This is a genomic window from Nevskia soli DSM 19509, from assembly GCF_000711955.1.
Taxonomy (GTDB): Bacteria; Pseudomonadota; Gammaproteobacteria; order Nevskiales; family Nevskiaceae; genus Nevskia; species Nevskia soli.
The window spans coordinates 56,096-111,903 of record NZ_KL543998.1 but is presented as its reverse complement, the minus strand read 5'-3'; the positions used below and the strand labels follow the sequence as shown (position 1 = coordinate 111,903).

Below are 55,808 nucleotides of genomic sequence, written 5' to 3'. Positions count from 1 at the left end.
GTGACGAGTATCGAAGCCGCTCCCTTGTTCGCCCTCAGGTCCTGGGTCTGGATGCCGCCGCCGCCGTCGTGAATCACGATGTCGCCGAGGGCGGTGACCGTGCCCACGGTGATTTTGCCGTTGGTGTCGGTGATGTTGATCGAGCTGCCGGAGTTGGTCGAGGTTAGGTCGCCGGCAGTGAGATCGCCATTGCCGGCGGACAGCGTGATGCTGCCGGCGGTGATCGCCGGGCCGGTGGTTTTAAGCGCGCCGGCTGCGGCAAGTTTCACCACGCCCAAGCTGCCGTCGGAACTGCCGCTCAGCGCGCCTACGCTGATGTTGCCGAAGCCGCTGCTGGTGACGGTGATGCCGTTGCCGGAGGTGTCGGTCAGGTCGCCGGTGCTGATATTGCCGTTGGTGACGACGGTATCGTTGATGTTGTTGCTGGTGCCGACGCTGGTGATGCTGATCGGACCGTCGGCGGTCACCTTGCCCAGTACGATGTTGCCGTTGACGCTGCTGACCGTAACGCTGCTGAAAGTGCCGGTGAGATCGCCGGTAGTGACGTCGCCGTTGCCCGCATTCAGGGTCATGACGCCCGCGGTGGTGGCGGCATGGCCGGGGCCGCCGATGTCGATGCCGCCGGAAGACTCGATGTCCAGGGTGCCGAGGGTGCCGCTATTGGCGTTCACCGTGCCGGTCTTGACGTTGCCGCCGGTGCCGACAGTGGTGATGAAGATGTTATCGGCCGAGAACAGGTTGCCGGTATTGATGCCGCCGTTGCTGTCGTACAGGGCCAGTCCGCCGTCTTCGGAATGCACCGTGCCCAGCGTCATGGTGCCGCCATAATCGCTGATGCTGAGTCCGAAAACCCGGTTGGTGAGATCGCCGGTAGTGAGATCGCCGTTGGCCGCGGAAAGACTGATCTGATTGGCGATGATGCCGGTGCCGTTGGTGGTCAGGCCTCCGGCGGAACTGAGCGTGACGAAGCTCAGGCCGCCGCCAGGCGCGGACAACTGGCCGACGCTGATGTCGCCGCTGGTATTGGTCGATACGCTGATGGCGCCGCCGTCGATGACGGTGAGCGTGCCGGCGCCGACATTGCCGCTGAAGGCTTTCAGGTCAATGTTGCCGCGCAGACCGCCGACGAAAGCGCTGGCATGGGTGTCGATATCGCCGGTGGTGATCCCGCCCTTGCCGTTGTACAGCGTCACGCCGGCGTCGGTGGAGATTCCGCTGTCGGCGTTGCCGCCGCTGTTGCTGGCGCTGGTGCTGATCGTCCCGGCCACAAGCAGTTCGCCGCCGAGCTGGGTGGAGAAACGGCTGCTGTTGGCCTCGAGCTGGATATAAGCGTCCAAGAAACTGCCGCTGGCGAACGCGCTGGTGGTGATGCTGCCGGTGCTGATGCCCCCCGCCGCATAGGCGGTGATGACAGCCGAGACACTGCCGTCGCTGGAACTGGCGCTGGCGGAGAGCTTGCCGACGGCAATGCTGCCGCCGGAATCGTTGAGGATGATCCCCCCCCGGGTAGCGGTGATATTTCCGGCACTGAGGTTGCCGTTGCCGGCACCCAGGCTGATGCCGCGCGCCACGATGTCGCTGCCGCCGATGGTCACGCCGCCGTAGGCACTGACGTCGACGAAGGACAGTTCGTTGCCGCTGCCGCCGGACAGGGCGCCCAGCGTGATGTTTCCGCTGCCGCTGCTGGTGGAAGCCGAGATCGAACCGTTCAGCGCCGTCAGGTTGCCGGCTTTGATATCGCCGCCGACGTCGTTGAGGCTGATGTAGTCTGTAGCCGAAACGTCGCCCAGTGTCAGATTGCCGCCGTAATCGGTGACTGAAAATGCGCCTGAGGAAACATTGATGTTTCCGGCTTTGAGATCGCCATGCCCGGCAAAGAGGTTGATGGAAGAGGCGGCGATGTCGCTTGCCACGGTCAAGCCGCCGTAGGCATCCACGGTGACGGAAGTCAGTGCGTTGCCAGGGGCGCCGCCGCCGGAGAGCGTGCCGAGCGTGATGTCTCCGTTACTCGCCGGGAGCAACTGGTTGTTGGTCGCTTGCGCGCTGACATTGATCGAGCTGTTGGTGGCGGTCAGCGCTCCGGTGATGACGTTGCCGCCATAGGCGGTGATGTCGATGTCGTTGTTTCCGCCGGGTCCGGGGTCATGGGTGGTCAGAGCGCCCAGGGCAGTGATCGAGCCGGCGCTATTGCTCAGGGAAATCGTCGCGGTGTTGAAGCCGTTGGCGCCTTTGGCGGTCGTGCTGATGGGGCCGTTGATCAGCAGATCGCCCCCGGGCTGGCTGAAGTCATTGGCGAACAGGATCACGTTGCCGTTGGAACTGCTCTGGAAAGTCCCTGTTGCTTCGGCATCGGTGGTGACACTGCCCACTTCGATGCCGGCCGAGGAGCGCACGGTGATGCTGGCGTCGCCGCCATAGCTGCCGATATAGGTGCTCGAGAGATTGCCCAGCTTGATGCCGCCGGCATCGGCCTCGACACTGATCGAGCCGGAGATCGTGGTGATGTCCCCGCCCGTGATGGTGCCGGCACTGCTGCTGACGACGACGTCGCCGCTCTTGGTGCTCAGGGCGCCGAAGCTGAGGTTGCCGACACCTGAAGTGAGGTTGATGCCGCCGCGCTCGGCGGTGATGGTGCCTGCAGTGATCCCGCCCAGGCCCTGCACCTGGATGTTGCCGGCGATCAGGTTCCCCACTTTTACGGTGCCGCCGCCGCTGCCGGCGTCGATGCGCAGGCCGCCGTAGACGCTGATGGTATTGGCGGTGTTGGCAAACAGGATGCTGCCGCTGTTGCCTTCGACATAGCCGTTGTTGGGATCAATGGTGCCGATCCCCAGCAGCAGCGAGCCGCCATAGCCAACCGGGTTCACGCCGTCGAGCGTGCCGTCGCTCAGGTTCGCCAGCGTGATGCTGTTGGTGGCGACGAGCTGCATGTCGGTGCCGTTTTTCAGCTGGTTCTCGACAAATTTCTCGAATACCGTGGCGCTGCTGCTGGCGCCGGTGCCGTCCGCAATCGTCAGGTCGGTCGGATCGATCAGCAAGGTGCCGCCGCTGCCCAGGTTGACGTTGCCGCGCACCACCAGCTTGCCGTGGCCGGAAAGCTCCGCTGCGCCGCCCTTGCCGGAGCTGCCATGAGCTTCGATGGACGAGCCCGCCGCGGTGGTGAGCGTGCCATCCGCCACGACCCGGATCTTGCCGCCAGTGCTGCCCGAAGCCAGGATCTGCGCCGTGGGCTCGATCGCGATATTCCGATCGCCCGCAATGGCCACCGTCCCGCCGGACCCGGTGGCGCTGCTGGCATCCAGCGTCCCACTGTCGGCGATATCGCCGCCCGAAGCGGTCAGCTCGATCTCGCCATTGTGGCTGGCGATGCCTTGCGCGCGGACCAGGCCGGAGTTGTTGACGGCGCTGCCCACCAGGTCGTGCGCCGTCTTCGCCGTCATCACCACCCGGCCGCCGTCGGCGATGATCTGTCCGGCGTTGTCGACGCCGGCCTTCTGCGCCAGCGTGGCCTTGTCCACCGCGAAACTTACCAGCCCGCTGTTGCCCAGCTCCAGCGTCGTCGCCGAGCCGCTGGCCAGCACCACCTGGCCCAGCTTCGCCTGGATGATCCCGGTGTTCTTGACGTAATCGCCGGCCAGCACGACGAAACCGCCATCGCCGGTCTTGATCGTGCCGCCGTTGACCACACTCGAACCGGGCGTACTGCCGCCGGCAAAAACGTAGTGGCCGGAGAGAAAGTCCGCATCCTTGATATTCATCGTCGAGGCGACCAGGCCGCCGACGTCGAGCTGGGCCCCCGGCGCAAACAGCACACCGTTCGGGTTGATCAGGAACACCCGCCCGTTGGCGCTGAGACTGCCGAAAATCTCCGACGGCGAGCCGCCGATCACCCGGTTCAGCACCACGCTGCTGGAGGACGGCTGGATGAACTGCACGTACTCGTTGCCGCCGATGTTGAACTGCTGCCAGTTGATGATGGCCGAGTTCGAACCCTGGTGAATCACCGTGCTGGTGGGCGAGGGGTTGCCGATGGTGGCCTGGCCTCCCACCACCACGCCGCCGGTTGGCCCGGCCAGGGCCAGCCCCGGCAGCAGCAGGGATGCCACGGCGAAACTGCGGGCAATCGCGGCCGGAATCGGCAGGCGGACGAGACGCGGAGCGTATTGGGTCATGACGTATGCCTCAGAAGCCGGCCGACAGGGAGGCGTAGACGCGACCATCGTCGCGGCCATCGCTCACCGGGGTGCTGTCCAGGGGATGGGTCCAGTCGACCTTCAGGTCGAAGGTGCGGTAGATCAGGTCCGCGCCCAGGCCGGCGCTGGTCAGGCTGTTGCTGTCGCTGGGCGCCGGGGCGAAGTGCTTGGCCCTGACCAGGCCGGTATCCCCGAAAACGCGCGGCACCAGGCTCACCGGCCCCCAGACGAACGGACGGCGCAGGGTCAGCTGGGCGAAGAAGCCCCGGTCGCCGCGGGCTTCCGACGAGGGAAAGCCGCGCACCGAGGTGGGGCCGCCGATGGAAAACTGCTCCGTATCGGCCAGCGGGTCCGGCGAATACACCGCATCCACCTGGCCCAACAGCTGGAAACGGGCCGGCAGCGGCTGCAAGTGCTGCACGTCGATCTCGACCCGCACCCGCTCGTGATTCAGGTCCGCCGGGAATTTGTTGGCGTCCGCGGCGGTATTTTCGCTGAAATTGGTGTGGATGCTGGCGATATATTGGGTGACCGCCGAGTTTTGCCAGATATGGGCGTAGTTCAGGCCCAGGTTGAGCAGGTTGATATTGGTTTCACTCAGCGACAGGCTGCCCAGGAAATCGGCATTGCCGTCCGTGTGCAGGAAGCCCAGGCTGGTGACGAAAGTGTCCGTCGAGGTCCGCAGCCAGGGCTGGATCAGGCTCAACTGGAGGTTGTTGTTCTTGCCGTTGACCTCGCTGCCGGCGAGAGGCTCGGTCTTGAAATAGGCATGGCCGTAATTGATGTCGAAGCGCAGGCCGCTGAAATTGAGCGGGACGCTGTAATCGACGTAACCGTAGTTCAGGCCGTTGTTGGTGGAGTGGGTGCCCAGCACCTGCAACTGGTCAGCCACGCCGAACGGGTTGTTCAAGGTCACCGAGGCGGAGACGCGATACTCGCCGGAATCCTTGCGGCCGTAGTTGTCGACCACCACGTAGCCGTCGATCGGGTCTTCCTGCACTTTCACCGTGACATCGCTGGTGCCGTAGTCGGCGCCCGGCTGGATCACCGCGCGGGCGGCCAGGCCGGGCAGGGCATTCAACATCTGCAGGTCATGCTCCAGCGGCGGCGCCTGGTAGACGTCCTTGGGATGGGTGCGGCTGACGAAGCCGCCGAGGATGTCGTTGTGATAGTGGTGATTGCCTTCGAAGGCGATCTTGCCGATGCGGCCCTCGATCACCTCCAGATGGACCACGCCATCCTTGATCTTCTGGGCGGGGACGTTGACGCTGGCCAGGGCGTAGCCCTTGCGCATGTAGAAATCGGCGACCCGATCGGCGGCCTCGTAGAGCTGGGCCAGGGTGATGGGCTTGCCGGTGTATTCCTCCACCAGCGGGAACAGTACATCCTCGCTGAACAGGGTGTTGCCGGAAAAGCTGAACGCGGAGACCACGATGGTGGCGCCCTGGGATGCACCGGCCGGCGCCGCGGGAGGCGGCGTGACGATGCCGGGGACGGCAAGCGGTGGTTGTAGCGCCGGAGGCTGTTTGAGGGTGTCGCCGATGGTGCCGGGGGTGGTCACTCCCGGCGGAGGTGGTGGCGTCGCCGGTGCGGCCTGTGCACAGACCGGCAGAATGCCGGCGCCCGCAAAGGCCAGAAGTCCACGTCCCCTTTTCCCTGCGTACATGCAACCCCCGAACGCAAATGATCCCTGGTCAGCCGCTTATGCAGCGCTGCGTACTCAACTTCGCATCCAAGCGACAAGTTGCGACTATAACGGGGCATTCGGGGGCATCCAACACCCATCTGAGGGGTATTTCACGGTTAATTTTCAGCCGCGAAACCCCCGGAAACCAAAGATGAATCCGCGTCTGCGACGCAGTCGACATTTTGGTTGCTCCGCGACCGCGGAATGCCGCGCCGATGTGAACCAGGACACAGTTCAGGCCGTGCGCGCCGGCTGGTCCTGGAGGCGGACCGGAATCCGCGGCCGCGCCCGAAAAATGCCCCGGGCGGCCCGGACAACCAATATTTCGCTTGGAAGCACCGGTTGCAGCCGTTATAGTGCCTGCAGCAGCTCTGCCGGAGAGACTGATCGTGCGAACGATCAGCGCCGAAGGCGCAAATCCGCCCGGAATCGCTCAGGCAAAAGGACGGCAGAGCAACAGTAAACTCTGGAGAGAGGTGGCGCTTCGACGCCATCCACCGATGGGGCAAGAGCGGTTGTCGGCGCTCTCAACTCTCAGGTAAGCAAGACAGAGGGGCGGTTCGACGCACATCGGCGCATATTTTCTCGACAGGGCCTTTCGAACCGCATGCTGAAGAAAACCGCATTACATGCCCACCACCAGGCCCTCGGCGCCAAGCTGGTCGATTTCGCCGGCTGGGACATGCCCATCCAGTACGCCTCCCAGCTGGACGAGCACCACGCGGTGCGCGCCGGCGCCGGCATGTTCGACGTGGCGCATATGGCGGCGGTGGACCTGCATGGCGCTCGCGCCCGCGAATTCCTGCGGCACCTGCTGGCCAACGATGTCGCCAAGCTGAAGGCGCCGGGCAAGGCCCTCTATTCCTGCATGCTGAACCCCGATGGCGGCGTCATCGACGACCTGATCGTCTATTTCGTCGCCGAGGATCTGTTCCGCCTGGTGGTCAACGCCGGCACCACCGACAAGGATCTGGCCTGGCTGCGCCAGCAGGCACCGGCCTACGGCGTGGAGATTCGCCATCGCCCCGACCTCGGCATCCTGGCGGTGCAGGGGCCCCAGGCGCGTGCTCATGTCGAGGCCTTGCTGCCGCCGGCGCTGGCTGAAAAGACCAGGGCCCTGACGCCGTTCAGCGCGGCCTGGGAAGGCGAGCTGTTCGTCGGCCGCACCGGCTATACCGGAGAGGATGGCTATGAGCTGATCCTGCCGCAGGTGCAGCTGGTGCAGTTCTGGACCACCCTGCAGGCGGCCGGAGTCAAGCCGGCCGGCCTCGGCGCCCGCGACACCCTGCGCCTGGAAGCCGGCATGAACCTGTACGGCCAGGATATGGACGACAGCGTCAGCCCGCTGGAATGCGGCCTGGCCTGGACCGTGGCCTTCACCCCGGAAGACCGCGACTTCATCGGCCGCAAGGCGCTGGAAGCGCAGAAGGCCGCGCCGCCGCGCAAGAGCGTGGGCCTGGTGCTGGAAGGCCGCGGCGTGCTGCGCGCCCACATGCCGGTGCGCGCCGCCAACGGCGCCCTCGGCGAAACCACCAGCGGCGGCTTCGCCCCGACCATGAAGGGCTCGATCGCCATGGCGCGCGTCGCCGGCAATGCGGTCGGCCCCTATGAAGTGGAAATCCGCGGCCAGTGGCTGCCGGCGCGCGAGGTCAAGCCACCGTTCGTGCGCAATGGCAAGGTGCTGGTGTAGCGAGTTGTTTCATCCCATTTCCGAGCCTCAACCCCGTTCCCGATCCCCATTCTGAGGAGAGTTTCATGAGCAAGGTCCCCGCCGATCTGAAGTACGTCAAGTCCCACGAGTGGGTGAAGAAGCTCCCCGACGGCACGGTGCTGATCGGCATCACCGACTATGCCCAGGGCTCGCTCGGCGACCTGGTGTTCGTCGAAGTGCCGAAGGTCGGCCGCAAGCTGGCGGCGGGCGAAGCCTGCGCCGTGGTGGAATCGGTGAAGGCCGCTTCTGATGTGTACGCACCCATCGCCGGCGAAGTGGTCGACGCCAATCCCAAGCTGGTCGACGCGCCGGAAACCCTCAACACCGATCCGTACGAAGCCGGCTGGCTGTGGAAACTGAAGCCGGCCAACGCCGCGGAAATCGACGGCCTGCTGGATGCGGCGGGCTACGAGAAAGTGCTGGCCGCGCTCTGACAAACAACAAGTGGTCAGTGGTTGGTGATTAGTGGCCAGTAAAAGCCATCCCGCCTTTGTTTTTCACTAACCACTAATCACTAACCACTAATCACTGCTTTCCGAGGTTTGCTGATGCCGTTTATTCCCCACACCGAGTCCGACGTTCGCGAGATGCTGGCGGCGATCGGTGCCCCGACCGCCGCTGCGTTGTTCGACGAGATTCCGCCGGAGCTGATCTGCAAGGGCCTGCAGGGCGTGCCCGAAGGCCTCGGCGAAATGGACATCGTGCGCCTGATGCAGGGCCGCGCGAAGCTGGATGGCCAGCCGCTCAACTTCATCGGCGCCGGCGCCTACGAGCACCACATCCCGGCGGCGGTGTGGGATATCACCACGCGCGGCGAGTTCTACTCCGCCTATACGCCGTACCAGGCCGAGGCCAGTCAGGGCACTTTGCAGCTGCTCTATGAATTCCAGAGCATGATGACCGCGCTGACCGGCATGGAAGTGAGCAACGCCTCCATGTACGACGGCGCCTCCGCCCTGGCCGAGGCGCTGCTGATGGCGGTGCGGTCCAATCCCAAGACCGGTGCGGTGCGCGTGCTGATGCCCAAGGCGGTGCACCCCTATTACCGCGAAGCGGTGCGGGCCATCACCGAGGCACTGGGCGTGGAATTGCTGCCGCTGGAGTTCGACGCGGCGCGCGGCGATACGCCGGCCGCACAGCTGAAGCAGTACGAAGGGCAGGAGATCAGCGCGCTGGTCATTCCCCAGCCGAATTTCTTCGGCGTGCTGGAGGATGTCGATGCGCTGACCGACTGGGCGCATGCCAATGGCGCCATGGTGGTGGGTGTGGTCAATCCGCTGTCGTTGGCACTGCTCAAGCCGCCCGGCGAGTGGGGCGCGAAAGGTGCGGACATCGTCTGCGGCGACGGCCAGCCCCTGGGCGCGCCGCTGTCCTCGGGCGGTCCGTACTTCGGCTTCCTTACCGCCAAGCAGCAGTTCGTGCGGCAGATGCCGGGCCGCATCGTCGGCCGCACCGTCGACGTCGACGGCAAGCCCGGCTTTACCCTGACCTTGCAGGCGCGTGAGCAGCACATCCGCCGCTCCAAGGCCACCTCGAATATCTGCACCAACCAGGGCCTGCTGGTCACCGCGGCCACCATCCATATGTCGATGCTCGGCGCCGAGGGCCTGGCCCGCGTCGGTGCGCATAGCGTCAGCAACACGCAGGCGCTGGTGCGGAAGCTCGGCGCCATTCCCGGCGTCGAAGTGGTGTTTGCCGGCGATCGTTTCCATGAGGCGGTGATCCGCCTGCCGCGCCCGGTGGCGCCGCTGCTGGAAAAGCTGGCCAAGCAGGATATCCTCGGCGGTTTCGACCTGGGCAGGCACTACCCCGAACTGGGCAATGCCGTGCTGGTCTGCGCCACCGAGACCAAGAGCGAGGCCGATCTGGATCGCTACGCCGATGCGCTGCGCAAGCTGCTGAGCCAATAGACGAACGAAGAGGAGATACCCGATGGCCACCGTTACGCGGCGCGGTACCCCGATGCAGACTTCCGGCGAGTTGCCCAAGCCGGGCAGCGAGATTCCCGGATTCCGGCTGGTCGATGTCGACCTCAAGGACGTGACGCTGCACGACTATGCCGGCAAGCGCAAAGTGCTGAACATCTTCCCCTCGATCGACACGCCGACCTGCGCCATGTCGGTGCGCAAGTTCAACGAGCAGGCGGCGAAGCTGAGCAACACCGTGGTGCTGTGCATCTCGGCCGACCTGCCGTTCGCGCAGAAGCGCTTTTGCGGCGCGGAAGGCATCAGCAACGTCGTGACCCTGTCGCTGATGCGCGGCCGCAACTTCGCCAAGGACTACGGCGTGCTGCTCGAGGACGGCCCGCTGGCCGGCCTCACCGCCCGCGCCGTGGTGGTGCTGGATACCGACAACAAGGTGCTGCATTCCGAGTTGGTCGGCGAGATCGCCAACGAGCCGGACTACGAAGCGGCCTTGAAAGTACTGGGTTGAGCTGCGCGTCATTCCAAGCCGGCGGCCGCAGTGCCGCCTCATGAATCGTATTGAGAGCCATGTCTGAAAAGCTGATCTTCGAAGTTTCCCGCGACGGCCGCCGTGCCACAGCGCAGAGCCCCACAGCCGCCATCGAAGCGGCCCTCCCGGAAAAGCTGCGCCGCAAGACCGCGCCGGCCCTGCCGCAGGTGTCCGAGTTGCAGGCGGTGCGCCACTACACGCGCCTGTCGCAGCTGAACTTCAGCATCGACACGCATTTCTACCCCTTGGGTAGCTGCACCATGAAATACAACCCGCGCGCCTGCAACAAGCTGGCGATGCTGCCGGAGTTCCTCGGCCGTCATCCGCTGGCGCCGGAATCGCACAGCCAGGGCTTCCTCGGCTGCATGTACGAGCTGCAGGAAATCCTCAAGGAAGTCACCGGCATGGCCGGTGTGTCGCTGACGCCGATGGCCGGCGCGCAGGGCGAGTTTGCCGGCGTGGCGATGATCCGCGCCTACCACCGGGCGCGCAACGACCTGGGCCGCACCGAGATCCTGGTGCCGAACGCTGCGCACGGCACCAATCCGGCCACCGCCACCATGCTCGGCATGACGGTGCGCGAGATCCCCACCGACGCCCAGGGCGACGTCGATATCGAGGCGCTCAAGGCCGCAGTCGGACCGCAGACGGCCGGCATCATGCTGACCAATCCTTCCACCCTCGGTGTATTCGAGCGCGAGATCGCCAAGATCGCCAAGATCGTGCACAAGGTCGGCGGCCTGCTGTATTACGACGGCGCCAACCTCAACGCCATCCTGGGCAAGGTGCGCCCGGGCGACATGGGCTTCGACGTCATCCACATGAACCTGCACAAGACCTTCAGCACGCCGCACGGCGGCGGTGGTCCGGGCGCCGGCGCGGTGGGCGTGTCCAAGCGCCTGCTGCCGTTCATGCCGATCCCCCTGGTCGGCAAGAAGGGCAGGAAGTACCGCTGGCTGGACGAGAAGGACCTGCCGCAGAGCATCGGCCGCCTGTCCACCTTCATGGGCAACGCCGGCGTGCTGCTGCGCGCCTACGTTTACGCCCGCATGCTGGGCCGCGAGGGCATGCACCGTGTCGCCGAATTCGCCACGCTCAACGCCAACTACCTGCAAACGCGCCTGCGCGAGCGCGGCTTCGACCTGGCTTTCCCGACGCGACGTGCCAGCCACGAGTTCATCGTCACCCTGAAGCGGCAGAAGCAGGAGATCGAGCTTACCGCCACCGATATGGCCAAGCGCCTGCTCGACTACGGCTTCCACGCGCCGACCGTCTACTTCCCGCTGCTGGTGCCCGAGTGCATGCTGATCGAGCCGACCGAGACCGAGGACAAGGAAACGCTGGACGCCTTCGTCGAAGCCCTCTGCGCCATCTGGGAAGAGGCGAAGAAGGACATCGCCTACGTCAAGGGCGCACCCTACACCATGCCGGTGCGGCGCCTGGACGATGTGCGTGCTGTGCGCCAGCTCGATATACGCTATAACCCAGCGGCGGCCTGATTCGCCGCAGGGCGGAGGGATAGGCGATGGCTGACGGCATCAAGGGCTGGGCGCGGTTGATACGGGCCACCCGGGTTTCGTACCTGGGGCTCGGCTGGGCCATCCGCCAGGAAGAGGCGTTCCGCATCGAGGCTGCCCTGGCTGTGCTGCTGGCGCCCCTGGCCCTGTGGTTCGGCCGTGGGGGCGTGCAGAAAGCCGTGTTGCTGATGTCGTTGATGGCCGTGCTGATCACCGAGCTGCTCAATACGGGCATCGAGGTCGCCATCGACCGCATCGGCCCCGAACGGCATATATTGTCGGGGCGGGCCAAGGACCTGGGCTCCGCCGCGGTGCACCTGTCCCTATTGCAGGTGCCCCTGGTCTGGGGCCTGGTACTGTTCGATTGATGGCCGCCTATCCGCCAATCACGCCGCAGATTCCGGCCGTGGAGTTGATCCTGCCGCAGTACCGGCAGGCACTGGGCGCGGATTACACCGCCTATCGCAACCACCTCTACCGGGTGCTGCATTTCTTCCGTGTCCTCAACGGCGAAGACCCGGCGGGCGAGGCGCGGGCCGCGGTCGCCGCCTGTTTCCACGATCTGGGCATCTGGACCGATCGTACGTTCGACTACATCGAGCCATCCGCCAAACTGGCCGAGACCTACCTGCGGGACCAGGGGCAGGGCGCCTGGATCGCCGAGGTGTTGCTGATGGTGCGGGAACACCACAAACTGACCAGGTACCGCGACGGTTCCCGCATCGAGGCGTTCCGCTGTGCCGACTGGCTGGATGTGAGTCTGGGGCTGGTGCGCTTCGGGGTGCCGGTCGATTACGTGCGGGAAGTGCGTGCGGCCTTTCCCAACGCCGGCTTTCACCGCCGGCTGCTGCAACTGGGCCTGCGGCGGCTGCTGACGCATCCCTGGAGTCCCATGCCGATGTTGAAGCTTTAGGCGTAAACCCCCACGATGGCCTGGGAATGGCGCCAGGATTCACCAACAAATAAAGGATAGAGATACGCGATGTCAGCCTTAATCTGCGGTTCGATGGCCTTCGACACCATCATGGTCTTCTCCGGCCAGTTCAAGAACGAAATCCTGCCGGACAAGGTGCACATCCTCAATGTGTCTTTCCTGGTGCCGAAGTTGCGCCGCGAGTTCGGCGGCACCGCCGGCAACATCGCCTACAACCTCAACCTGCTCGGCGGCGACGCCCTGCCCATGGCCACCATCGGCCATGACTTCGGGCCCTATGCCGCCTGGCTGGAGCAGCACGGCGTGCAGCAGCAGTTCCTGAAGACGGTGCCGGACGCCTACACCGCCCAGGCCTACATCACCACCGACCTGGACGACAACCAGATCACCGCCTTCCATCCCGGCGCGATGAGCTTCGCCCACACCCAGAGCATCGTGAAGAAGACCGACAAGGGCCCAGTCAAGATCGGCACCGTGTCGCCGGATGGCCGCGACGGCATGCTGCTGCATGCCACCCAGTTCGCCGATGCCGGCATTCCCTTCATCTTCGACCCGGGCCAGGGCTTGCCCATGTTCACGGGAGACGAGCTGAAGGACTTCATCAACAAGGCCAGCTACGTGGCGGTCAACGACTACGAGTCCGAGATCATCATGAGCCGCACCGGCTGGACCCTGAAGCAGATCGCCGAGCGCGTCGATGCGCTGATCGTCACCAGCGGCGGCAAGGGCTCGCACATCTTCGCCAAGAGCAAGGTGCACGAGATTCCCTGCGCCGCGGCCCATTCCCTGGCCGATCCCACCGGCTGCGGCGACGCCTACCGCGCCGGCCTGCTCTATGGCCTGCTGCGCGGCCTGGATTGGGAAACCACCGGCCGCGTCGCCTCCCTGATCGGAGCCATCAAGATCGAACGTCCAGGCCCGCAGAACCATACCTTCACCATGGAGCAGTTCCGCGCGCGCTTCAAGAAGGAATTCCGCTACGACCTGCTGTAGGCCGGATCGCAGCGAACAGGAAGCCGGGCTCTGCCCGGCTTTTTTGCATCCGCTATTCCAGCGATGCCACAGGGCCGACTGCGCCGCCTGACTTTTCCGGCAACCGTTGACTGTCGGACGCGGCCGGGCATCGTACGGGCCCGCTCCAGCCGGGCAATACGATCAAGTACCGGAATCCTTGTCCCTCAGCGCCCAAACAGTGCGCTGGATCACTTTTCGGTTCGCATTCTTCCGCGTGGTCTTGTTCAGTTTTTCCGACGTGGCGGTCATACTGGCGAAAAGGCGGGTCCGCTTGATTTGGGGAGCGGAAATCGCGGCGCAGCAGCTCAGCGGGGAAGTCATGGGCCGAATATTGCTGGTAGGGGCGGGGGTGCTTTGCATGCTGGGTTTTGTGCAGGCAACGGCGTCCGAAGTTTTCAAGTGGGTCGATAAAGACGGTACCGTGCACTACGGTGATCGGCCACCCGACAATGGCCCGGCCCAGCAGGTGAATACCTCGGCGCTGCCGCTGCCGCTGCAGAGCAGGCTACGCAGTCTCGATCCCTATTTCGTCATCACCAAGTTTGGCGGGAACATCAATATCGGCTACGTTTGCGGCGAGTTTGATCCCGACAGTGCCGGTGGCAATTCGCCCCAGTTTCCGGCGCAGGTCGAGGCCACCAATCTCGGTGTGATCCGCACCGGCACGGGTTTCGACAATAATCCCGGAACGCGCAACCGTTTTTATCCGGCTCGTTACGATTACGAGAAATGTCAGCGTCCTTCGTTCAGGGATGCGAGAAAAGTGCAGCGTTTCATGTATGAAATCCGCTTCAATGCGGACGCCGTGCGGGCATTCCAGGGGGCTTCCGCTTCCGATGGCCGTTGACGGCGAGCCGGGGGCGATCCGATTGAAGGAGGCTTTCCGGTGAGCCTGGGCCGCGTGATATTCATGGTCGTGTTTGCCGTGGTGGCGACCTGGGGCTGGATGGAGCATTCGCGCAGGGTTGAGGACGATCGCCTGGCCGCCGCACTGGAACATGCCACGACCATGGCCGTCGCCACCGTCAATCCGGCTTATCTGCGGTTTCAGCGTGAGCACCGCCGACCTCCGGACGGCAATGTCGAAGCCGGCTTGCCTCCGCCGGAAGATCCCTCATGGGAGGGTTACGACAGCGTGCAGTTGTACCCGAACGGGGATATCCGCTTCGAATTTCACGACAGGATACGGACATCCGCGCCGCGCTACGCCTATGTCTGGCGTTCTTCACAGCGTGTGGCGCCTGGTTCCATCAGTTGCGCGGTGCGCGGCATTCCCATGCGGATCCTCTCCGGCTTGAGGATGCGTTGCAACGTCGAAATCACCCAGGCAAGCGCGGATGAGTCCACCGACGCGTTGCCCCCAATTCCACGGGCGCCACCTCAACCAGCCGATCTGGTGTTGGCCGCTGTGGAGCGGGATGACCCCGCGGAACTGGTCCGGTTGCAGCAGACCGGCGCCAGTTTCTGCCAGGCGGATTCGATGAACCGCCTGGCGCTGGCAGAGGCGGCGCGTGGCGGTCAGATCAAGGCCCTGACTGTGTTGTTGGGCTCGGACTGTCCGATCGATGCGCTTGAACCGGCGACCGGCCGCAGTCCCTTGATGGTGGCCAGCGCTGCGCACGAAGTCGATGCGGTGGAGCTGTTGCTGCAGCACGGAGCCAATCCGGCATTGTCCGATGCACAGGGTGAAAGCGCCTGGATCCTGCTGGGGACAATCGGGCGCCAATCCGGCAATCCGGACATGAGGCTGCGGACGGAAATGCTGGCGCGCGGCGCGGACATTGAAGCGCGCAATGCCCAGGGGCAGACATTGTTGATGTCGGCGGCTTCTGCCGGCGCCTATGGCCTGGTGCAATGGCTTCTGGCACATGGCGCCAGCCTTGATGCTGAGGATGCCGCCGGACGAACCGCGCTGATGCATGCCGTGACGGCGGCGGCTGGCGAGAGTTCGCTGCCGATGTTGCTGCAGCACGGTGCCAGTCTCAAACTGACCGACAAGCAGGGACTGACTGCCGTGGCACTCGCCCAGCAGATCGGCGACCCTGATCGCAGGCGCAGGGTCGAGTGGCTGCTGTCCAGTAGATAGGTCGTTCCAGTCTGAAGCAACAATGGGAGATGGACTGAACTGACCCGGATTTAACTGACATCCTGAAATTGGGACGAAATCAAAGGAATCAGGCCCGAAAAAAATCCCGCTTCCCGGTTACTTTCATCCTGAGAGTGCCTTCCTCCGCCAGGCCGTCGTACCGGCCATCCAAGCCCGCCCGACCATCCCCACCGCTCACCGCATGCGTGCCAACAAAAAACCTTGGCACGCATGGCACGCATGGTGAAAAACGGGGTATTTCGGGGGCAGGTCGGATCAGGCGAAGTGGATCCGGCCCGGCCCTCGAACCTCCGCGAGCAAGCAGGATGACCCCTGCGCCGAAACGGCTGCTAAGCTCCGCTCACTCGAAAGGCCCGCGCTCCATGCACGGGCCCATACCGACCACGCGACGAGGACCGATGCGGTGATCAAAACAGGGATGTTGCGCCGGCTGGGGATTGCCGCCGGTTTGCTGCTGGCACTCGCGGCGAGCGCTTCCAGGGGAGCGGCACCCGCCGGGCAGTACGCCACGGCCGGCGACTGCGACGGCTTTCCGCGAACCGACCTGAAAGCCGCACCCGGCCTGTGCGTCGGCCTGGTAGCCACCCGCCTGGGCTTTGCCCGTGGAGTCGTCGCGCTGGGTACGGATGTTTACCTGGCCGACATGGGCGGTTGGCACAAGAAGCGCGGCCGCATCCTGCGGCTGCCGCAAGCCGGTCGCGGCAAGCCACAGGTGGTGCTCAGCGGCCTGGATGAGCCGAACGGCCTGGCGCCGGGCCCCGGCGGCAGCCTTTATGTCGGGGTTCTGGGCAAGGTGATCCGTTTCGACCCGAAGGCGGCCGATCCCGCAGGGACCGTGCGGGACGTCGTCATCGGCCTGCCCGATACCGGTCGCCATCCCCTGGCCGCCCTGGCGGTGGCGGCGGACGGCGCCCTGTTCATCAATGTGGGCTCCGCCACCGACCATTGTGAAAAGGCGGACGGCACCGCGCCGGATGCCGCGCAGCCTTGTCCGGAAACGGTCGCGGCTACCCCGCGCGGCACCATCCTGCGCCTGGTTCCGGGCGACACCGCAGTGGACGCCGCTACCGTCAAGCCCTACGCCAGCGGACTGCGCAACAGCATGGCCCTGGCGGTGCTGCCGGGTGGACAGTTGCTGGCCGCGAGCAATGCCCGCGACTACATCAATCGCGCCGATCCTGCGTTGTCGGACGAGGATTTGCCGCACGAGCCCCTGAACCGGATCGAGCAGGGCGCCGATTACGGCTGGCCGTATTGCTACGACGACCGGCTCCCCGGTCCCGAATATCCCAAGGCGGATTGCGCCGCGAAGCATCCGCCCACTCTGCTGCTGCCGCCCCATGCGGCGCCGCTGGGGATGCTGTTGTACCGGGGTAAGGGCCTGCCTGGCCTCGACGGGCGCCTCCTTATCGCCTATCACGGCTACCGCGCCAGGGGCCATCGCATCGTCAGCCTGGCGCTGGACGGGCAGGGCAAGCCGCAAGGGCAGCCGGAGGACGTGGTGGCCGGTTGGGATTATGCCGAGGGCGTCCATCCGCAGGGTTCGCCGGTTTCCTTATGGCAGATGGACGACGGCAGCGTGCTGATCAGCGAGGATCACAATGGCAGTCTGCTGCGGCTGGCGAAGGCGCATTGAAACGGGTGCGCGAGCCATGTCTTGAATTTAGGGGATTGGCGCCTAAAACAGGCTAAAATAGCCGACTGGAGGCACTCAATGCCGTTTTACGAATACGTTTGCACCAATTGCGGCGCCACGACGGAAATCCTGCAGAAGATTTCCGATCCGCCGGCGACCACCTGTCCCAAGTGCAATACCGAGGGACTGACCAAGCAGATTTCCGCAGCCGGCTTCCGCCTCAAGGGCGGCGGCTGGTATGAAACCGACTTCAAGTCCGGCGACAAGCGCAATCTGGTCGGCGCCAGCAGCGAATCGGCCTCGGCCGATGGCGCCAAGGCGGCGGCTGCGTCGGCGGGCAAGGGCAGTGCCGAGCCGGCCAAGGCCGCCGAGAGCAAGCCAGCCGAAACCAAGAGCAGCGACGGCAAGGGCGGCGGCGACAAGCCTGCCGCCGCTCCCCCCAAGCCGGCGGCAGCCCCGACCACATGATCCGCAAGTGGATCCTGGCCGGGCTGATGGTGTGGGTGCCCCTTGGCGCCACGCTGTTCGTGCTCAGCCTGATCTACAACGCCCTGGATTCCAGCTTCCTGCTGCCGCGGTCCTGGCGCTTTCCGGGATCGGGCGTGCTGCTCACCGCGGCGGTGCTGCTGGGTACCGGGGTGGTGGCGGCGAACTACCGCGGCGGCCAGTTCCTGGCCTGGGCCGAGCGCCTGCTCAACCATATCCCCCTGGTCCGCTCGCTATACGGCGGCACCAAGAAGCTGGCCGAAACCCTGTTTTCCGAGAATTCCAGCGCCTTCCGCAAGGTCGTACTGATCGAATGGCCGCGCAAGGGGCTGTGGTCGGTCGGCTTCCAGGCAGGAGAACCATTGCAGGAGGCCCGGGAAAAGACCGGGGTCGACATGGTCACTGTTTTCATCCCGACCACGCCCAATCCCACTTCGGGCTTCATCATGCAGGCCAGCCGGGACGAGGTGGTGGTGCTGGACATGAGCGTGGAAGAGGGCATGCGCTACATCATCTCGCTCGGAGTGGTCACCCCGGGCCAGCCTGCGCCGGCCAATGCGCCGACCCTGCCGCCGGCCAGCTCCACCCTTTAGATTTGTAAATTTGTGTGTTGACCGGGGGTTAGCCGGCCCGGTCGGACGCTTTCCGGCTACACGGGCGGGCGCCCGCAAGGCTACAATTCACCTTTGCTTGTTCCTTTACGATTCCTTCGAAGATGCGTACTCATTATTGTGGTCAGGTGACCGAATCCCTGACCGGTCAGATCGTCCATGTCTGCGGCTGGGTGCACCGTCGCCGCGACCATGGCGGCGTGATTTTCATCGACCTGCGCGACCGCGAAGGCCTGCTGCAGATCGTGTTCGATCCCGACGCCGCGGAAGTGTTCGCCCAGGCCGAGCGCCTGCGCAGCGAATACGTGGTGCGCATCACCGGCAAGGTGCGCGCGCGTCCGGCCGGCACCGAGAACCCCAACCTCAACACCGGCAAGATCGAGGTGCTGGGGCAGCAGATCGAGTTGCTGAACAAGGCCGAGACGCCGCCGTTCCAGCTCGACGACGATACCGTGGGCGAGGAAGCGCGCCTCAAATACCGCTACATCGATCTGCGCCGTCCGCTGATGCAGCAGAACCTGCGCCTGCGCCACGACGTGATCCGCCGCATCCGCAACTATATGGACGCGCAGGGCTTCATCGACGTGGAAACGCCGATCTTGACCCGCGCCACGCCGGAAGGTGCGCGCGATTACCTGGTGCCGAGCCGTACCCACCCGGGCCATTTCTTCGCCCTGCCGCAGTCGCCGCAGTTGTTCAAGCAGCTGCTGATGGTGGGCGGTCTGGACCGCTACTACCAGATCGCGCGCTGTTTCCGCGACGAGGATCTGCGCGCCGACCGCCAGCCCGAATTCACCCAGCTCGACGTCGAGACCTCGTTCCTGACCATGGAACAGATCATGGCGATGATCGAGAGCATGGTGCGCGAGCTGTTCCTGGAAGTGCTCAAGGTCGATCTCGGCACCCTGCCGCACATGAGTTATGCCGACGCCATGGGGCGCTTCGGTTCGGACAAGCCGGACCTGCGCAACCCGCTGGAGCTGGTCGAGATCAAGGATCTGGTGGCCGACAGCGACTTCAAGGTCTTCGCCGCCCCGGCGAAGGACCCCAAGTGCCGCGTCACCGCCCTGCGCGTGCCCGGCGGCGCCAAGATTTCACGCTCCGAGATCGACGCCTACACCGCGCTGGTCGGCCAGTTCGGCGCCCGCGGCCTGGCCTGGATCAAGGTCAACGAAAAGTCCAAGGGCCGCGACGGCCTGCAGTCGCCGATCGTCAAGAACCTCAGCGACGCCGCGCTCGCCGGCATCCTCGAGCGCACCGGCGCTGAGGACGGCGACCTGATCTTCTTCGGCGCCGACAAGTACAAGGTGGTATGCGATGCGCTGGGCGCCCTGCGCATCAAGCTGGGCGCCGACCTCGGCTTCACCAAGCCGGGCTGGGCCGCGATGTGGGTGATCGACTGGCCCATGTTCGAGAAAGACGACAAGGAAGACCGCTGGGTGGCGCTGCATCACCCCTTCACCGCACCCAAGATCTTCGATGCGGCGATGGTCGAGAACGATCCGGGCGGCGTCCTGTCCCAGGGTTATGATCTGGTCCTCAACGGCATCGAAATCGGCGGTGGTTCGGTGCGTATCCACCGCGCCGACATCCAGCAGGCGGTATTCCGCCTGCTCGGCATCAGCGACGAGGAAGCCCAGGAGAAGTTCGGCTTCCTGCTCGAGGCGCTGCGTTTCGGCGCGCCGCCGCACGGCGGCATCGCGCTGGGCCTGGACCGCCTGGTCATGCTGATGACCGGCGCCAATTCGATCCGTGAAGTGATCGCCTTCCCCAAGACGCAGACCGCGCACGACCCGCTCACCAATGCCCCCGGCACGGTGGATGCGCGTCAGCTGCGCGAGCTGTCGATCCGCAGTACCCTGCAGCCGGCCACGGCCCCGTCAGCGGCCTAAGGCCTGCTCCAATCGAGATTCGTGAATGAACCTGTCGTTCCGCGGTCCCCTCAGTTCCCTGATCCGCACCCTGCTCGCCGGTGCCGTTGTTGCGGCGGGGACGGGTCTTGCCGCCTGTAGCGGCGCGGTCGGTTCGGGAAATGCGCCGCAAAGGGCGGAGATTGCGACTCCCGGCACCGTGAACCAGATAAATACCCTGCGCATGTATCAATGCCTGACCAGTGGAGTCAGTGCGCTGATCTTTTTCAACGATAATTCTGTCGGTGATTTCACGGGGCGGGTGAAATGGACCAGTTCCAATCCCGGCGCGGTGATGGTCAGCAATGGCGACATTCCGGTCGGGGACGGCCGCGGGTTCTATAGCGCGGGCACGCTGGTTCCGGCCGGACCGGGCAATGCCATCATCACGGCGGATTATTTCGGCATCGTGTCGCAATTGGCGGTCAGCGTCGGCACTCCGCAGGACATCACCGTCAAGGGCATCCTTGAAAGCAACTACGTTCCCCTTAATCGTTACAACCTCAACAGCACCGACGCCTCCACCGGCTTCAGCATGGGATCGGGTACATCGTTGCAACTGGCGGTGACCGCCGTCCTCGACGGGGTGGAGACTGACATTACCAAGTTCGCCACGCTTGGATTCCAGACGGCCAACGACAACGTCGCCACGATAAGCAGTACCACTGCGATGCTAAATGCACTCAATCCCGGCGGGCCATTGGTGCCGATCGCGAGCTTCGCTCCCTGCAATCTGACCAGCATCACCGATCAGAGCAAGGCGATTCCTTTCACCGTGCAGCATGTGCAGAGCATTAACCTGCAGCCTGAATTCCTGCAGCCTGATGCGACCCAGCCTGTATCAGCGAGTAATCCTCTACCGGCCTTGATCGTCGGTAATACCGAGGAATTTGTCGTCGCAGGCAATCTGGCAAATGGCGACGTGCAGGACATTACCGCGCAATCGACGCTGACGCTGCAGCCGACCGGATCCACCGCCGCTGCGTTCTCCAGCAATATCCTCAATGCCCTGGCGCCGGGCGGGATCTTCGTTTCTGCAACCTTTGCCGGGGCTGGAGCGGGACTCACCGCACCATCCGTTTCGATCACCACACGCACAGTGCAGTTGAGTGCGATTACAATCTGCTGGACCGACCAATTCACCCAGATTCAGGCTTGCCCGACCACTCAGCCGACCGCATCTGTGACGGCTGGCAGCCAGACGCCCGTGCGATTCCACGCTATCGGAACCTTTGGCGGCGTCCAGCCGGGGCCGGGTGGAACCGAAGTCCCGATCACCCAGGAAGTGACTCGCCAGACCACCTGGACTAGTTCCAATCCGGGGGTGGCTTCGATCAGCAGCAGCGGCCTTACGGCCGGCCAAGTCCTGGGCGTGTCGCAGGGCTCGGTCACCATTCAAGCGCTCAATAGCACGGCCAGCAACGTACCCCAGAAGTTCGCCCAGGTGGTGGTGAATCCCATTCAGCAGACCCAGTAGGGATTGGGAGTTCCGATCGGGCCGGCGGAGCCGGCCCGATCGGTTAAAATGGCGACCTCCAGCCACTATCGGCGCCCCCGGCGTCGAGGACAGTAGGCCATGTCTGCCGCCTTGAAAATCGATCAATTCAATCTCCTTGCCGACGAGGACTGCGACGCGCGCATCCGCGCCGCGAAAAGCATCCTGGGCAAGCGGCTGGCCATCCTGGGCCACCATTATCAGCGTGATGAGGTGTTCAAACACGCTGATTTCACAGGAGATTCCCTGAAACTGTCGCAGCTGGCGGCGAAGACCGAGGCGGAATTCATCATCTTCTGCGGCGTGCACTTCATGGCCGAAGTGGCCGACATCGTCACCGACGGCCAGCGCAACGTGATCCTGCCGGACCTGGCCGCGGGTTGCTCCATGGCCGACATGGCCAATCTCATCAAGGTCAGGAAGTGCTGGAGCGAAATCTCCGAAGTACTTGATCCGGATGAAAAAGTCACCCCGGTCACCTATATCAACTCGGCCGCCGACCTGAAAGCCTTCTGCGGCAGCCACGGCGGCATCGTCTGCACCTCGTCCAACGCCCGCGGCGTGCTGGAATGGTCCTTCTCCCGGCGCGAGAAGGTGCTGTTCTTCCCGGACCAGCACCTGGGGCGCAACACCGGCTACCGCATGGGCATTCCGCTGGACGAAATGGTCCTGTGGGATTTCACCAAGCCGATGGGCGGCCTCACCGTCGAGGAAATCCGCAAGGCCAAGATCATCCTGTGGAAGGGCTTCTGCTCGGTGCACCAGATGTTCCATCCGGCGCATATCGAGAAATTCCGCCGCGAAGTGCCGCGGGGCAAGGTCATCAGCCACCCGGAAAACGCTTTCGAGGTGTGCGAAAACTCCGACTATGTCGGCTCCACCGAATACATCCTGCGTACCGTGCGTGCCGCCGAGGCGGGCAGCCACTGGCTGATCGGCACCGAGCTGAACCTGGTCAACCGCCTCAAGGACGAGATGAAGCCCAAGGGCGTGACGGTGCAGTTCATGTCGCCGATGGTGTGCATGTGCTCCACCATGTTCCGCACCGACCCGCAGCACCTGGCCTGGACGCTGGACAACCTCATCGCCGGCCAGGTGGTGAATCGCATCCGCGTGCCGCAGGAGATCGCCAAACCGGCACGGGCGGCGCTGGATTTGATGCTGGAAGTGGTTGATTGATGCCGTAGGCGATCAATCAACCATCCTGAGCGCAGCGAAGGATCTCCCGGGAGCAGTGGGATGCCGGCCAGATTCTTCGCTTCGCTCGGAATGACAATAACTTAAGGAATCTTTCGAGCCCATGTGGACCAACGCCAAAAGCCTCGCCCAAGCCGATCCGGAACTGTACCGCGTCATTGAAGCCGAACGCGCCCGCCAGGAAGCGCATATCGAACTGATCGCTTCCGAGAACTACGCCAGCCCGGCCGTGATGGAAGCGCAGGGCTCGGTGCTGACCAACAAATACGCCGAAGGCTACCCCGGCAAGCGTTACTACGGCGGTTGCGAGCATGTCGATGTCGCCGAAACCCTGGCCCTGGAGCGCATCAAGCAGGTCTTCGACTGCGACTACGCCAACGTCCAGCCCCATTCCGGCGCCCAGGCCAACGCCGCCGTCTTTGCCGCCCTGGTCTCCCCCGGCGACACCATCATGGGCATGAACCTCGCCCACGGCGGTCACCTGACTCATGGCCACCCCGCCAACTTCTCCGGCAAGAACTACAAGGTCGTCGCCTACGGCTTGGATCCCGAAACCGGCCTGATCAACTACGACGAAATGGAGCGGATCGCCCTCGAGCACAAGCCCAAGATGCTCATCGGCGGCTTCTCCGCCTATTCCAGGGTCAAGGACTGGGTCCGCATGCGCGCCATCGCCGACAAGATCGGCGCCTGGTTCTGGGTCGACATGGCCCACATCGCCGGCCTCGTCGCCGCCGGCCTGTACCCCAGCCCCCTGCCGCACGCCCACGTCATCACCAGCACCACCCACAAGACCCTGCGCGGTCCCCGTGGCGGCATCATCCTGGCCAAGGGCCAGCCGGAAGAATTCACCAGGAAATTCAACTCCGCCGTCTTCCCCGGTATCCAGGGCGGCCCCCTGATGCACGTCATCGCCGCCAAGGCCGTCGCCTTCAAGGAAGCCCTGGCCCCGGACTTCAAGCAATACCAGCAGCAGGTCATCACCAACGCCCGCGCCATGGCCAAGGTCTTCCTCGACCGCGGCTACAAGGTCGTCTCCGGCGGCACCGACGACCACCTGTTCCTGCTCGACCTGTCCGCCACCAGCGTCACCGGCAAGGACGCCGAAGCCGCCCTGGGCCAGGCCCACATCACGGTGAACAAGAACGCGGTACCCAACGACCCGCGCTCGGCCATGGTCACCTCGGGCCTGCGCATCGGCAGCCCGGCCAGCACCACCCGTGGCTTCAAGGAGATGCAGATGGCCGAAGTGGCCAGCTGGATCGCCGATATCCTCGATGCCATGGCCAATGGCAAGGACGTGGAAGACACCATCGCCCGCGTGCGTGGGCATGTCGGCGAGTTGTGCGCGAACTACCCGGTGTATCTGGCGGCGAAGAAGGCCGCATGAAGCAGTGGTTAGTGATCAGTGGTCAGTGGTCAGTGAAAAGCTCCGTGCTTTTTACTAGCCACTGGTCACTAACCACTAATCACTGCTGACGCGGAGCGTCAGCCCATGCAATGTCCTTTCTGCAAGGCGCCCGACACCCGCGTCATCGACTCGCGCCTGTACGAGGAGGGCACTCAGGTACGCCGCCGGCGTGAATGTCCGCATTGCGGCAACCGTTTCAGCACCTTCGAAAAAGCCCAGCTGTCGATGCCTTTCGTGCTCAAGAGCAGCGGCAAGCCGCAGCCCTTCGACGAGGACAAGCTGCGCCGCGGTTTCGAGAGCGCAGTGTACAAACGGCCGGTGCCGCAGGAAGCGCTCGACCACGCCGTCGAGAACGTGATGCGCAAGCTGCGCGCCAGCGGCGAGCGCGAAGTGCCGTCGCGCCGCATCGGCGCCTGGGTGATGGAAGAGCTGCGCGATCTCGACCATGTCGCCTACGTGCGTTTCGCTTCGATCTACCGCAGCTTCCAGGATGTGAACGCCTTCCGCGAGGAGATCGACCGCCTGGAGAAGCTGCCCAGCGCCGAGCTGCGCCGCAACCAGCTGCTGCTGATCGATCCTCCCGAAGAAAAGAAGAATTCGAAGAAGTCCTGATGTCATCCAACGCCGACGAAGTCCTGGCCAAGAGTTTCATGGCCCGCGCGTTGCGCCTGGCGGAGCGGGGCAGGGCCAGCACCCAGCCCAATCCCCGCGTCGGCTGCGTCATCGCCCGCGACGGATTGATCGTGGGCGAGGGCTTCCACCTGCGCGCCGGCGAGCCGCACGCCGAGGTGCTGGCCCTGCACGCGGCTGGTGAGAAGGCCGCAGGCGCCGAGGTCTACGTGACTCTGGAGCCCTGTGCCCACCATGGCCGCACGCCCCCCTGCGTCGACGCCTTGATCGCGGCGAAGCCGAAACGGGTATGGGTGGCGATGCAGGACCCCAATCCGCTGGTGGCCGGCAAGGGGCTGGCGAAACTGCGCGAAGCGGGCATCGAAGTCCATGTCGGCGTCATGGGCGAGCTCGCCGCAGAACTCAATCGTGGCTTCGTCTCGCGCATGACGCGCGGCCGTCCCTGGGTCACGCTGAAACTGGCCGCCAGCCTCGACGGGCGCACCGCCATGGCTTCCGGCGAGAGCCAATGGATCACCGGCGAAGCCGCCCGTGCCGATGTGCACCGCCTGCGCGCCGAGGCCGGAGCGGTGATGACCAGTTCCGCCACGGTGCTGGAGGACGATCCGCAGCTCACCGTGCGCCTCGACGGCACCTGGCGCCAGCCGGACCGCATCGTGCTCGATACCCACCATCGCGTGCCGTTCACCGCCAAGGTCTGGGCCGAGGGCGCGCGGCGTTTCCTGCTGACCACCGATACCGATGTCGCGCCGTCCGCGCCGGGTGTCGAGGTGCTGACCGCGCGGGCCGACGGCGCCGGCCACGTCGACCTGTGCTCCGCGCTGGATGCGCTGGGCCGCAGCCAGGTCAACGAGGTTTTGGTCGAATGCGGCCCGCGCCTGGCCGGCGCCTTCGTGCAGGCACGCCTGGTAGACGAGATCGTGGTTTATCTGGCGCCCTCGCTGCTCGGGCACGATGCGCAGCCGCTGGCGCATCTGCCCGGCATGGTGCGGCTGGACCAGCGGGTGCGCCTGAAGCCCAAGGACGTACGGCTGGTCGGCGACGACATCCGCGTAACAGCCGTACTCGAATCGAAGGAGAAATGCTGATGTTTACCGGCATTGTCGAGGCCCAGGGCCGTATCGACGCCGTGGAAGAGATCGGCGGCGACCGCCGCATGCGCATCGTCACCGCCGGGGGCTACCTGGACGGCGTGCAGTCCGGCGACAGCATCGCCGTCAACGGCGTCTGCCTCACCGCGGTGCAGCTGCTGCCGGGCGGATTCACCGCCGACCTGTCGGTGGAAACCCTCAACGCCACCACCTCGGGCGCCTGGCAGGCCGGCACGACGGTCAATCTGGAGCGCGCCCTGACCCCCTCCAAGCCCCTTGGCGGCCACATGATGTCCGGGCATGTCGACGGCGTCGGCCACCTGGTGGAAAAGCACGAGGACGCGCGCTCCTGGCGGCTCACCTTCGAGGCGCCCCAGGCGCTGGCGCGCTATATCGCCCGCAAGGGTTCGATCGCCATCGACGGCATCAGCCTGACCGTCAACGAAGTGGATAAAAACCGTTTTGGCGTTAACATCATCCCGCAGACGTGGACCCACACCACGCTGGGCGGGCTGAAGGTGGGCGGGCCGGTCAACCTGGAAGTGGACCTGATCGCCCGGTACCTGGAACGCCTGATACAAGAGAGAGGTCAATCATGAGCAGCAAAATCGCATCGATCGACGCCAAGCGCGAGCGCAAGCTCGACTCCATCGAGGACATCGTCGCCGACATCAAGGCCGGCAAGATGGTCATCATGATGGACGACGAGGATCGCGAGAACGAAGGCGATCTGATCATGGCGGCCGAGAAGGCCACGCCGGAAGCGGTCGCCTTCATCATCCGCCATTCCAGCGGCATCATCTGCCAACCGATGACGCGCGAGCGCCTGGAAGAGTTGCGCCTGCCGCTGATGGTGGCCGAGAACACCGAAAGCCATCGCACCGCCTTCACCATTTCTGTGGACTACAAGCACGGCACCACCACCGGCATCTCGGCCCTGGACCGCGCCAAGACCATCCGCGCCCTGGCCGACCCGGCGACCAAGCCGGACGACCTGGCGCGCCCCGGCCATATCTTCCCGCTGCGCTGCGCCGAAGGCGGCGTGCTGGCCCGCGCCGGCCACACCGAGGCGGCGGTGGACCTGGTCAAGCTCGCGGGGTTGTCCTCGCCTGCCGGCTTCATCTGCGAGATCGTCAACGACGACGGCACCATGAAGCGCGGTGCCGACCTGTTCGCCTTCGCCCGCGAGCATGAGCTGCGCATCGGCACCATCGCCGACCTGATCCGCTACCGCCTGGCCAACGAGCACAGCGTCGAGCGCGTCACCGAGCAGCAGGTGCAGACCGAGTTCGGCGAATTCCGCATGGCGGTGTACGAGGACCGCATCGGCAAGACCGTGCACCTGGCCCTGGTCAAGGGCGAGATCAAGCCCGATGAGCCGATCCTGGTGCGTGTGCATCTGCGCAACATGCTGCAGGATGTACTCGGCGTGCAGCACGGCGATTTCTCCTGGCCGCTGCGCCGCGCCATCAAGCGTATCGCCGATGAAGGCAACGGCGTGGTGGTGCTGCTGCGCAAGCCGGAATCGCCGCGCGATGTGGTGCAGCAGATCGTCGGCCTCAATCAGCCGCACGTGGCTTCCTCGTCCACCAGCGTGCCGCAGGCGCAGCCGGACGAGCGCCAGTCGCTGCGCACCTACGGCGTCGGCGCACAGATCCTGGCCGACCTCGGCGTGCGCAAGATGCGCGTGCTGTCGGCGCCGAAGAAGATGTATGCCTTGTCCGGCTTCGATCTCGAAGTCGTCGAATATGTTCACTGTGATTGATCGGGAAGTACACTCAGTTGCCGACTAAAACAAGCAAGATGCCCGGCAAGACCGGCTACGACGCACCGCCGAAGCCGGGCAAGGGCGAATTCAAGAAAACCCGCGTGGCGCTGCTGGTCACGCGCTGGAACGTGGACGTGGTCAATGCCCTGCTGACCGGCGCCCGGCGCTGCCTGTCGGACTGGGGCGTGACGGACAAGCACGTCGAGGAATTCCGCGCCCCCGGCGCCTTCGAGTTGCCGCTGGCGGCGACTGCGCTGATGAAGAGCGGCCGCTACGATGCGGTGATCACCCTGGGTGCGGTGATCCGCGGCGATACCCCGCACTTCGAATTCGTCGCCGGCGAGTGCTCGCGCGGCCTGCGCGAAGCCTCGCAGATCTACGGCGTGCCGCTGGGTTTCGGCGTGCTCACCGTGAATACGCCGCAGCAGGCGACCGAGCGCACCGGCCCGGGACGCGACAACAAGGGTTACGAAGCCGCTGCCGCGGCGCTGGAGATGGTCCGACTGATGCGTGCGATCGATGAGTGATAACGCACCCACCAGCCGCCGCGGTCTGGCGCGCCGTCTCACCCTGCAGGCGCTGTACCAGTGGCTGGTCAACGAGAGCTCGCCGGACGCACTGTTGCGCCAGTTCGCCGAACAGCCGGAAGGTCTGGGGCGCGCCGATCCGGAATACTTCGCCGAGCTGCTGCACGGCGTGGTGCAGGCCCGCGCCGAACTGACCGAGGCGGTAACCCCCTATCTGGACCGTCCGCTGGAGCAGCTGGATCCGGTCGAGCATGCGGTGCTGCTGCTCGGCGCCTACGAGCTGATCTACAAGCCCGAGGTGCCGTGGAAAGTGGTGGTCAACGAGTCGGTGAACCTGGCCAAGGTGTTCGGCGCCGAAGAGGGCTTCAAGTTCATCAACGGCGTGCTCGACAAGCTGGCGCGCGCCAAGCGCGGCGGCGAAATCGGCGCCGGCCTGTAAGCCGGCTTCAGGGATGCCGCATGGCCCGGTATCACCGGGCGCAGCGGTGGCGCACAATGGCTCCAGCCGCGAATCGGCCATGATCGATGCGGCGGGGTGTATGGGGCGGTGCCGCTGTCGGAGACCGGGATGGATGAGTTCACGCTGATCCGCAAGCATTTCCAGTTGCTGTCGCCGGCCTCCGCCGATGTGCTGCTGGGGGTCGGCGACGATTGCGCGCTGTTGCTGCCGCCGGCCGGCGAGGAACTCGCCGTCACCACCGATACCCTGGTCGCCGGACGCCATTTCGATGCGCAGGCCCGCCCCGGCGACATTGCCTGGAAAGCCCTCGCGGTCAGTCTTTCCGATCTCGCGGCGATGGGGGCACGGCCCCGCTGGTTCGTGCTGGCCCTGACCCTGGAGCAGGCAGACGAAGCCTGGCTGGAGGCCTTCGCGCAGGGGCTCAAGGCCTTGGCCGGCCCCTCCGGTATCTCCCTGGTGGGCGGCGATACCACGCGGGGCCCGCTCTCCGTCACCATCACCGCCATGGGCACGGTGCCTTCGGGCAAGGCCATCCGGCGCAGCTGCGCCAAGCCGGGCGACGTGGTCTGCGTCACCGGCACCCTGGGCGATGCGGCGCTGGCGCTGCAGCTCGGGCTGGCCACCCAGTGCGCCCGCTTCGATGCCGACCGCGAATTCCTCAAGCAGCGCCTCAACCGCCCGACGCCGCGGCTGAGCGTGGGCTGCAGCCTGCGCGGCCTGGCCCATGCTGCGCTGGACCTGTCCGACGGTCTCGCCGGCGACCTGCAGCACATCCTTGAGGCCAGCTGGGTCGGCGCCGAGATCCAGGCCGACAAGCTGCCCATGTCCGAAGCATTCCAGCGGCTCGCGCCCGCCGCCACGCGGCTGCAGTTGCAGGCCGCCGGCGGCGACGACTACGAGCTCTGCCTGTGCATTCCGCCGGAGCGGTTCGAAGAGGCGCGGCGCAAGCTCGATGTGCCGCTCCACCATATCGGGCGCATCACCCGCGAGCCCGGCCTGCGCTGGCTCGATGCCGGCGGTCGGACGCTGGCGGTCGAGCTGCGCGGCTACAATCACTTCCCATAAAACTTCCATCAACCTCCCATCACGGCATTGGATGAGCGGCTTTCATGAATGACGCGCCCATCGGAGTGTTCGACTCCGGCCTCGGCGGCATGTCGGTGTTGCGCGAAATGGTGCGCCGCCTGCCGCATGAGAACTTCATCTATGTCGCCGACAGCGGCCATTGTCCCTACGGCGGCAAATCGCAGCAGCAGATCATCGCGCGCACGGTGGCCATCACCGATTTCCTGCTCGGGCGCGGCGCCAAGCTGGTCGTGGTCGCCTGCAATACCGCCACCGTCGCCGCGGTGGAATACCTGCGCGCCAACTATTCCAATGCCTTCGTCGGGATGGAGCCGGCGGTGAAGCCGGCGGTGGCGCTGACCCGCAGCGGCGTGGTCGGCGTGCTCGCCACCGTCGCCACCCTGTCGGGCGAAAAGCTGCACAAGCTGATCGACCGCCATGCCGGCAGCGTGCGCATCATCACCCAGCCTTGCCCCGGCCTGCCTGAGCGGGTCGAGGCGGGGGAACTGGAAAGCGCCGAAACGCGGGTGCTGGTCGAGCGCTACACCGCGCCCCTGCTGGCCGGCGGCGCCGACGTGGTGGTGCTGGGCAGCACCCACTATCCCTTCCTGCGGCCGCTGATCCAGCAGGTGGTCGGCCCCGAGGTGAAGCTGCTCGATACCGGTGAGGCGGTGGCGCGCCGCGTCGAGAACGTGTTGAAAGGCGACGGCAACGGCGAGGACCTGCGCGCAGACCGGCTTGGGCCGGGCGAGGTGGAGTGGTTCACCAGCGGCGCGCCGCAGCACCTGAAGACCATAGGCTCGCGGCTGTGGGGCCTGCCCATCGTCGCCTCGGCGCTGCCGGCATGAGCGAGCCCAGGCGCGACAAGAATTCCCTGCGGGTGCCCGCGGCGACGGTATTCCGCTCGCCGGTGCACCTGCTGGCGTTCTGGTTCGGCTCCGGCCTGTCGCCGAAGGCCCCGGGCACCGCCGGCACCGTGGCCGCCATTCCCCTGTGGCTGCTGTTGCTGCCGCTGCACCTGTCCCTGCCGGCCTACCTTGCGTTATTGGTCGTGCTGTTCGCCTTCGGTTGCTGGATCTGCGGCGAAAGCGCCGAGCGCCTGGGTGTGCACGACTACGGCGGCATCGTCTTCGACGAGGTGGTGGGCCTGCTCATCACCTGCATCCCCTTGCTGCCGGCGCTGGGCCGGACGGGGCATGGCGACTGGTGGTGGTTGCTGGCGGCCTTCGTCCTGTTCCGCCTGTTCGACATCTGGAAGCCCTGGCCCATCGCCTGGTTCGACCGCCGTGTCGAAGGCGGCCTGGGCATCATGCTCGACGACGTGCTGGCCGCCGTCTATGCCGCCGTGCTGCTCGCGCTCGGGATGCATTTCCTGGCAATATAGTAAGGGATATTGTTGTGGCGCGGAGTTGCCGGCTGAGGCAAGCTAGGGCTGGCGCCGAATTGGCGTGATGTCGCAGATAAATCCCGCAAGGGACTGACGAATATGGCTAATTCAAAGAAAACCGTGCGCATCGGCTGCGCTTCCGCCTTCTGGGGCGATACCAATACCGCCGCGGCGCAGTTGGTACATAAAGGTAATATTGATTACCTCGTGTTCGATTACCTGGCCGAGATCACCATGTCGATCCTGGCGGCCAAGCGCATGCGCGATCCCAACGACGGCTACGCCACCGACTTCGTCGAGCACGTGATGGCGCCGCTGCTGGGCGAGATCAAGGCGCGCGGCATCAAGGTGGTGGCCAATGCCGGCGGCGTCAATCCGCTGGCCTGCAAGAAGGCGCTGGAGGAAGTCGCCGCCAAGGCCGGTGTTTCGATCAAGGTCGGCGTTGTGCTGGGCGACGATCTGCTGCCGCGCAAGAAGGAATTCGCCGACTGCACCGAGCTGGACAGCGGCAAGCCGATGCCGCCGACCCTGGTCTCGATGAACGCCTATCTCGGCGCCATCCCCATCGCCCGCGCCCTGGATGCCGGCGCGGAGATCGTCATCACCGGGCGCTGCGTCGATTCCGCCGTGGTGCTCGGCCCGCTGATGCATGAGTTCGGCTGGAAAGAAGACGAATACGACAAGCTCGCCGCCGGCTCGGTGGCGGGCCACATCATCGAGTGCGGCGCCCAGTGCACCGGCGGCAACTTCACCGACTGGGAGCTGGTGCGCGAAGGCTACGCCGACATGGGTTTCCCCATCGTCGAGGTCGAATCCGGTGGCGAGTTCGTGGTGTCCAAGCCGGACGGCACCGGCGGCCTGGTCTCGGTGCATTCGGTGCTGGAGCAGATGCTGTACGAGATCGGCGACCCGCGCGCCTACCTGCTGCCGGATGTGGTCTGCGACTTCACCGGCGTGAAGCTGGAGCAGGCGGGGGACAACCGGGTGCGCATCACGGGCGCCAGGGGCTATCCGCCCACCGCGTCCTACAAGGTCAGCGCCACCTATCCGGCCGGCATGCGCTGCGCCACGCTGTTCATGATCGGCGGCATCGACGCCGCCCGGAAGGGCAGGGCATCGGCCGAAGCGGTGGTGGAGAAGGTGCGCCGCCAGCTGCTCGAAGGCGGCCTGGGCGACTTCACCGGCGTGGACATCCACTGCATCGGCGCCGAGGAGACCTACGGACCGCATGCCCGCGCCGCCGCGGCCGCGACGCGCGAAGTGGCGGTGAAGATCGCCGTGCATCATCCCAGCCCCAAGGCTCTCAAGCTGTTTGCGCGGGAGATCGTGCAGGCCGCCACCGCCATGGCCCCCGGCTTCACCGGTTATTTCGGCGGCGGCCGGCCCGAGCCGAACATGATTCCCCGCCTGTTCTCCACGCTGGTGCCGAAAAGCCAGGTCGGCATCGAAGCCGTCGTGGGCGAGCAGCGTTTCGCGGTCGAGGTGCCGGTCCAGGGCGGCTTCATGCCGCCCGCGGCTGAAGCCGAGGACTTGCCTGCATTGGCCCTGGACGGCGCGGTGACGGTGCCCCTGATCAAGCTGGCCGTGGCCCGCTCCGGCGACAAGGGCGACCATTCCAATATCGGCGTGGCCGCGCGCAAGGCCGAGTACCTGCCGTACATCAAGGCGGCGCTCAGCGCGGCCAACGTGCGTCGTTGGTTCGCCCATGTCCTGGCCGGCGGCGAGCAGGGGCGGGTGGAGCGCTGGGAGTTGCCGGTCAGCCTCAGCCTCAACTTCCTGCTCTACAACGCCCTGGGCAGCGGCGGTGCCGCCTCGCTGCGTTCCGACCCGCAGGGCAAGGCATTTGCCCAGATGCTGCTGGACTACCCGGTGCCGGTGACGAAGGCCTTGGCCGATTTTTTGGCCAAATAGCGCCCGTCGGCCAGTCGCCAAAGGCTCCCGAGACGGTAAAATAGCCAGTCCCACCCGTCCGAAACCGCCAAGGCGCTGCTGCGCGCCGGTCCGAGAGCACGAAAAATGAGCGTTGAACGCGATGTAATGGAATACGACGTCCTCGTCGTCGGCGCCGGTCCGGCCGGCCTTGCCGCTGCCTGCCGCATCAAGCAGAAGGCCGCCGAAGCGGGCAAGGACATCTCCGTCTGCCTGGTTGAAAAAGGCTCCGAAGTCGGCGCGCACATCCTCTCCGGTGCGGTATTCGAGCCGCGCGCCCTGAACGAGCTGTTCCCCAACTGGAAGGAACTGGGCGCGCCGCTGAACACCCCGGTGAAGCGCGACGAAGTGTGGTTCTTCACCAGCCCCGAGAAGGGCATCAAGACGCCCGGTCCGTTCGTGCCCAAGACCATGCACAACGAGGGCAACTACATCATCTCCCTGGGCAACCTGTGCCGCTGGATGGCGCAGCAGGCCGAAAGCCTGGGTGTTGAGATCTACCCCGGCTTCGCCGCCCAGGAGATTCTCATCGATGAAAAGAATGTGGTGCGCGGCGTGCAGATCGGCGACATGGGCGTCGACCATAGCGGCAAGCACAAGGAAGGCGTATTCACCCCCGGCATCGAGCTGCGCGCCAAGTACACCCTGTTCGCCGAAGGCTGCCGCGGCCACCTCGGCAAGCGCCTGCTCAAGCACTACAAGCTGGACGAGAAGTCCGATGCGCAGCACTACGGCATCGGCCTGAAGGAGCTGTGGACCATCGACCCGGCCAAGCACGAGCCGGGTCTGGTCATCCACGGCGCCGGCTGGCCGCTCAACAGCGCCAACCCCGGCGGCTTCTTCCTCTACCATCTGGAAAATCATCAGGTTTACGTCGGCCTCATCGTCGACCTGTCCTACAGCAATCCCTACCTGTCCCCGTTCGACGAATTCCAGCGCATCAAGCACCACCCGGTGTTGAAGCAATACCTGGAAGGCGGCAAGCGCGTTTCCTACGGCGCCCGCGCCATCTGCAAGGGCGGCTACAACTCCCTGCCCAAGATGGTCTTCCCGGGCGGCGCCCTCATCGGTTGCGATCTCGGCACCCTCAACTTCTCCAAGATCAAGGGCAGCCACACCGCCATGAAGTCCGGCATGCTGGCGGCCGATGCCGCCGCGGCCGCGCTGCTGGGCGGCTCCGAAGGCGGCGACGAGCTGAACAGCTACACCGAAACCTTCAAGGCCAGCTGGCTCTACGATGAGCTGTACCGCGACCGCAACTTCGGCGCGGCCATGCACAAGTACGGCGTGCTGTTCGGTGCGGCCTTCAACTACATCGACCAGAACTGGTTTGGCGGCAAGAGCCCGATCACCCTGCACGACAACACCCCGGACTACACCACGCTCAAGCCGGCGGCCGAGAGCCGGAAGATCGAGTACCCGAAGCCGGACGGCGTCATCAGTTTCGACAAGCTGTCCTCGGTCTTCATCTCCAGCACCAACCATGAAGAGGACCAGCCGGTCCACCTCAAGCTGACCGATCCGAGCATCCCCATCGGCAAGAACCTGCCGATGTACGACGAGCCGGCGCAGCGCTACTGTCCGGCGGGCGTGTACGAAGTGATCGCGGCGCCGGATGGCGCCAGGAAATTCCAGATCAACGCGCAGAACTGCGTGCACTGCAAGACCTGCGACATCAAGGACCCGGCACAGAACATCACCTGGGTGGCGCCGGAAGGTTCCGGCGGCCCCAATTATCCCAACATGTAATGTGCGGGCGGGTTAGGCTGTCGGCCCGTAAGCCATAGCCCCGCCCATGAAAGACGAGGACCAAGTGACTGCACTCGATCACCTGCTGCAAAGAAACCGCTCCTGGGCCTTGCGCACCGAAGTGGAGCGCCCCGGTTTCTTTGCCGCACTTGCCAAGCAGCAGTCGCCCGAATACCTGTGGATCGGCTGCGCCGACAGCCGCGTCCCGGCCAACGAGATCATCGACCTGCCGCCGGGCGAGGTGTTCGTCCACCGCAATGTCGCCAATGTGGTGGTGCACAGCGATCTCAACTTCCTCTCCGTGCTGCAGTTCGCGGTGGAAGTGCTGAAGGTCAAGCACATTCTCGTCGTCGGCCACTACGGCTGCGGCGGTGTGCGCCTGGCGCTGGAGCGGCCGCGCATCGGCCTGGCCGACAACTGGCTGCAGCACGTGCGCGACGTCGCCGACGACCACCGCCACGAGCTGCTGTCGATCGAACACGACGAGTCGCGCGCCGACCGCCTGTGCGAGCTGAACGCCATCGAGCAGGCCGGCAACGTCTGCGAGACCACCATCGTGCGCGATGCCTGGGAGCGCGGCCAGGAACTGCAGGTGCATGCCTGGGTCTATGGCCTCAAGGACGGGCGCGTGCGCGACCTCGATTTTTCCGTCGGCAGCGCCGCGGAGTTCACCCGGCGCCGCGAGCAGTTGACGGGGCGCAAGCCGTTCAAGGCCTGAAGCCGGTTTCAAGCATTCCGGGCAGGCAGCCCGGTAGTTCGGACAGGATGTTTCGCTTATTTGAACAGTCCAGGCATGGATGCCTGGCGGTTTAGACAGGACGTCTACTACAGGAAGAGAGCATGAAAGCATTGGTCAGCGTCAAACGAGTGGTGGACTACAACGTCCGCATCCAGGTGAAGCCGGACGGTTCCGGCGTGGTAACGGACGGCGTGAAGTTCAGCGTCAACCCGTTCGATGAAATCGCCATGGAAGAGGCGGTGCGCCTGAAGGAAAAGGGCAAGATCACCGAAATCGTCGCCGTCACCATCGGCGGCGCCAAGTGCGAAGAAACCCTGCGCACCGCCCTGGCCTTCGGCGCCGACCGCGCCGTGCACGTCAAGGAAGAAGGCGAGGTCCAGCCCTTGACCGCCGCCCAGGCCCTGGCCGCCGTGTTCAAGAAAGAAGGCGCCAACCTGTTCCTGCTGGGCAAGCAGGCCATCGACGACGACGCCAACCAGACCGGCCAGATGGTCGCCGCCCTGCTCGACCTGCCCCAGGCGACCTTCGCCTCCAAGGTTGAACTCGAAGCCAGCAAGGCCACCGTCACCCGTGAAGTCGACGCCGGCCTGGAAACCCTGGAAATCGACCTGCCGGCCGTCATCACCGCCGACCTGCGCCTGAACGAGCCGCGCTACCTAAAGCTGCCCGACATCATGAAGGCCAAGAAGAAGCCGATCGAAGCCGTCACCCTGGCCGACCTGGGCGTCACCGCCGGCGCCGGCCTCAAGGCCAGCAAGACCGTCGCCCCCCCGAAGCGCAGCAAGGGCGTGGTGGTGAAGACCGTCGACGAGCTGATCGCGGCTCTCAAAGGCAAGGGCCTGATCTAAGGACTAAATGACATGAGCAAGATTCTTATTATCGGCCAGCAGGCCGACGGCAAACTCAGCAGCAGCATCGCCAAGGTCGTCACCGCCGCCAAGCTGGTGGGTGGCGAGATCGAAGTCGCCATCTTCGCCAAGGACGGCAGTGCCGCCGCCGCCGAAGCCGCCAAGCTCGACGGCGTCACCAAGGTGCTGCAGATCGACCGCGCCGAGAACGACAACGAACTCGCCGCCATCGTCGCCCCCCAGGTCGTCGAACTGGCCAAGAAGGGCTACAGCCACGTCTTCGCCCCCGGCACCACCTTCGGCAAGGACCTCCTGCCGCGCGTGGCCGCCAAGCTCGGCGTGCAGCAGGTTTCCGACGTCATGGCCGTGCATGGGCCGACCAGCTTCGATCGCCCGATCTACGCCGGCAACGCCATCGTCACCGTGGAAGCCCCGGCCGCCCCGGCCGTGGTCGCCACCATCCGCCTGGCCTCGTTCAGCGCCGTGGGCTCCACCGGCTCCGCCGCCGTCGAGAAGGTCTCGGTCGACGTCGCCCTGCCGACCCACACCCGCTTCGTCAAGCTCGAAGCGCAGAAGTCCGAGCGTCCCGAACTGCAGTCCGCCAGCCGTGTCGTCTCCGGCGGCCGCGCCCTGGGCAGCTCCGAGAACTTCAAGGTCATCTACGACCTGGCCGACAAGCTCAAGGCCGGCGTCGGCGCTTCCCGCGCCGCGGTCGACTCCGGCTATGTGCCCAACGACATGCAGGTGGGCCAGACCGGCAAGATCATCGCCCCGGAACTGTACTTCGCCATCGGCATCTCCGGCGCCATCCAGCACCTGGCCGGCATCAAGGACGCGCGCACCATCGTCGCCATCAACAAGGATGCCGAGGCGCCGATCTTTGAAGTGGCGGACTTCGGGCTGGTCGCCGACCTGTTTACGGCGGTGCCGGAAATGACGTCGAAGCTGTGATCGCCTGCAAGCTATGACTGCTTGTTTGAACAGTCCGGGCATGGATGCCCGGCGGCTTGGACAGGACGTCCACTAAGCAATACACGACAGGGCCGGGAAACCGGCCTTGTTCGTTTCTGGAGGAAGAGAACATGCATTACCGTTCCGTATTCGCCCCCGATCTGTTCAAGGGACAGACCATCGTCGTCACCGGCGGCGGCTCCGGCATCGGCCGCTGCACCGCGCACGAACTGGCCGCGCTGGGTGCACACGTGGTGCTGGTGGGGCGCAAAATGGAAAAGCTGGAAGCGGTCGCCGCCGAGATCCGCGAGGACGGCGGCGAGTGCTCCCTGCAGGCCTTCGACATCCGCGATGAGGATGCGGTGAAGCAGGCGGTGAAGGCCATCGTCGCCGAGCGCGGCGTCATCCACGGCCTGGTCAACAATGCCGGCGGCCAGTTCCCGGCGCCGCTGATGGCGATCAGCAAGAAGGGCTGGGAGGCGGTGGTCGCCAACAATCTCACCGGCGGCTTCCTGATGGCGCGCGAGGTGTTCAACCAGTCCATGCGCAAGACCGGCGGTGCCATCGTCAACATGCTGGCCGATATGTGGGGCGGCATGCCGGGCATGGGTCACTCCGGCGCGGCGCGCGCCGGCATGCTCAACTTCACCGAGACCGCCGCGGTGGAGTGGGCCCACGCCGGGGTGCGCGTCAACGCCGTGGCGCCGGGCTGGGTGGCTTCCAGCGGCCTCGACAACTACGACGAGAGTTTCCAGAAGGAATTCATTCCCAAGCTGCGCGGCGAAGTGCCCCTGCAGCGCCTCGCCGAAGAAGCCGAAATCTCGGCGCCGATCGTGTTCCTGCTGACCCCGGCGGCGGGTTTCGTCACCGGCATCTGCATCGCCATCGACGGCGGCGCCTCGCGCAACACCAAGCTGTTCCCGCTGCAGGGCGGCAAGAACTCGAAGCCCTACGAGGGCTTCCACCGCGCGGTGAAGCCCAAGGTGCTGGAAAAATTCTGATCGCGGTCCCGCATCCGGCTATTTCACAAGGATTGTGAGGCGGGACTAGAATGCCTTGCCGTCGCCGCGCCGGCCCGCAGTGGCCGCCGCGGCGCGCTTTCTCCAACCCCTCAAGATACAGCCACGGGGTAATCAATATTTTCCGTGAAATACGCCTGAAATACTGGTAAAAATAGGCCATTCCCGGATACAAGGCGAGATGTCGGAAATGCCGATTATCGAATCAAAGGTCGATACCAACAGTCCCCAGTTCAAGCAGAACCGCGAGGAGATGCTGGCCCGGATCGCCGAATTCCGCGCGATCGAAGCCAAGGGCGCGGCGGAGGAGGAGAGCAAGCGCGAGCGCTTCCACAAGCGCGGCCAGATGCTGCCGCGCGAGCGCGTGCACCTGATGCTGGACCGCGGCAGCCCCTGGCTGGAGTTGCAGACCCTGTGCGGCTACAAGATGCACGACGACAAGGACGGCTCGCTGGCCGGCGGCAACACCATCATGGGCATCGGCTACGTCTCCGGCACCCGCTGCATGGTCACCGCCAGCAACTTCGCCATCAAGGGCGGCACCATGACGCCCTGGGGCGTGCAGAAGACCCTGCGCATCCAGGAGATGTGCATGGAGCAGAAGCTGCCGGCGGTGTCGATGATCGAGTCCGGCGGCGCCAACCTGCTGTACCAGGCCGAACTGTTCATCCCCGGCGGCAAGACCTTCGCCAACCAGGCCCGCGCGTCGGCCATGGGCCTGCCGCAGGTCACCGTGGTGCATGGCTCGTCCACCGCCGGCGGCGCCTACATGCCGGGCCTGTCCGATTACGTGGTGATGATCCGCAAGAACGCCAAGGTGTTCCTGGCCGGGCCGCCGCTGCTCAAGGCGGCCACCGGCGAGATTGCCAAGGACGAGGATCTCGGCGGCGCCGAGATGCACACGCAGATCGCCGGCACCGGCGAATTCCTCGCCGAGAACGATGCCGACGGCATTCGCATCGCCCGCGACATCGTGCGCAACATCGACTGGAACCGCAATCGCCCGCAGCCGCAGCTGCGCGAAGTGCGCGCGCCGCTGTACGACGTCGAGGAGCTGTGCGGCGTGGTGCCGGCCGACTACCGCCGTCCTTACGACTGCCGCGAGGTGATCGCGCGCCTGGTCGACGGCAGCGAATTCCTCGAGTTCAAGAACGAGTACGACCAGCAGACCATCTGCGGCCGCGCCGTGATCCACGGCCACCAGGTCGGCATCATCAGCAATAACGGCCCCATCACCGTCCGCGGCGCCACCAAGGCCGGGCAGTTCATCCAGCTCTGCTGCCAGGCCGACATCCCCATCGTCTATCTGATGAACACCACCGGCTACATGGTGGGCACCGAGAGCGAGCAGGGCGGCATCGTCAAGCACGGCAGCAAGATGATCCAGGCCGTGGCCAACGCCACCGTGCCGCAGATCACCATCGTCATGGGCGGCTCCTTCGGCGCCGGCAACTACGGCATGTGCGGCCGCGGCTTCGGCCCGGACTTCATCTTCGCCTGGCCCAATTCCCGCACCTCGGTGATGGGCGGCGAGCAGGCGGCGGGGGTGATGGACATCATCACCCGCGAGAAGTGGCACAAGGAAGGCAAGACGCTGAGCGAGACCGACGAGAAGATGCTCGCCTCGATCCGCCAGAACATCATCAACCAGTTCGATCGCGAGTCGAATTCATTCGCCGCCAGCGCGCGCCTGTTCGACGACGGCCTGATCGACCCGCGCGACACGCGCAAGGTGCTGGGCTACACGCTCTCCATCTGCGAGGAAGGCCGCACCCGCAAGGTGTTTCCCAACACGTTCGGTGTGGCGCGCCTCTAGGAAACGGAACTACGGACATGCAATTCACCCACGAACACCAGCAGATCTACGACACGACGAAGAAGTTCGTCGAGACCGAAATCAACCCGCACGTACTCGAATGGGAGAAGGCCGGCTTCTGGCCCGCCCATGAAGTGCTGAAGAAGATGGGCGGCCTGGGCCTGCTCGGCATCAGCAAGCCGGACTCGGTCGGCGGCCTGGGCCTGGACTATTCTTACCAGGTCGCGTTCGCCGAGGCCCTGGGCTTCTGCACCTGCGGCGGCATCCCCATGGCCATCGGCGTGCAGACCGACATGGCGACGCCGGCGCTGGCGCGTTTCGGCTCCGATTATCTGAAGGAAAACTTCCTCAAGCCGGCCGTGGCCGGCGAGATGGTGGCGGCCATCGCGGTGAGCGAGCCCGGCGCCGGCTCCGACGTGGCGGGCATCAAGACCACCGCGCGCAAGGTCGGCGAGGAATACGTCATCTCCGGCTCCAAGCTGTGGATCACCAACGGCACCCAGGCCGACTGGGCCTGCATGCTGGTCAACAGCGGCGAGGGCGACCGCCACGGCAACAAGAGCCTGATCGTGGTGCCGCTCGACGCCAAGGGCGTCGACCGCAGGCAGAAGCTGGACAAGCTGGGCCAGCGTTCCAGCGATACGGCCATGATCTTCCTCGACGAGGTGCGGGTGCCGGCGCGCAACCTGATCGGCCAGGAAGGCAAGGGCTTCACCTACCAGATGCAGCAGTTCCAGGAGGAGCGCCTGTTCCTCTCCGCCAGCATCATCGCCGCGATGGAGCGCGTCATCGACGACACCGCTGCCTATACCCGGCAGCGCCAGGCCTTCGGCCAGTCCATCCTCGACAACCAGTACGTGCAGTTCCGCCTGTCGGAGCTGAAGACCGAAGTCGAAGCGCTGCGCGCGCTGACCTACCGCGCCACCACGGAACTGGTCGCCGGTCGTGACGCAGCCTTGCTCGCCTCGATGGCCAAGCTCAAGAGCGGTCGTCTCGGCCGCGAAGTCACCGATGCCTGCCTGCAGTTCTGGGGTGGCCAGGGTTACATGTGGGAAAGCTCGGTGGCCCAGTTCTACCGCGACCTGCGCCTGCACTCCATCGGCGGCGGCGCGGATGAGGTGATGCTGGGGATCATCTCCAAGCGGCTGGGATATGGCGGGAAACGAAAACCCAGCTAAATTCGTCATTCCCGCGAAGGCGGGAATCCAGTTTTGCGAGGGTCGGATAGCAGTTGACGATGGCCATGGAGAAACACTTTTTCGTGTACATCCTGGCTAGTACCAGAAATGGCATTTTGTACGTTGGTGTTACATCGAATCTTCCTCAACGCATCTGGCAGCACAAGAATGATGAAGTTGATGGATTCACCAAGAAATACCGAGTACACACGCTGGTCTGGTTTGAACAACACGAAAGTGCGGAGTCTGCCATCACCCGCGAGAAACAGGTCAAGAAATGGAATCGCATGTGGAAGATCAGAGAAATCGAATTGCTCAATCCAGGCTGGCGAGATCTGTATGACGACATTACGGCGTAAAAACTGGATTCCCGCCTTCGCGGGAATGACGTTTTGAATCGGGGTCGGCGATGAACCTGCCCGAGACCAGGAACCTCCTGCTGTCCCTCGACGGCGGCATCCTGCACCTGACCCTCAACCGTCCCGAATCCCGCAATGCGATGAATCGCGGCATGGTCGAGGAAATCAACGCGGTGTTCGATGCCGTGCGCGAAGCGAAGGACGTGCGCGCCATCGTCATGCGCGGCGCCGGCGGCCATTTCTGCGCCGGCGGTGACCTCAAGGAAATGATGGCGGGTGGTCTCAAAGCGCCGCAGCCGGGCGAGGCCGATCCGGTGGTGCAGTTCTCGCGCGCCTTCGGCAGCATGCTGCGCAAGGTCGGCCAGGCGCCGCAGGTGGTGGTGGCGGTGCTTGAGGGTGCGGTGCTGGCCGGCGGCTTCGGCCTGGCCTGCGTCTCCGATATCGCGCTGGCCCATGTCGATGCGAAATTCGGCGTGCCGGAAACCACGCGCGGCCTGCCGCCGGCGCAGATCGCGCCGTTCATTGTCGAACGCATCGGCCTGACCCAGGCGCGCAAGCTGTGCCTCACCGGCGCGCAGTTCAGGGGCGCCGAAGCGCTGCGCCTGGGCCTGGTGCACGAGACTTTTGCCGACGATGCAGACCTGCAGGCGAAGCTCGGCGCCACCCTCAAGCAGATACTCGGCTGTGCGCCCCTGGCCAATGCCATGACCAAGGAAATCGTGCTCAACGCCGGGCGCCTAGACATGGACGCGGTGCTGGACGACGCGGCGGCCAAATTCGCCATCGCGGTGCGCGGCAGCGAGGCGCCGGAAGGCATCACCGCATTCATGCAGAAGCGCCCGCCGAAGTGGGCTTCGTGAGCCGGCTTGAAATACGCGATGCCGGCGATGGCCTGCTCAGCGAGCGGCTGTCGTTGCGCCGTTTCACCTTGGCGGATCTGCCGCTGCTGACCGAACTGAATGCCGATCCCGAAGTGATGCGCTACCTCGGCGGCGTCAATAGCCCGCAGCAGACGCGCGCCATGCTGGAAGGGCGCATCATCGAATACTACGACGCCCATCCGGGTCTGGGTGTGTGGGCCACGCTGCTGCGCGACAGCGGCGAATGCATCGGCTTTCACCTGCTCAACCACATCCAGGGCGAGCAGCACATCCAGGTCGGCTATCGCCTGTTCCGGCGCCATTGGGGGCAAGGCTACGCCACCGAGATGAGCCTGGCCTTGCTGCGCTACGGCTTTACCCGGCTCGGCTTGCCGGCCATCGTCGCCATCGCCCATCTCGAAAATCACGCTTCGCAACGGGCGCTGCTCAAGTCGGGTCTGCACCGCCGCGGCGAACGAAGCTTCCCGCATCCCGCTTATGCCGCCTTCGGGCCGCTCGCCTGGTTCGAGCGCTCCGCACAGGAATGGCTGATTGAACACAAGGCAAACGAATCATGAGCATCCCCAAGAACCGGTTTACCAAGGTGCTGGTCGCCAATCGCGGCGAGATCGCGGTGCGGGTGATCCGTGGCGCGAAGCAGCAGGGCTACAAGACCGTCGCCGTCTACAGCGACGCCGACCGCGATGCGCTGCATGTGCGCGAGGCGGACGAGGCGGTGCGCATCGGGCCGGCGCCGGCGAAGGACTCCTATCTGGTCATCGAGCACATCCTCGCGGCGGCGAAGACTTCCGGTGCACAGGCCATCCATCCGGGTTACGGTTTCCTGTCCGAGCGTGCCGACTTCGCCAAGGCGGTGCAGGATGCCGGCCTGGTCTTCATTGGTCCGGATGCGGCCTCGATCGAGGCCATGGGCAACAAGAGCGCCTCGAAGATCCGCATGATCGCGGCCGGCGTGCCCTGCGTGCCGGGATACCAGGGCGACGACCAGTCCGATGAAACCCTGAAGGCGGAGTCGGTCAAGGCCGGCCTGCCGGTGATGGTCAAGGCGGCGGCGGGCGGCGGCGGACGCGGCATGCGCCTGGTGCACGAGGAAGCGGCCCTGCTGGAGAATATCCGCTCGGCGCGCTCCGAGGCGAGCAATGCCTTCGGCAGCGGCCAGTTGCTGATCGAGAAGGCGGTGATCGACGCACGCCATGTCGAGATCCAGATCTTCGGCGACCGCCACGGCAACGTCGTCCACCTGGGCGAGCGCGACTGCTCGATCCAGCGCCGCAACCAGAAGGTGGTGGAGGAAGCGCCGAGTCCGGCGGTGGACGATGTGCTGCGCCTGAAGATGGGCGCCGCCGCGGTGGCCGCGGCCAAGGCGGTGAACTACGTCGGCGCCGGCACGGTGGAATTCCTGCTGGGCAAGGACGGGCAGTTCTATTTCCTGGAAATGAATACCCGCCTCCAGGTCGAGCACCCGGTGACCGAACTGGTCTACGGCGTCGACCTGGTGGAATGGCAGCTGCGCGTGGCCCAGGGCGAGAAACTGCCGCTGAGCCAGGAGGAAGTGCTCGACAACCGCTTCGGCCACGCCATCGAAGTCCGTCTCTGCGCCGAGGATCCCCGCCAGAACTACCTGCCGCAGACCGGCAAGGTGCTGCGCTGGCGGGCGCCGGTCGGCGAGGGCGTGCGCGTCGACACCTACCTGGAAGACGGCAAGGCCATCAGTCCCTACTACGACTCGATGCAGGCCAAGATCATCGCCTGGGGCGAGGATCGCGAGACGGCGCGCGCGCGCCTGCTCAAGGCGCTGGATGGAACGGTGCTGCTGGGCGTGGCTTCCAACCGCGACTACCTGCGCGCCATCCTTGCCACCGAGGCGTTCAGCTCGGGTGATTTCAGCACTGCCTTCGTCGGCAAATATTTCCCGCAGGACAAGATCGCCGCCGCAGTACCTACGCCGCAACAGGTGCTGCTGGCGGCGGTGGCGCTGTACCTGGATGACGCGCGCCGGCTCGCCGAGGAGCACGGCCTGGCCCCCGAGATGATCGGCTGGCACAGCTCGCACGACTCGCCCGCGGACTTCAAGCTGAAGTGGCAGCAGCGCGAATACGACCTGGAAGTGAGCAGCCACGACGGCCGTGTCTTCAAGACGCTGCTGGACAGCGCGGCGGTGCAGCTCGAAGTCGTCGCCAGCGCGGCGGGTGAATTCCGCTACGTGATCGATGGCGTGCAGGGCCTGGCCCGTTACGCACGCGACCAGGATGCGCTGTGGCTGGATGCCGCCGGTGCCATCGAATGCTTTGTCGACCGCACCTATGCCCCGGCGCAGGTCGCCGCCGCGGGTTCGGATGGACGTGTCGTCGCCCACAGCGACGGCAAGATCGTCGCCGTGCACGTCAAGCCGGGCGACGTGGTGGCGAAAGGGCAGACCCTGGTGGTGCTGGAAGCGATGAAGATGGAGTTCCAGCTCGCCGCGGCGACGGCCGGAACGGTGGAGACGGTGAGCGTCGAGGCCGGCATCCAGGTAAAGGGGCGGCAGTTGCTGGTGCAGCTCAAGCTCGCCGGATAAGTCTCCGGCGCCAAAACCGGGCCGGCTGTTCCACCCACAAAATCATGCGCAAATAAAAAGGCGCCGGAGTTTCCTCCGGCGCCTTGAATGCAGCTCAGCGAAGCCGGGCCCTCAGGCCCGGCCTTGCCGATTTACTGCGCCGGCGTTGCGGCCGGTGCAGCCTTCTTCTTGCTGTGCTTCTTCACCGACTTCGGCTGCTGACCCTGCAGCGCGGCGTTGGTGGAAGCCTCGCTGGCGCCCTTGTTGATCACCTTGACGTTGGGCGGCGTGTTGGTCACTTCGAACTCGACGCGACGGTTCTGCGCACGGCCTTCCTCGGTGTCGTTGCTGGCGATCGGCTTGGCCTTGCCGAAGCCCTTCGCAGTCAGCTCGGAGGCATTGACGCCCTTGCTGACCAGGTAGGCCTTGACCGCGTCCGCACGCTTCTGCGACAGCTTCTGGTTGTAAGCAGCCGCGCCGATCGAGTCGGTATGGCCCTGGATCTCCACGTACAGGCCCGGCTGTGCGGACAGGGCGGTGGCAACACCGTCCAGGGTCTGCTGGGCCGGCACGGTCAGCTGCGCCTTGTTGAACTCGAAGTCCACCGCGCGGATGATCACGGACTGCTCGATGATGTGGCAGTTCGCGTCAACCTGGAAGCCCGGAGGCGGGTTGCAGACCGGAGCCGGCGGCGGGGGCGGCGGAGGCGGGGGCGGCGGGGGTGGCGGCGGAGGCGGCGGCGGTGCCACCGGCTCTTCGCCGAAGGAGTAACGCACGCCCAGCATCGCCGTCTGGGCGCGGTAACGCGCTTCGATCGGGGTGCCGCCGCCGACGTCGAACGTGCCGCGGTTGGTCTGCAGGTAGCGATAGTCGGCCGACAGCGTCAGGTGACGCGTCACGTCGAAGCCGAGGCCGGCGCCGCCCTGGTAACCGAACTTGGTGGCGAAGTCGTTGTTGGTGGCAAAGCCGCCGAGGGTGACGCCGCGGTTGGCGAAACGCACGCCGCCGACACCGCCGCCCACGTAGGGATGCACCACGCTGAAGAAGCCGCTCGGAGCCTTGAAGTCATACCACAGGTTGGCCATCGCGCTGTCGGCATTCTCGAAGCCGCTGGCGCTGTTGCCGAAGGCGTCTTTCTTCACCTCGTTGCGGCGATGGTCGAGTTCCAGTTCCGGCCGGAAGCCGTTGGCGAAGGAATAGCCGCCGACGAGGCCGGCCGCCCAACCCGTATCGAAGTGCAGGGAGTCAACGGTACCGCCGCCCTGGCGGAGGTTCTGCGGACTCTCGAAATTGGCGCCACCTTCGACGCCGACGTATGGCCCATCACCGGCTTGCGCCATCAGCGGGACGGAGGCGAGAAACGCCGCCGTGACCGCCAGACGCAGAGGATGACGCTTGAATGTCTTCATGACTTGCTCCTGGTTTTGTTTAGTAACGGAACAACACTCCCGTCTGCCGGGGGCATCGGCGCGCGGTGTTTACAGCGGACAGCACGGACAACAACTGGGAATTTCACCACGAGGCCCTTACAAAAGGGTTGCACCGGGTGACAGGCGATCCACGAGCGGGATCAGCCGGAAATTGGGTCGACGACACGAAGCGGCGGGAGCCGATTGCGTAATAAATAGTATTGTTCTTTCCACGAGCCTCTCCTTAGCAGCGGGCCCCGCGGCGGCGCTCGTACGGACCTGCGCCGGAGCTTTCCACCCCCGACGAAGACCGCCAAACACCCACGTTGCCTTCGATGCCCGAGCTTCCTGCTCGAACAAGCCCGTAGACCAGTGCCTTTCGGATTAAGTTCCGCCGGGCAGCAGGCCGAGGCTCGGACATCCGCGCATTATATAGATGAGTCGGTACCGACGGGTTGGCTTAGAGCCTATAACAGAACGAATCGCGCCTGCGTTGCTGCTCAAAATCACGTCAGGCAAGGCGGAGGGCTGAGCCATGGTGATTCCATGGCTCAGCCTGACAACGCAGCATGGCGCGATTTTGAGCGCAACCCTTCGGGACGGGGCCATTTTTGCGCATTGCTGCATCAGCCGGGGCTTGCATGGAATCACCATGCCGAGCCCCGTCCGACTTGCACTGCGCAAAAATGACCTCCGTCGCAGGCGCGATTCGTTCTGTTATAGGCTCTTAATAGCCAAGCTGCCTGGCCGCAAGGTCCTTCATTATTTCGGAAGCCCCGCCGCCGATGGACAGCACCTTGGTCTCGCGGAAGATGCGCTCCACCTTGGCCCCGCGCAGGTAGCCGGCGCCGCCGAAGATCTGCACCGCCTCGCCGGCCACTTCCTCAAGCATGCGCGTCGCCAGGTTCTTCAGCAGGCATACCTCGGCCACCGGCATCTGCTTCTTCGTCACGCGCCAGCACAGGATGTCGAGCTGCGCCTTCACTGCGTCGATCTGCATCTTCATGTCGACCAGCTTGTGGCGGATCACCTGGCGCGAGATCAGCGGTTTGCCGAAAGTGTGGCGCTCGCGGGCATAAGCCAGCGCCTCTTCATAACAAACCTGCGCGAAAGCCCAGGCCTGCGCGGCGAGCATGATGCGCTCGTTGTTGAAGTTGAGCATGATCGCCATGAAGCCGGCGTTCTCCGGCCCGATGCGGTTGGCCACCGGCACCCGGCAATCGTCGAAGTAGAGCGTGGCGGTGTCCGAGCACCACCAGCCCATCTTGTCCAGCTTGCTGCGGGTGAACCCGGGCGTGCTGGCTTCCACCACCAGCAGCGACACGCCGCCCAGCCCGGCCTCGCCGGTGCGCACCGCCACGGTGAGCAGGTCGGCGCGCATGCCGGAGGTGATGAAGGTCTTGGAGCCGTTGACCACGTAGTGGTCGCCGTCGCGTAGCGCCGTGGTGCGCAGGTTGGCCACATCGGAGCCGCCGCCCGGTTCGGTGATGGCCAGGGCCGCGATCTTCTCGCCGGCCAGCACCGGCGCGAGGAAGCGCTCCTTCTGCTCCGGCGTCCCGGCATGCATCACCGGCGGGCTGGCGATGCCGTGGCTCATCAGGCTGGCGATGAGGCCGCCGGAGCCGGCCCGCGCCAGTTCCTCGGTCAGCACCACGCCATAGAACGAGTCCGGCACCTCGATGCCGCCATAGGCTTCCGGAAAGCCGATGCCCAGCACCCCCGCCTCCGCCGCCTTGCGGTGCAGTTCGCGCGGCAGTTCGCCGGCAGCCTCCCATTGATCGATGTACGGCACCACCTCGCGTTCGACGAAACGCCGCAGCTGGGTACGGAACGCTTCATGCTCCCCGCTATAGAAGGGAGAGGGCGCGACGGGGGTGGGAGTGCGGCTCATGGTAATTTGAATATCCTTTGAATTGCCTGCACAGGAACTCTAAACAGTCGGCTTCGGCAGCGCCACAACAATATCCATTACGAGCCAGGCCGCGCGCGATTGCCGCCGCTGCACCCGGGCATCCCCGACGCCGGGGCTGCAACGCCGCCACACATATGTCACGCTGCGCTTGCGGCGCCGCTTCGGCGCCCCCGGGGCGGCTCCAAAGGCATCTGATGAGTGTTTCCAGGCGGATCGTGCTTGCGCTGGCTTGCGGTGCCGTCATCGGCGCCAGCTTCCCCCTGGCCCGACGCGCTGTCGGCGGCTCCGGCCCGGTCGAGCCGCTGCCGCTGGGCGAGCTGCGCTCCTTCACCCAGGCGATCGATATCATCGGTAAACGCTACGTCGAGCCGGTATCGCCCGACAAGCTGATGGAAAACGCCTTGCGCGGCATGGTCGACGGCCTCGAGCCGCACTCGCGCTACCTCGACAAGAAGGAATTCGCCGACTGGAACGTCAACACCTCCGGCAAGTACGCCGGCATCGGCATCGAAGTGGAGATGCGCAACGGTTTCCTGCGCGTGGTCTCGGCCATGGACCACACGCCCGCGGCAGCGGCCGGCATCCAGTCGGGCGACATCATCACCCTCATCGACGGCCAGCCGACCACCGGCCTCAAGCTCAAGGAGGCCGTCGACCGCATGCGCGGCACCAAGGGCACCCGAATCAAACTGGGTGTACTGCACGTCGGCGCCGCCACCACCTCGGTGCTGGAGCTGACGCGCGAAGTGGTCAAGGTGGCCAGCGTGCGCTCGAAGATGCTGGAGCCGGGCATCGGCTACCTGCGCATCACCAATTTCTCCGCCGATACCGGCGATGCCTTCACCGACGAACTGAACAAGCTGCAGCAACAGGCCGGCGGCGACCTGCATGGCCTGATCCTCGACCTGCGCAACAACCCCGGCGGCGTGGTCACCTCCGCGGTCAAGGTCAGCGATGCCTTCCTCGAACGCGGCCAGATCGTATTGCAGCGCGGTCGCGCGCCGGGCGCCAACCACGAGTACGACGCCAGCTCCGGCGACCTGCTCAAGGGCAGGCCACTGGTAGCCATGGTCAACGGCGGCACCGCCTCGGCCGCCGAGATCGTCGCCGGCGCGCTGCAGGACCAGCGGCGCGCCGTGGTGGTCGGCAGCACCACCTTCGGCAAGGGCCTGGTGCAGAGCGTATCGCCCCTGAACGAGGGCGGCGCCGTGATCCTCACCATCGCCCGCTACTACACGCCCAGCGGCCGCTCCATCCAGGCCGAGGGGATCAAGCCGGACATCGTCATCGAGCCGGTGAAGGTCGAGCCGGTCAATGCGCCCATCGCGCGGGTGCGGGAAGCGGACCTGAAAGGCAGCCTGGTCAACGAGAAGCCCGCGGCCAAGCCGGCGCCGACCGTGGATGCGCCGGATGCCTCGGGCGATACGCAAGCCGGGAAGGCCGACAATCTGGCGGTGAGCGACTTCGTGCTCTACAACTCGCTCAACCTGCTCAAGGGCCTGATCACCGCCGGGACCGCACACGCCGGCTGATCAATCGGGCGGCCGGGAAGGCCTCAGCCCTTTTCCCGCAGCTGCGCCGCTTCCAGCGTGTTTTCCATCAGCATGGCCACGGTCATCGGGCCCACGCCGCCCGGCACCGGGGTGATGAAGGCGGCGCGCTCGCGCGCCTGCTCGAAGCCGACGTCGCCGCACAGCTTGCCGTCCGGCAAGCGATTGATGCCGATATCGATGACGATCGCGCCGGGGCGCACCCAGTCGCCGTGGACGAAGCCCGGCTTGCCCACCGCCACCACCAGCACCTCGGCCCGCGCCACTTCCTGGTCCAGTTCGCGCGTGAAGCGGTGGGCGATGGTGGTGGTGCAGCCCGCCAGCAACAGTTCCAGGCCCATCGGCCGGCCGACGTGGTTGCTGGCGCCGACCACCAGGGCGCGCTTGCCGTACAGGTCCACGCCGGTGGACTTGAGCAGCTCGATCACGCCATAGGGCGTGCAGGGCCGCAGCGCCGGCAGGCGCTGCGCCAGGCGGCCGAGGTTGTAGGGGTGGAAGCCGTCGACGTCCTTGTCCGGACGGATGCGCTCGATCACCTGGGTGGCGTCGATGTGCTTGGGCAGCGGCAGCTGCACCAGGATGCCGTCGATGCCCTCGTCGGCGTTGAGGCGGTCGATCTCCGCCATCAACTCGGCCTGGCTCACATCCGCGGCGAAATGCTGCGGCACCGAGCGGATGCCTACAGCCTCGCAACTGCGGCGCTTGTTGCGCACGTAGATCTCGGAAGCCGGATCGGCGCCGACCAGTACGGTGGCAAGGGCAGGGGCGCGTTTGCCGGCGGCCGTACGCGCTTCCACGGCGATGCGAACACGCGTCTGCACGTCGGCGGCAACGGCCTTGCCGTCAATCAGTTGGGCGGTCAAGCGATCAATTCCCGGCCTTAAAAGCACATTTTACCTGTCGCCGGCCACAGGGAACCAACAGTTCATCGCCAATCACCTAAAATGCCCGCTCTCATGTCCCTCCCCAGCCTCCAAGTGCGCAACCTGGCGGTCGCCCGTGGCGACCGCAACGTGGTCGAGGCCCTGGACTTCAGCGTCGCGGCGGGCGAGATCCTGCACATCCGCGGCCGCAACGGCGCCGGCAAGACCTCGCTGCTGGAAGTCCTCTGCGGCCTGCGCCAGCCCGCCGCCGGCAGCCTGGAAGGCCAGCCGGACGCCGAGCACCGCCACTGGCTCGGCCACAAGAACGCCCTCAACCCCACCCTCAGCCCGGACGAGAACCTGCGCTTCTGGTGCGCCCTCGGCGGCCACGCGGATGTGGACGTCGGGCCGGCGCTGCTGCGCGTCGGCCTGAAGGCGCAGCGCCATCGCCCCTGCGGCAGCCTTTCCACCGGCCAGCGCCGCCGCGCCGCCCTGGCGCGCCTGCTGGCCCTGCCGCGCCCCTGGTGGTTCCTGGACGAGCCCCTGGCCGGCCTCGATCACGCCGGCATCGAGCTGCTGGCCGAGCTGCTCGACGCCCACGGCCGCAGCGGCGGCGCCGCCCTGGTCACCAGCCACCAGCCCCTGCCGGCCGCCGTGGCCGGGGTGCGCAGCCTGGAATTGCGCGCATGAGCGCCGCAGCTGCCGTCTTCCGCCGCGAACTGCTGCTGGCCGCGCGCCGCCCGGCGGAGTGGGCGCAGCCTTTGGTGTTCTACGCCATCGTTGCCCTGCTGTTTCCGCTGGGGATCGAAGCCCACGATCCGGCCCTGAAGGTCTTCGCCCCGGCCGTCGTCTGGGTCGGCGCCCTGCTGGCGGCGCTGCTCGGGGTGGAACGCATCTTCCGCGGCGACCTCGACGACGGCACCCTGGAACAACTGCTCCTGGCCGACGCCCCGGCCCCCCTGCTGGTCGCCGCCAAGCTGGCCGCCCACTGGCTGATCACCGCGCTGCCCCTGGTGGTGGCCGCGCCGGTGCTGGGCATCGCCCTGGGTCTGGAGCCGCTGGCGGTGAAGGTGCTGACCCTGAGCCTGCTGCTCGGCACGCCGACCCTGATGTTCACCGGCGGCTTCGCCGCGGCGCTGACCGTAGGCGCCCAGCGCGCCGGCATCCTGCTGCCGATCCTGGTGCTGCCGCTGATGACCCCGGCGGTGATTTTCGGCGGCGGCGCGGTGCGCGCGGCGGCGGCCGGACTGCCTTTTGACGCACCCTTGTACTTTTTGGGCGCCCTGACGGCACTCACCGTGACCTTGCTCCCGTTTGCTGCGGCGGGAGCGCTCCGGAATGCCATTGAATAGGCGATAATTCTTCCCATGTGGACATGGTTTCACCAGCTGGCTTCCCCGCCGACGTTCTACCGCTTCGCCGACGTCCTGGCGCCGTGGCTGTTCGGCTTCGCCGTGCTGCTCATCGGCGTGGGGGTTTACGGCGGCCTGTTCCTCGCCCCGGCCGACTACCAGCAGGGCGACGCCTTCCGCATCATCTACATCCACGTGCCCGCCGCGGCCCTGTCCCTCAGCATCTACACACTGATGGCGGTAGCCGGCGGCATTGCCCTGATCTGGCGCATGAAGCTGGCCGAAGTGGCGGTGGTTTCCGCCGCCCCGGTCGGCGCCAGCTTCACCGCCCTGGCCCTGATCACCGGCATGCTGTGGGGCAAGCCCACCTGGGGCGCCTACTGGGTGTGGGACGCGCGCCTCACCTCGGAGCTGGTGCTGCTGTTCCTCTACGCCGGCATCATCGGCCTCAACCAGGCCTATTCCGATCCCCGCGCCGGCGCCCGCGCCTGCGCCTGGCTGGCCCTGGTCGGCTTGATCAACGTGCCGATCGTGCATTTCTCGGTCACCTGGTGGAACTCCCTGCACCAGGGCGCCAGCATCCTCAGCGTCGAAGGCATCCGCAATCCCAAGATCAGCGGCGACATGCTGTGGCCGCTGCTGGTGAGCCTGGGCGGCTTCTACCTGTTCTTCGGCGCCGTGTGGCTGCGCCGCATGCAGAACGAAGTGCTTTGGCGCGAGCGCAATGCGCGCTGGGCGCAGGCGATGGTAGTGGCATGAACCCAAAGTACGCACTGTTCATCTGGAGCAGCTACGCGCTGGCCCTGGCGGTGGTGCTGTGGAACGCCTTCGCCCCGCATTTCCGTCGAAACGATTTGAAGCGGCGCCTGTCTGAGTCGCTCGAAGAGCCCCAGGAGGGCGAACAATGACCAAGCGCCAGAAACGGATGGTGGCGGTAGGGGCGCTGGTACTCGGCGTCGGCCTGGCCGCGGCCCTGGGCTTCACCGCCTTCCGCAAGAACATGATGTACTTCTATACGCCTTCCGACCTGCTCGCCGGCAAGCTCGCGGCCGGCGCCGCCCTGCAACTCGGCGGCCTGGTGGAGAAGGGCAGCCTCAAGCGCGGCGAGGGCCTGGCCATCGAGTTCGTCATGAGCGACTGCCACAACGCCGTGCCGGTGCATTACGAAGGCGTGCTGCCCGACCTGTTCCGCGAAGGGCAGGGCGTCATCGCCACCGGCCACATGGACGCGCAGAACGTCTTCGTCGCCAGCACCATCCTGGCCAAGCACGACGAGAATTACATGCCGCCCAACGTCGCCAAGGCGGTGGGCGAGGTCGACGGCAAGCATTCCTGCGCGCCGTTCAAGTCGGTCACCACGGCGTCGAGCTCGTGATGCCCGGAAGAGCGGCTCAACAACAACCTCGTCATTCCCGCGAAGGCGGGAATCCAGTTCTGGATTTCGTGACAAGGCCGGAAAAACTGGATCCCCGCCTTCGCGGGGATGACGATTGGATGGTGGTGCCATGATCCCCGAGCTCGGCCATTTCGCGGTGATTCTGGCGCTCGGCGTCGCCCTGTTGCAGGCCATCGTACCGCTGCTCGGCTGGCGCCGCCGCGACGCGCGCCTGCTCAGCTTCGCCGGCTCCGCCGCGCAGGGGCAGTTCCTGTGCGTGGCGGCGGCCTATGCCAGCCTCACCTACTGCTTCGTCACCAAGGATTTCTCGGTGGCCTATGTGGCCGAGAACGATCACTCGCAGCTGCCCCTGATCTACCGTATCACCGCCGTGTGGGGCGCGCACGAAGGCTCGCTGCTGCTGTGGGTGCTGATCCTCTCCGGCTGGACCCTGGCGGTGTCGGTGTTCAACCGCCGCCTGCCGCTGGACATGAGCGCACTGGTGCTGTCGGTGCTGGGCATGGTCAGCACCGGCTTTTATCTTTTCATCCTGCTCACCTCCAGCCCCTTCACCCGCCTGGTGCCGGCGCCGGCGGAAGGGCATGACCTCAACCCCATCCTTCAGGATCCGGGCCTGGCGATCCATCCGCCCATGCTCTACATGGGTTACGTCGGCTTCTCCGTGGCCTTCGCCTTCGCCATCGCCGCCCTCATCACCGGCCGGCTCGACGCCGCCTGGGCCCGCTGGACCCGGCCGTGGACCACCACCGCCTGGATGTTCCTCACCATGGGCATCACCCTCGGTTCCTGGTGGGCCTACAAGGAACTCGGCTGGGGCGGCTGGTGGTTCTGGGACCCGGTGGAAAACGCCTCCTTCATGCCCTGGCTTGCCGGCACCGCCCTGATCCACTCGCTGGCCGTGACGGAAAAGCGCGGCCTGCTGAAGAGCTGGACCGTGCTGCTCGCCATCCTGGCCTTCTCGCTGTCCCTGCTCGGCACCTTCCTGGTCCGCTCCGGCGTGCTGGTCTCGGTGCACGCCTTCGCCAGCGATCCCTCGCGCGGCATGTTCATCCTCGCCTTCATGGCGGTGGTCGTCGGCGGCGCGCTGACCCTCTACGCCTGGCGCGCGCCCAAGCTGGTCACCACCGGCGAGCTGAAGCTGTTCTCGCGCGAAGGCCTGCTGCTGTTCAACAACGTCTTCCTGGTCGCCGCCTGTGCCGCCGTCCTGCTCGGTACGCTGTACCCGCTGGCCCTCGACGCGATGCACCTGGGCAAGATCTCGGTCGGCCCGCCGTATTTCAATGCCGTATTCCTGCCGATGATCACGCCCCTGTTCCTGCTGGTCGGGCTGGCCGCCGTGGTGCCGTGGAAGCGCGGCGACTGGCGCGAAACCGTGCGCCGGCTGCGCTGGCCGGCGGTGATCGCGGTGATCCTCGGCGTGCTGCTGCCCTTCGCCCTGCATGGCCGGACCACGCTGCTCGCCGCCACCGGCGCCCTGCTCGGTACCTGGGCCATCTTCGCCGCGGCTCAGGACGTATGGCGCCGCATGCGCGCCAAGCTGGAATGGCGTGCGGGCCTCAGAGCGGTACCGCGCGCGGTGTGGGGCATGACCCTGGCCCACATCGGCCTCGGCATCTGGGCCCTCGGCGTCAGCGGCGTCATCAGCTTCGGCGACGAGAAGGACGTGCGCCTGGCCCGCGGCGCCGAAACCGAACTCGGCGGCTACAGCTTCCGCTTCCAGGAAGCCGGCGAACAGTCCGGCCCCAACTACACCGCCCAGCAGGGCACGGTGCTGGTGGAGCATGGCGGCAGGGTCGTCGCGACCCTGCATCCGCAGAAGCGCCTGTATCCCTCGCAGGGCACGGTGCTGACCGAATCCTCCATCGACGCCGGCCTGATGCGCGACCTCTATGTCTCGCTCGGCGAAGGTTACGACGACGGCAGCTGGAGCCTGCGCGTGTACTACAAGCCGATGATCCGCATGATCTGGCTCGGCGGCATCTTCATGTTCTTCGGCGGCCTGCTGGCGGCGAGCGACAAGCGCTACCGCC

49 protein-coding genes, 1 pseudogene and 2 riboswitches (1 of these 52 cut by a window edge) are annotated in these 55,808 nt (G+C 65.6%); of the genes and pseudogenes, 45 read left to right on the top strand and 5 right to left on the bottom strand.

Annotated features, from left to right (window positions below; all coding sequences use genetic code 11):
• Window positions 1-4,172, bottom strand: a 4,172-nt coding sequence (locus tag BP26_RS27030) for a beta strand repeat-containing protein (RefSeq protein WP_036517772.1), incomplete at its 3' end; no start/stop codon positions are given.
• 10 nt (window positions 4,173-4,182) lie between these two features.
• On the bottom strand, window positions 4,183-5,754 hold the full coding sequence (locus BP26_RS0123035; RefSeq protein ID WP_029922904.1) for a ShlB/FhaC/HecB family hemolysin secretion/activation protein: 1,572 nt from the start codon (window positions 5,752-5,754) through the stop codon (window positions 4,183-4,185).
• A gap of 490 nt (window positions 5,755-6,244) precedes the next feature.
• Window positions 6,245-6,339, top strand: a riboswitch (glycine riboswitch).
• Window positions 6,340-6,438, top strand: a riboswitch (glycine riboswitch).
• A gap of 49 nt (window positions 6,439-6,487) precedes the next feature.
• On the opposite strand from BP26_RS0123035, the gene gcvT reads away from it, so the two are divergent.
• The 38 genes and pseudogenes from gcvT to BP26_RS0122840 all read left to right on the top strand — a co-directional run bounded on the left by gcvT (window position 6,488) and on the right by BP26_RS0122840 (window position 45,317).
• Window positions 6,488-7,570 carry a glycine cleavage system aminomethyltransferase GcvT gene (gene gcvT / locus BP26_RS0123030; protein WP_029922903.1) on the top strand — a complete coding sequence of 361 codons (1,083 nt, stop codon included), beginning with the start codon at window positions 6,488-6,490 and terminating at the stop codon, window positions 7,568-7,570.
• A 65-nt stretch (window positions 7,571-7,635) separates the two neighbouring features.
• Window positions 7,636-8,025 carry a glycine cleavage system protein GcvH gene (gene gcvH / locus BP26_RS0123025; protein ID WP_029922902.1) on the top strand — a complete coding sequence of 130 codons (390 nt, stop codon included), beginning with the start codon at window positions 7,636-7,638 and terminating at the stop codon, window positions 8,023-8,025.
• A 114-nt stretch (window positions 8,026-8,139) separates the two neighbouring features.
• On the top strand, window positions 8,140-9,501 hold the full coding sequence (gene gcvPA, locus BP26_RS0123020; RefSeq protein ID WP_029922901.1) for an aminomethyl-transferring glycine dehydrogenase subunit GcvPA: 1,362 nt from the start codon (window positions 8,140-8,142) through the stop codon (window positions 9,499-9,501).
• A 22-nt stretch (window positions 9,502-9,523) separates the two neighbouring features.
• A complete protein-coding gene (tpx, locus tag BP26_RS0123015) occupies window positions 9,524-10,024 on the top strand; it encodes a thiol peroxidase (RefSeq protein ID WP_029922900.1) in 501 nt (166 codons plus the stop codon).
• A 59-nt stretch (window positions 10,025-10,083) separates the two neighbouring features.
• On the top strand, window positions 10,084-11,544 hold the full coding sequence (gene gcvPB / locus BP26_RS0123010; protein ID WP_029922899.1) for an aminomethyl-transferring glycine dehydrogenase subunit GcvPB: 1,461 nt from the start codon (window positions 10,084-10,086) through the stop codon (window positions 11,542-11,544).
• A gap of 26 nt (window positions 11,545-11,570) precedes the next feature.
• Window positions 11,571-11,930, top strand: a complete 360-nt coding sequence (locus BP26_RS0123005) for a diacylglycerol kinase (RefSeq protein WP_029922898.1) — start codon at window positions 11,571-11,573, stop codon at window positions 11,928-11,930.
• A complete protein-coding gene (locus BP26_RS0123000; protein WP_029922897.1) occupies window positions 11,930-12,475 on the top strand; it encodes an HD domain-containing protein in 546 nt (181 codons plus the stop codon). Before BP26_RS0123005 ends, BP26_RS0123000 begins: the two co-directional genes overlap by 1 nt.
• A 69-nt stretch (window positions 12,476-12,544) precedes the next feature.
• Window positions 12,545-13,489 (top strand): carbohydrate kinase family protein, encoded by a 945-nt coding sequence (locus BP26_RS0122995; RefSeq protein WP_029922896.1) that lies wholly within the window; start codon window positions 12,545-12,547, stop codon window positions 13,487-13,489.
• A gap of 178 nt (window positions 13,490-13,667) precedes the next feature.
• A complete protein-coding gene (locus tag BP26_RS0122985) occupies window positions 13,668-14,357 on the top strand; it encodes a DUF4124 domain-containing protein (RefSeq protein ID WP_084183357.1) in 690 nt (229 codons plus the stop codon).
• 39 nt (window positions 14,358-14,396) lie between these two features.
• Window positions 14,397-15,596: an ankyrin repeat domain-containing protein gene (locus tag BP26_RS0122980; protein ID WP_029922893.1), complete on the top strand. Its 1,200-nt coding sequence runs from the start codon at window positions 14,397-14,399 to the stop codon at window positions 15,594-15,596.
• Window positions 15,597-16,020: 424 nt separating this feature from the next.
• Window positions 16,021-17,253, top strand: coding sequence for a PQQ-dependent sugar dehydrogenase (locus BP26_RS0122975; protein WP_157572720.1), 1,233 nt, complete (start codon window positions 16,021-16,023; stop codon window positions 17,251-17,253).
• A 78-nt stretch (window positions 17,254-17,331) separates the two neighbouring features.
• Window positions 17,332-17,622, top strand: a pseudogene (locus tag BP26_RS0122970) (FmdB family zinc ribbon protein); the annotation flags it as partial.
• Between the two features lie 95 nt (window positions 17,623-17,717).
• Entirely contained in the window at window positions 17,718-18,332 is a 615-nt protein-coding gene (locus BP26_RS0122965) for a DUF502 domain-containing protein (RefSeq protein WP_029922890.1), read from the top strand.
• 122 nt (window positions 18,333-18,454) lie between these two features.
• The gene (gene aspS, locus BP26_RS0122960) at window positions 18,455-20,242 is read left to right on the top strand and encodes an aspartate--tRNA ligase (RefSeq protein ID WP_029922889.1); all 1,788 of its coding nucleotides are present in this window, start codon (window positions 18,455-18,457) and stop codon (window positions 20,240-20,242) included.
• 25 nt (window positions 20,243-20,267) lie between these two features.
• Window positions 20,268-21,737 carry an Ig-like domain-containing protein gene (locus BP26_RS0122955; protein WP_029922888.1) on the top strand — a complete coding sequence of 490 codons (1,470 nt, stop codon included), beginning with the start codon at window positions 20,268-20,270 and terminating at the stop codon, window positions 21,735-21,737.
• A 99-nt stretch (window positions 21,738-21,836) separates the two neighbouring features.
• Window positions 21,837-22,934 carry a quinolinate synthase NadA gene (gene nadA, locus BP26_RS0122950; protein ID WP_029922887.1) on the top strand — a complete coding sequence of 366 codons (1,098 nt, stop codon included), beginning with the start codon at window positions 21,837-21,839 and terminating at the stop codon, window positions 22,932-22,934.
• Window positions 22,935-23,055: 121 nt separating this feature from the next.
• Entirely contained in the window at window positions 23,056-24,342 is a 1,287-nt protein-coding gene (glyA, locus tag BP26_RS0122945) for a serine hydroxymethyltransferase (protein ID WP_029922886.1), read from the top strand.
• Window positions 24,343-24,447: 105 nt separating this feature from the next.
• On the top strand, window positions 24,448-24,975 hold the full coding sequence (gene nrdR / locus BP26_RS0122940; protein WP_029922885.1) for a transcriptional regulator NrdR: 528 nt from the start codon (window positions 24,448-24,450) through the stop codon (window positions 24,973-24,975).
• Entirely contained in the window at window positions 24,975-26,081 is a 1,107-nt protein-coding gene (gene ribD, locus BP26_RS0122935; RefSeq protein ID WP_029922884.1) for a bifunctional diaminohydroxyphosphoribosylaminopyrimidine deaminase/5-amino-6-(5-phosphoribosylamino)uracil reductase RibD, read from the top strand. The genes nrdR and ribD overlap by 1 nt, the downstream gene beginning before the upstream one ends.
• A complete protein-coding gene (locus BP26_RS0122930) occupies window positions 26,081-26,683 on the top strand; it encodes a riboflavin synthase (protein WP_029922883.1) in 603 nt (200 codons plus the stop codon). Before ribD ends, BP26_RS0122930 begins: the two co-directional genes overlap by 1 nt.
• Entirely contained in the window at window positions 26,680-27,849 is a 1,170-nt protein-coding gene (gene ribB, locus BP26_RS0122925; RefSeq protein ID WP_051749319.1) for a 3,4-dihydroxy-2-butanone-4-phosphate synthase, read from the top strand. Before BP26_RS0122930 ends, ribB begins: the two co-directional genes overlap by 4 nt.
• Window positions 27,850-27,887: 38 nt before the next feature.
• Window positions 27,888-28,379, top strand: a complete 492-nt coding sequence (gene ribH / locus BP26_RS0122920; RefSeq protein WP_036517766.1) for a 6,7-dimethyl-8-ribityllumazine synthase — start codon at window positions 27,888-27,890, stop codon at window positions 28,377-28,379.
• A complete protein-coding gene (gene nusB, locus BP26_RS0122915) occupies window positions 28,372-28,818 on the top strand; it encodes a transcription antitermination factor NusB (RefSeq protein ID WP_029922880.1) in 447 nt (148 codons plus the stop codon). Before ribH ends, nusB begins: the two co-directional genes overlap by 8 nt.
• Window positions 28,819-28,947: 129 nt before the next feature.
• On the top strand, window positions 28,948-29,904 hold the full coding sequence (gene thiL / locus BP26_RS0122910; RefSeq protein ID WP_029922879.1) for a thiamine-phosphate kinase: 957 nt from the start codon (window positions 28,948-28,950) through the stop codon (window positions 29,902-29,904).
• Window positions 29,905-29,948: 44 nt separating this feature from the next.
• Window positions 29,949-30,752: a glutamate racemase gene (murI, locus tag BP26_RS0122905; protein WP_029922878.1), complete on the top strand. Its 804-nt coding sequence runs from the start codon at window positions 29,949-29,951 to the stop codon at window positions 30,750-30,752.
• On the top strand, window positions 30,749-31,288 hold the full coding sequence (locus BP26_RS0122900) for a phosphatidylglycerophosphatase A family protein (protein ID WP_036517763.1): 540 nt from the start codon (window positions 30,749-30,751) through the stop codon (window positions 31,286-31,288). The genes murI and BP26_RS0122900 overlap by 4 nt, the downstream gene beginning before the upstream one ends.
• A 102-nt stretch (window positions 31,289-31,390) precedes the next feature.
• A complete protein-coding gene (locus BP26_RS0122895) occupies window positions 31,391-33,202 on the top strand; it encodes an acyclic terpene utilization AtuA family protein (RefSeq protein ID WP_029922876.1) in 1,812 nt (603 codons plus the stop codon).
• A gap of 105 nt (window positions 33,203-33,307) precedes the next feature.
• Window positions 33,308-34,969, top strand: coding sequence for an electron transfer flavoprotein-ubiquinone oxidoreductase (locus BP26_RS0122890; protein ID WP_029922875.1), 1,662 nt, complete (start codon window positions 33,308-33,310; stop codon window positions 34,967-34,969).
• 46 nt (window positions 34,970-35,015) lie between these two features.
• The gene (can, locus tag BP26_RS0122885; RefSeq protein WP_029922874.1) at window positions 35,016-35,687 is read left to right on the top strand and encodes a carbonate dehydratase; all 672 of its coding nucleotides are present in this window, start codon (window positions 35,016-35,018) and stop codon (window positions 35,685-35,687) included.
• Between the two features lie 122 nt (window positions 35,688-35,809).
• On the top strand, window positions 35,810-36,556 hold the full coding sequence (locus tag BP26_RS0122880; RefSeq protein ID WP_029922873.1) for an electron transfer flavoprotein subunit beta/FixA family protein: 747 nt from the start codon (window positions 35,810-35,812) through the stop codon (window positions 36,554-36,556).
• 12 nt (window positions 36,557-36,568) lie between these two features.
• Window positions 36,569-37,507, top strand: a complete 939-nt coding sequence (locus tag BP26_RS0122875) for an electron transfer flavoprotein subunit alpha/FixB family protein (protein WP_029922872.1) — start codon at window positions 36,569-36,571, stop codon at window positions 37,505-37,507.
• A 131-nt stretch (window positions 37,508-37,638) separates the two neighbouring features.
• Window positions 37,639-38,508, top strand: coding sequence for an SDR family oxidoreductase (locus BP26_RS0122870; RefSeq protein WP_029922871.1), 870 nt, complete (start codon window positions 37,639-37,641; stop codon window positions 38,506-38,508).
• 208 nt (window positions 38,509-38,716) lie between these two features.
• Complete coding sequence (locus tag BP26_RS0122865) at window positions 38,717-40,342, top strand: acyl-CoA carboxylase subunit beta (RefSeq protein WP_029922870.1); 1,626 nt, start codon at window positions 38,717-38,719, stop codon at window positions 40,340-40,342.
• 17 nt (window positions 40,343-40,359) lie between these two features.
• Complete coding sequence (locus tag BP26_RS0122860; RefSeq protein WP_029922869.1) at window positions 40,360-41,520, top strand: acyl-CoA dehydrogenase family protein; 1,161 nt, start codon at window positions 40,360-40,362, stop codon at window positions 41,518-41,520.
• Between the two features lie 65 nt (window positions 41,521-41,585).
• Complete coding sequence (locus BP26_RS0122855) at window positions 41,586-41,879, top strand: GIY-YIG nuclease family protein (protein ID WP_029922868.1); 294 nt, start codon at window positions 41,586-41,588, stop codon at window positions 41,877-41,879.
• A gap of 50 nt (window positions 41,880-41,929) precedes the next feature.
• On the top strand, window positions 41,930-42,739 hold the full coding sequence (locus BP26_RS0122850) for an enoyl-CoA hydratase/isomerase family protein (protein ID WP_029922867.1): 810 nt from the start codon (window positions 41,930-41,932) through the stop codon (window positions 42,737-42,739).
• Window positions 42,736-43,317, top strand: a complete 582-nt coding sequence (locus BP26_RS0122845) for a GNAT family N-acetyltransferase (RefSeq protein ID WP_169740768.1) — start codon at window positions 42,736-42,738, stop codon at window positions 43,315-43,317. The genes BP26_RS0122850 and BP26_RS0122845 overlap by 4 nt, the downstream gene beginning before the upstream one ends.
• Window positions 43,314-45,317, top strand: a complete 2,004-nt coding sequence (locus tag BP26_RS0122840; RefSeq protein ID WP_029922865.1) for an acetyl/propionyl/methylcrotonyl-CoA carboxylase subunit alpha — start codon at window positions 43,314-43,316, stop codon at window positions 45,315-45,317. Before BP26_RS0122845 ends, BP26_RS0122840 begins: the two co-directional genes overlap by 4 nt.
• Window positions 45,318-45,448: 131 nt before the next feature.
• On the opposite strand, the gene BP26_RS30435 is transcribed toward BP26_RS0122840, so the two are convergent.
• Both BP26_RS30435 and BP26_RS0122830 read right to left on the bottom strand, forming a co-directional pair.
• Window positions 45,449-46,705 carry an OmpA family protein gene (locus BP26_RS30435; RefSeq protein WP_029922864.1) on the bottom strand — a complete coding sequence of 419 codons (1,257 nt, stop codon included), beginning with the start codon at window positions 46,703-46,705 and terminating at the stop codon, window positions 45,449-45,451.
• 727 nt (window positions 46,706-47,432) lie between these two features.
• Complete coding sequence (locus tag BP26_RS0122830; protein ID WP_029922863.1) at window positions 47,433-48,596, bottom strand: acyl-CoA dehydrogenase family protein; 1,164 nt, start codon at window positions 48,594-48,596, stop codon at window positions 47,433-47,435.
• Between the two features lie 215 nt (window positions 48,597-48,811).
• On the opposite strand from BP26_RS0122830, the gene BP26_RS0122825 reads away from it, so the two are divergent.
• Entirely contained in the window at window positions 48,812-50,149 is a 1,338-nt protein-coding gene (locus BP26_RS0122825; RefSeq protein ID WP_029922862.1) for a S41 family peptidase, read from the top strand.
• 23 nt (window positions 50,150-50,172) lie between these two features.
• On the opposite strand, the gene folD is transcribed toward BP26_RS0122825, so the two are convergent.
• Window positions 50,173-51,030: a bifunctional methylenetetrahydrofolate dehydrogenase/methenyltetrahydrofolate cyclohydrolase FolD gene (gene folD, locus BP26_RS0122820; RefSeq protein ID WP_029922861.1), complete on the bottom strand. Its 858-nt coding sequence runs from the start codon at window positions 51,028-51,030 to the stop codon at window positions 50,173-50,175.
• Window positions 51,031-51,123: 93 nt separating this feature from the next.
• Between folD and ccmA the strand changes: the two genes are divergently transcribed.
• From ccmA to BP26_RS0122790, 6 genes are all read left to right on the top strand, one after another.
• Window positions 51,124-51,720: a heme ABC exporter ATP-binding protein CcmA gene (ccmA, locus tag BP26_RS0122815; protein ID WP_029922860.1), complete on the top strand. Its 597-nt coding sequence runs from the start codon at window positions 51,124-51,126 to the stop codon at window positions 51,718-51,720.
• Complete coding sequence (gene ccmB, locus BP26_RS0122810) at window positions 51,717-52,382, top strand: heme exporter protein CcmB (RefSeq protein WP_029922859.1); 666 nt, start codon at window positions 51,717-51,719, stop codon at window positions 52,380-52,382. Before ccmA ends, ccmB begins: the two co-directional genes overlap by 4 nt.
• Window positions 52,383-52,397: 15 nt before the next feature.
• Complete coding sequence (gene ccmC, locus BP26_RS0122805; RefSeq protein ID WP_029922858.1) at window positions 52,398-53,141, top strand: heme ABC transporter permease CcmC; 744 nt, start codon at window positions 52,398-52,400, stop codon at window positions 53,139-53,141.
• Complete coding sequence (ccmD, locus tag BP26_RS29010; protein ID WP_084183353.1) at window positions 53,138-53,290, top strand: heme exporter protein CcmD; 153 nt, start codon at window positions 53,138-53,140, stop codon at window positions 53,288-53,290. The genes ccmC and ccmD overlap by 4 nt, the downstream gene beginning before the upstream one ends.
• Window positions 53,287-53,757: a cytochrome c maturation protein CcmE gene (gene ccmE, locus BP26_RS0122795; RefSeq protein ID WP_029922857.1), complete on the top strand. Its 471-nt coding sequence runs from the start codon at window positions 53,287-53,289 to the stop codon at window positions 53,755-53,757. The genes ccmD and ccmE overlap by 4 nt, the downstream gene beginning before the upstream one ends.
• 130 nt (window positions 53,758-53,887) lie before the next feature.
• Window positions 53,888-55,808, top strand: the 5' portion of a protein-coding gene (locus BP26_RS0122790) for a heme lyase CcmF/NrfE family subunit (protein ID WP_029922856.1). Its footprint extends 56 nt past the window's final position; only the first 1,921 of its 1,977 coding nucleotides appear in the window; it begins with the start codon at window positions 53,888-53,890; its stop codon lies beyond the right edge, outside the window.

Excerpts from the sequence above, each read along its gene's own strand:
- gcvT (WP_029922903.1), top strand. The coding sequence starts at position 6,488 with ATGCTGAAGAAAACCGCATTACATGCCCACCACCAGGCCCTCGGCGCC.
- gcvH (WP_029922902.1), top strand. The coding sequence starts at position 7,636 with ATGAGCAAGGTCCCCGCCGATCTGAAGTACGTCAAGTCCCACGAGTGG.
- gcvPA (WP_029922901.1), top strand. The coding sequence starts at position 8,140 with ATGCCGTTTATTCCCCACACCGAGTCCGACGTTCGCGAGATGCTGGCG.
- tpx (WP_029922900.1), top strand. The coding sequence starts at position 9,524 with ATGGCCACCGTTACGCGGCGCGGTACCCCGATGCAGACTTCCGGCGAG.
- gcvPB (WP_029922899.1), top strand. The coding sequence starts at position 10,084 with ATGTCTGAAAAGCTGATCTTCGAAGTTTCCCGCGACGGCCGCCGTGCC.
- BP26_RS0123005 (WP_029922898.1), top strand. The coding sequence starts at position 11,571 with ATGGCTGACGGCATCAAGGGCTGGGCGCGGTTGATACGGGCCACCCGG.
- BP26_RS0123000 (WP_029922897.1), top strand. The coding sequence starts at position 11,930 with ATGGCCGCCTATCCGCCAATCACGCCGCAGATTCCGGCCGTGGAGTTG.
- BP26_RS0122995 (WP_029922896.1), top strand. The coding sequence starts at position 12,545 with ATGTCAGCCTTAATCTGCGGTTCGATGGCCTTCGACACCATCATGGTC.
- BP26_RS0122965 (WP_029922890.1), top strand. The coding sequence starts at position 17,718 with ATGATCCGCAAGTGGATCCTGGCCGGGCTGATGGTGTGGGTGCCCCTT.
- aspS (WP_029922889.1), top strand. The coding sequence starts at position 18,455 with ATGCGTACTCATTATTGTGGTCAGGTGACCGAATCCCTGACCGGTCAG.
- BP26_RS0122955 (WP_029922888.1), top strand. The coding sequence starts at position 20,268 with ATGAACCTGTCGTTCCGCGGTCCCCTCAGTTCCCTGATCCGCACCCTG.
- nadA (WP_029922887.1), top strand. The coding sequence starts at position 21,837 with ATGTCTGCCGCCTTGAAAATCGATCAATTCAATCTCCTTGCCGACGAG.
- glyA (WP_029922886.1), top strand. The coding sequence starts at position 23,056 with ATGTGGACCAACGCCAAAAGCCTCGCCCAAGCCGATCCGGAACTGTAC.
- nrdR (WP_029922885.1), top strand. The coding sequence starts at position 24,448 with ATGCAATGTCCTTTCTGCAAGGCGCCCGACACCCGCGTCATCGACTCG.
- ribD (WP_029922884.1), top strand. The coding sequence starts at position 24,975 with ATGTCATCCAACGCCGACGAAGTCCTGGCCAAGAGTTTCATGGCCCGC.
- BP26_RS0122930 (WP_029922883.1), top strand. The coding sequence starts at position 26,081 with ATGTTTACCGGCATTGTCGAGGCCCAGGGCCGTATCGACGCCGTGGAA.
- ribB (WP_051749319.1), top strand. The coding sequence starts at position 26,680 with ATGAGCAGCAAAATCGCATCGATCGACGCCAAGCGCGAGCGCAAGCTC.
- ribH (WP_036517766.1), top strand. The coding sequence starts at position 27,888 with ATGCCCGGCAAGACCGGCTACGACGCACCGCCGAAGCCGGGCAAGGGC.
- nusB (WP_029922880.1), top strand. The coding sequence starts at position 28,372 with ATGAGTGATAACGCACCCACCAGCCGCCGCGGTCTGGCGCGCCGTCTC.
- thiL (WP_029922879.1), top strand. The coding sequence starts at position 28,948 with ATGGATGAGTTCACGCTGATCCGCAAGCATTTCCAGTTGCTGTCGCCG.
- murI (WP_029922878.1), top strand. The coding sequence starts at position 29,949 with ATGAATGACGCGCCCATCGGAGTGTTCGACTCCGGCCTCGGCGGCATG.
- BP26_RS0122900 (WP_036517763.1), top strand. The coding sequence starts at position 30,749 with ATGAGCGAGCCCAGGCGCGACAAGAATTCCCTGCGGGTGCCCGCGGCG.
- BP26_RS0122895 (WP_029922876.1), top strand. The coding sequence starts at position 31,391 with ATGGCTAATTCAAAGAAAACCGTGCGCATCGGCTGCGCTTCCGCCTTC.
- BP26_RS0122890 (WP_029922875.1), top strand. The coding sequence starts at position 33,308 with ATGAGCGTTGAACGCGATGTAATGGAATACGACGTCCTCGTCGTCGGC.
- can (WP_029922874.1), top strand. The coding sequence starts at position 35,016 with ATGAAAGACGAGGACCAAGTGACTGCACTCGATCACCTGCTGCAAAGA.
- BP26_RS0122880 (WP_029922873.1), top strand. The coding sequence starts at position 35,810 with ATGAAAGCATTGGTCAGCGTCAAACGAGTGGTGGACTACAACGTCCGC.
- BP26_RS0122875 (WP_029922872.1), top strand. The coding sequence starts at position 36,569 with ATGAGCAAGATTCTTATTATCGGCCAGCAGGCCGACGGCAAACTCAGC.
- BP26_RS0122870 (WP_029922871.1), top strand. The coding sequence starts at position 37,639 with ATGCATTACCGTTCCGTATTCGCCCCCGATCTGTTCAAGGGACAGACC.
- BP26_RS0122865 (WP_029922870.1), top strand. The coding sequence starts at position 38,717 with ATGCCGATTATCGAATCAAAGGTCGATACCAACAGTCCCCAGTTCAAG.
- BP26_RS0122860 (WP_029922869.1), top strand. The coding sequence starts at position 40,360 with ATGCAATTCACCCACGAACACCAGCAGATCTACGACACGACGAAGAAG.
- BP26_RS0122855 (WP_029922868.1), top strand. The coding sequence starts at position 41,586 with ATGGAGAAACACTTTTTCGTGTACATCCTGGCTAGTACCAGAAATGGC.
- BP26_RS0122850 (WP_029922867.1), top strand. The coding sequence starts at position 41,930 with ATGAACCTGCCCGAGACCAGGAACCTCCTGCTGTCCCTCGACGGCGGC.
- BP26_RS0122840 (WP_029922865.1), top strand. The coding sequence starts at position 43,314 with ATGAGCATCCCCAAGAACCGGTTTACCAAGGTGCTGGTCGCCAATCGC.
- BP26_RS30435 (WP_029922864.1), bottom strand. The coding sequence starts at position 46,705 with ATGAAGACATTCAAGCGTCATCCTCTGCGTCTGGCGGTCACGGCGGCG.
- BP26_RS0122830 (WP_029922863.1), bottom strand. The coding sequence starts at position 48,596 with ATGAGCCGCACTCCCACCCCCGTCGCGCCCTCTCCCTTCTATAGCGGG.
- BP26_RS0122825 (WP_029922862.1), top strand. The coding sequence starts at position 48,812 with ATGAGTGTTTCCAGGCGGATCGTGCTTGCGCTGGCTTGCGGTGCCGTC.
- ccmA (WP_029922860.1), top strand. The coding sequence starts at position 51,124 with ATGTCCCTCCCCAGCCTCCAAGTGCGCAACCTGGCGGTCGCCCGTGGC.
- ccmB (WP_029922859.1), top strand. The coding sequence starts at position 51,717 with ATGAGCGCCGCAGCTGCCGTCTTCCGCCGCGAACTGCTGCTGGCCGCG.
- ccmC (WP_029922858.1), top strand. The coding sequence starts at position 52,398 with ATGTGGACATGGTTTCACCAGCTGGCTTCCCCGCCGACGTTCTACCGC.
- ccmD (WP_084183353.1), top strand. The coding sequence starts at position 53,138 with ATGAACCCAAAGTACGCACTGTTCATCTGGAGCAGCTACGCGCTGGCC.
- ccmE (WP_029922857.1), top strand. The coding sequence starts at position 53,287 with ATGACCAAGCGCCAGAAACGGATGGTGGCGGTAGGGGCGCTGGTACTC.